Below are 57,671 nucleotides of genomic sequence, written 5' to 3'. Positions count from 1 at the left end.
TCGGCTGTAAACTGGCACTTGACGATTTCGGCTCCGGCTTTTCAACATTCAGCTGGCTGAAAAACCTGCCGGTCGATTACGTTAAAATCGACGGCGCTTTCATCCGCGATGTACTGAGCGATAAGGTCGATGCAGCAATGGTTCGCGCCATTCACGGCATCAGTAAAGAAATGAATATTCTTTCGGTGGCGGAATTCGTCGAAAACCGCGAAATCTGCGACTGGCTTATCGAATGTGGCATCGACTATGCCCAAGGTTATTATTTTGCAAAACCGATCGATACCGCACTGGTATTCAACGCCGAAGTCGCGTAAACATCCACCTCCAACAATGCTCTTCAAATCTTCTTGGCAATAACTAAATCCTTCTCCCAGCCAAAACCAACACAAAAATCACAACGCCCTCAACAAATATTTCTTATTGACCCCTAAATAAAAAATTGAGATAATAAAAAGTTAATTCAGCGCCGATTTGATTATCAGCTTGCGGGCGCATTAAAAGTACGGCTAAAGCGAGGAACCGCCTCGAGATCATCTCTGCGATCTTCCCGTCGATTTTCCGTACCTCGTTAAACATCCTAAAATTTACTCGAGGAACCGATATGACCACAACCGTTTTCACTTCCGAATCCGTCTCCGAAGGCCACCCGGACAAAATTGCCGACCAGATTTCCGACGCGATGCTGGACGCCATTCTGCAACAAGACCCTCGCGCCCGTGTTGCATGCGAAACTTTCGTCAAAACCGGCATGGTCATTCTTGGTGGCGAAATCACTACCGAAGCTTGGGTTGATCAGGAAGAACTGGTCCGTAAAGTCGTCAAAGAGATCGGTTATGATCACGGCGATCTGGGCTTTGACGGCGAAACCTGTGCCGTATTATCATCCATCGGTAAACAATCTCCGGAAATCGCCATGGGCGTCGACGAAACTTCCGAGCACGAACAAGGTGCCGGTGACCAAGGACTTATGTTCGGTTATGCTTCAAACGAAACCGAAGTTTTGATGCCTGCGCCGATTTTCTACGCCCATCGTTTAATGGAACGTCAGGCTTATGTACGCAAATCCGGTCGCCTTGACTGGCTAAGACCGGATGCTAAAAGCCAGGTTACGCTACGCTACGAGAACGGTCAGCCTGTCGCCATCGATGCCATTGTTCTATCGACCCAGCATGCCCCGGAAGTCGATAACAAAACTTTGCGCGAAGCGGTCATGGAAGAAATCGTCAAACCAGTTCTTCCAGCCGAATGGTTACATAAAAACACCCTGTTCCACATTAACCCGACCGGCCGTTTTGTTATTGGTGGCCCGGTTGGTGACGCCGGCTTGACCGGGCGTAAAATTATCGTCGATACCTATGGCGGCATGGCACGTCACGGCGGCGGAGCCTTCTCAGGCAAGGATCCGTCAAAAGTAGACCGTTCCGCAGCTTATGCCGGTCGTTACGTTGCCAAAAACGTGGTAGCCGCAGGTTTGGCCGACAAGTGCGAAATCCAAGTTTCTTACGCGATCGGTGTTGCCGAACCAACCTCTATCAGCATCGAAACCTTCGGAACCGAAAAAATCGACGTTGCACTGATTGAAAAACTGGTTCGCGAACACTTTGATCTAAGACCGAAAGGCTTGATCGCCATGTTGGATCTGTATCGTCCGATTTACCAGAAAACCGCTTCTTACGGTCACTTTGGACGTGAACTTCCAGAATTCACATGGGAAAAAACCGACAAAGCCGAAGCGCTTCGTGCTGACGCCGGCCTGTAATTATTTGCAAGGGCATGGCTTATCCATGCCCACTAAAATTGATAACAGACATATCGCAGAAAAAAGCAATTCTGCAGCAAGACATAGTCAAGTTATGCGATACGTCTAGAAAAGCAAAGGAAGCTTCCAATGCAATCACAAGCTAAATACCCGCAACCTCTGAGCCTGGAATTTTTCCCGCCGCGTACCGAGCAAGGCATGGAAAAACTGAAAACCGTTATCGAAGGGCTTGGATCGATCCAACCGGAATATATGTCGGTCACCTATGGAGCCGGCGGAACCACCCAGGAAAAAACCATGGAGACGGTTCGCTACATCCAGACCCAGACTGATTATCAAGCGGCACCGCACCTGACGTGTATCGGCGCCACACATGAGAGCGTTTCAGACCTGCTTGAACAATACGATCAACTCGGCGTAAAACGCATTGTCGCTCTACGCGGCGACCTGCCTTCCGGCATGATGGATCCGGGTGAATTCAAATATGCCAGCGACCTGGTGGCTTTCATTCGCGAACAGAAAGGCGACCGTTTCCATATTGAAGTGGCTGCTTATCCTGAAACACACCCGCAAGCGCGTAACTGTGAAGTCGGTATTAAGTGGTTCAAACACAAAATCGACCAAGGTGCCGACTCGGCGATCACCCAATACTTCTACAACTTCGACAGCTACCGCTACTTTATCGATAACTGCGAGAAGCATGGAATCGATCTACCGATCGTACCCGGCATTATGCCGATCACCAATTACGAAAACCTGATTCGCTTTTCACAAGGTTGCGGGGCCGAAGTTCCGCGCTGGCTGAAATGCCGCCTCGAGTCTTTTGAGGACGATAAGGAAAGTTTGCTGGCTTTCGGTCGCGACGTCGTCATGGAGCTATCGCAAACCCTACTGGATGCCGGAGCTCCCGGTCTGCACTTCTACTCGATGAACAGCATTGAGCCGACGCTGGAAATCGCTCAATCCTTGACTTTTAAGTCCTGAATCCATGCGTATTTCGCGCTTCTATCTACCGGGCGATTACTCACATGATCGCTTGGAGCTTCCCAAAGAACAGTGCCATTACGCTCTGACGGTTCTACGCCTGAAAAATGGTTTTGTCGTAGAGATTTTCAACGGCGAAGGCGATTGCGCCCGCGGCACTATTGAAGTGCACGGTCGCCACCAAGCCGACATCCTGATTACCGAAAGGTTAGACACCGACAGTGAATCGCCGCTGGATAGTACCTTAGTGCAATGCATATCCAAAGGCGATCGCATGGACTACAGCATACAAAAATGCGTCGAGCTCGGGATCAGCCGAATTCAACCCGTTTTCAGCGAACGCTGCGAAGTCAAACTCGACGGGGATAAACTGCAAAAACGCCGTGAGCAATGGCAACAGATCGTCATCAACGCTTGCGAGCAAAGCGGACGCAATCTCGTCCCGCAAGTCATGCCGACTTGCACCTTGCAAGACTATTTACAGAGTTTCAATCCCACCAAGTGCCTCGGCATCATCGGCGACCCTTATGCACAACAGGATTTAAAACAGCTCCCGAACCCGAAAAACGGGATCTCGCTATTGATCGGTCCGGAAGGCGGCTTAAGCGAAGACGAAGTCGCTCTAGCGGTAAACAGCGGTTTTCAAGCCGTGTGCCTTGGCCCACGCGTCCTTAGAACCGAAACCGCCGGCCCGGCGTTATTAGCCATTTCGCAAAGCCTATGGGGCGATCTCTGAATTAGAGAAGATTCTCTTTGAATCCCGCAAATTCAGTATAATAGCTGCTACTGTTTCAAACCGAACACCATAAAAACTTAAAATTTCTGTATTCCAGAGAAAAGAGATCATGCCGTCAACACTTCAAGTACCTCACCTGCAAACAGCTTTAAAAGGCCCTCTAGTTAAATTGGAGCGCCACCTGCTCAATCACCATATGGATATTGAGTCCTGGTTCCGTAAACAGTTCAAAAACACACCGGCTCCTTTCTACGCTTCGGTCGACCTGCGTAACGCCGGCTATAAACTGGCACCTGTCGATACCAACCTGTTCCCGGCCGGATTTAATAACCTGCATCCGGATTTGCGCTCTTTGGCCGTTTTGGCGGCACAGACGGCTGTAACACAGATCTGCCCGATTGCCGACGGCATCTTGATTATTCCGGAAAACCACACTCGAAACCTGTTCTATCTGGAAAACGTCTTTGCCTTGAAAAGCATTCTGGAAAATGCCGGTTACGAAGTACAGATCGGTTCACTGATTCCGGAGCTGGATGTACCTTTAATCATTGAACTGCCATCCGGCAACGCCCTGACATTAAAGCCAGTGGTTCGCAAGGACAACCGCGTCGGCGTAGACGACTTCTTCCCTTGTGCAGTCCTATTGAACAACGATCTATCCGGCGGACGTCCGGAAATACTGGAAGACCTCGACCAGACTCTGCTCCCGCCGTTGGATCTCGGCTGGGGCGATCGCTATAAAACCGAGCACTTCGCCCACTACTCGGATGTTACCGAAGCTTTCGCCAAGTTGATCGACATCGATCCTTGGCTGATCACTCCGACTTCCGTCGCCTGCGGGCCGGTTAACTTTAAAGAGCGCAGCGGAATTGAAGATCTAGCGAATTCGGTCAACCGCGTGTTGCAGGAAACCCAGGATTACTACAATACCCACGACATCGCCTGCAAACCGTTTGTTATCGTCAAATCCGACAGCGGTACTTACGGTATGGCGATCATGTCGGTACACAGCCCGGAAGACATCCTCAACCTGAACCGTAAGCAGCGCAATAAAATGTCTTCGGTAAAGGAAGGATTACAAGTAGAGCAAATGCTGGTTCAGGAAGGGGTTTACACCTATGAAACCGTTGACGGTGCCGTAGCGGAACCAGTGGTCTACATGATCGGCAGCCACGTCATCGGCAGCTTCTACCGGGTACATACCGGTAAAACCGCGACAGACAATCTGAACTCGCCGGGCATGCATTTCGAACCATTGTCCTACGAAGAAGCCGGGGCGATTCCGGATGAGAATCAAGGTCCTGATGCGACCCCTAACCGTTTTTACGCCTATGGGGTTATCGCCCGTCTGGCTCTGCTGGCGGCAGCCCGTGAAATAGCCGATTCCAAAGGCGAATTGCCGGACATCAACGCAATCTAAGGAGTCCGTATGAGCTTGATTCTCGGCATAGTCATGGATCCGATTGAGCGGATAAAACCCTACAAAGACAGTTCTTTTGCGATGCTGCTGGAGGCGCAAAGACGCGGCTACCAACTGCGTTATATGGAACCGCAGGACATCTATCTGCAAGACGGCAAACCTTTCGGACGCTACAGCGAATTAAAAGTCTGGGATCGTACCGCCGATGAGCAGTATTTCGGGTTCGGTGCCAGCTTTGATGCGCCATTGGCAGAGATGGATATCATCCTAATACGCCAAGACCCGCCGTTCAATAACGACTATCTATACAGTACCCACATGCTGGAACTGGCCGAAGCCGAGGGCGTCCTGGTTGTCAACAAGCCGCAAACGCTACGCGATGCCAACGAAAAGTTGTTCGCCAGCTGGTTCCCGCAATGCATTCCACCGACCCTGGTCAGTGCAAACCCTGACCAGTTAAAAGAGTTTGTCAAAACCCATCAAGACACCATTTTCAAACCATTGGATGCGATGGGCGGTGCTTCGATTTTCCGGGTTCGCGACGGCGATCCGAATCTGAATGTCATTATCGAAACCATGACAGATCACGGCAAACATCACATTATGGCGCAGATTTATCTGCCGGAAATCAAGCTGGGCGACAAGCGTATTTTGCTGATTAACGGCGAACCGATCGACTACAGTCTGGCACGCATTCCCGCCGAGGGAGAAACCCGCGGCAATATCGCCGCCGGCGGAACCGGAGTCGGAATGGAACTGACCGAACACGAGCGCTGGCTGTGTTCACAGATAGCCCCTGCTCTTCGCGCCAAGGGCTTGCACTTTGTCGGCCTGGATGTCATCGGCGATTATATTACCGAAATCAATGTCACCAGTCCGACCTGTATCCGCGAACTTGATGCGCAATTCCACCTCAATATTGCCGGTACACTGTTCGACCACCTAGAAAACGTCATCAAAAGTTAAGAGGGCTTGCAGATGCGCTTCGACAGACGCGATTTTTTGCGCTTAAGCCTGCTACCGTTGCTGCCGTCCGTTCTTGCCTCCTGCTCCGAAACGCAAGAACCGGTCGAAGCGACACAGATCGTTTTCGGCACGGTCGTCAATCTACAAATTTACAACACAGACAAGCAGACGGCGGAAAACGCCATCGCCCGCGTCGAAAGTTATTTCCAGCAATTTCACCACGAATGGCATGCCTGGGAAAAGGGCGGTATTCTCAGCAAAATCAACACTGCCATCGCCGAGCAAAAACCGATCGAAGTGGCTGATTCGGTTAAAAACTTTATTTTAAAATCCCGCCAACTGACCCGCGAAAGCGACGGACTTTTCGACCCGGGCATCGGTAAAATCATCGAAATGTGGGGCTTTCACAGTGAGCATTGGCAAGGCCCGCCACCGGAAGACAGTAAAATCCACGCCTGGTTACAGAGCCACCCTTCTTTACTGGATGTTTACTTTAAAGGCAACCGACTGTACAGCACCAACTCTCAAGTGCAACTCGATTTCGGCGGCAACGCCAAGGGGCTGGCAATCGATCTGGCTCTGCAGCAGCTGCAGCAGGCCGGTATCCATGATGCGCTGGTCAGTATCGGCGGCGACATGAAAGCCATCGGCCACCCTGCTGGACGTCAGGAGTGGAACATTGGTATACAAGATCCGAAAAACTCGCAGAAGGCGATTGCCGCCCTGCATTTAAACGGCGGCGAGAGCGTCGTTACCTCCGGCACCTATCAGAGATACTTTATCTGGAAAGGTCAACGCTACGCACATATTATCGACCCGAATACCGGCTATCCAGCGGATAGTTTTTCTTCGGTCACTGTCATTCACCCGGACGCGATTACCGCCGATTCCGCCGCAACCGCCTTGCTGGTCGCCGGACCGGAGAGGTGGCAAACCATCGCAGCCAAGATGGGCATTCAATATGCATTTTGCATCGGTCACGACGGCGCTATCCAGCAAACAAAAGCGATGGAACAACGGGTGAAACTGTTATAATTCGCTTATGAACGAAATACACTCTCTCGAACATAACTTTCTGATAGCCATGCCTTCTTTGGACGACAGCTGGTTTGAAAAAACCGTCATTTACATTGTCGAAGATAACGAACACGGCAGCATGGGATTGGTCATCAATTTGCCCCATCGTTTGACTGTGCGCGATCTATGGAAACACTTCGAATACGACTATAATGAAGACAGCCCGTCGCTGGACGACGAAATTCTTATCGGCGGGCCGGTCGATATGGAACGCGGTTTCATTCTCCATCAGCCTCTCGGCGACTGGAAGAGCACCCTTCCTCTTGGAGACGGACTGGCTATGACGGTTTCCGACGATATGCTCGAAGCAATCAGTCACGACCAGGGACCGCAGGAATTTCTGATCTGCCTGGGATTTGCCGGTTGGAAGCCGGGACAACTTGCTCAGGAGATGCAGAGTAACAGCTGGCTTACCATTCCTTACAATCAGAGTTTAATGTTTGAAACACCACTGGCAAATCGCTGGGAAGTTGCTCTGGCAACTTTGGGGATTTCCCCGGAATTTTTAAGCTCCGAGGCGGGCCATGCTTAAAGCCGATAAAGCGCTTATCGACGGAGTTGTCTTCGGTTTCGACTTCGGCCTGAAACGCATCGGCGTCGCCGTCGGACAAACCATCACCCAAACCGCTTCTCCTGAAGCGATCGTTGCCAGCAAAAACGGCAAGCCTGACTGGGATCACATCACTAAGCTATTCGAGAAATGGCAGCCTAAAGCAATTGTCGTCGGTCTGCCGATGCGTCTTGACGGCAGCGAACAAGCTCTGACCCAACCGGCTCGGAAATTCGGGCAAAGATTATCCGGGCGCTATCACTGCCCGCTGTTTTTTATTGAAGAACAACTCAGCTCGATTGAAGCGGAATCGCGTGATTTGAAAAACCGGCATATCGATGACCACGCCGCGCAGATTCTGTTGGAAAACTGGCTGCAATCGTAATTATTATCACAAACGGAACCCGGACTTAATCAACACACAGGCAAGATTAAGGCCTCAGAAATGGAATAAGTTCTATGAATGCTGACCAAATTAACGTAGCCGATCTGATCGAGCAGATTGTCGAACAACTCAAAGCGCACCCGATCATGGATAAGCAGCCGAAAATGATCGGCATCCGTACCGGCGGCGAATGGATCGCCCAGGCTTTGCACGAAAAACTCGGTTTAACCGACGAACTCGGCATTCTCGACACCGCCTTTTTCCGCGACGATATCGCGCGAACCGGTCTTAGCGTCGGGGTGCAACCTTCGCTGATCCCGTGGGAAATTCAAGATCAGCATCTGATTCTGGTAGATGACGTTCTCTATACCGGCCGTACCGGTCGTGCGGCATTGAATGAGATTTTCGACTTCGGCCGTCCGGCGAGTGTCATTCTGGTGTCATTACTGGAACGCGAAGGCGGACGGGAATTACCGATTCATGCCGATATCGTCGGATTAAAACTGGTATCCGAGCACAAACTCAAACTCAATGGCCCAGAGCCTCTAACCGTAAGCGTTCTTGACGATAACGAGGAAACTCTATGAGCTCAAAACTGACCGCCGGCAATATTCAGCTCAACGAACTCGGCAGGCTGAAACATTTCTTGACGCTTGAAGGATTGAAACAGCAACACCTGCTGGAGATTCTCGATACCGCCGAATCCTTTATCAACCCAAAAACCAATGAGATTCGTAATGTACCGGTGTTGCGCGGTAAAAGCATTATGAACCTGTTTTTCGAACCGAGCACCCGAACCCGAACCACCTTCGAAATTGCCGAGAAACGTCTGTCGGCCGACGTAACCAGTTTGGATATTCAGACCTCGGCAACCAAAAAAGGTGAATCTCTGCTCGATACGTTGTGGAACCTGCAGGCGATGCAGGCAGACATGTTCGTTATTCGTCATGCAGAGAGTGGCGCGGCGCACTTTTTCGCCCAGCATGTCGCCCCCCATGTGCATGTTATGAACGCCGGAGACGGTCAACACGCCCACCCGACGCAGGCGATGCTCGACATGTTTACCATCCGCAAACACAAAGGGGATATTTTCGATCTCAAGGTCGCTATCGTCGGCGACGTCCTGCATTCGCGCGTAGTCCGCTCGCAGATTCAAGCTTTAAGCATTCTTGAGGCTCGAGAGATCCGGGTCATCGGCCCAAAAACCCTGATGCCGGAATCCCCGGAAGCCATGGGGGTTCACGTCTATCACAATATGGAAGAAGGCATCAAGGATGTCGACGTCATCATTATGGTGCGTCTGCAGAACGAGCGCATGAAAAGCGCCCTGATCCCGAGCGAGAAAGAGTTCTTCAAACTTTACGGCTTGACCGAGAAGCGCTTGGCGTTGGCAAAGCAGGATGTCATTCTGATGCATCCCGGCCCGATCAACCGAGGTGTCGAAATCGATTCGGCAGTTGCCGACGGCCCGCGTTCGGTTATCCTCGAACAGGTTACTTACGGTATTGCCGTGCGTATGGCAGTGATGTCGATTTTGATGAGTAACGCCGCGCAACTCGCCCAACACAAAGTCGAAAAGGAAGCTGAAACAGCTCAGGATACATCAGGTACGGAGACCACAGCGTGAGACTAGAAATCAAAAACGGACGCATTATCGATCCAAGCCAAAATCTCGACCAAATTACTTCCATCTATCTGGCTCGCGGCCGCATTGCCGGCATCGGTGAAGCGCCGGAAGGTTTCAGCCCCGACAACGTCATCGACGCCGAAGACAAATGGATTCTTCCGGGACTGGTTGACCTGCAAGTTCGTCTGGGCGAACCGGGCAGCCATTATGCCGGCAGCATCGCATCGGAAACCCAGGCGGCGGTTGCCGGCGGAATCACCAGTCTGTGCTGCCCGCCTGATACGGCCCCGGTTAACGACTCCCAAGCGGTCACCGAACTGATTCAGAGACGTGCTCGTCAGGCTGCTACCGCCTTTGTTATGCCGATTGGTGCCTTGACTCAAGGTTTGGACGGTGAACGCCTCAGCGGTATCTACTCGCTGATCGAAGCCGGTTGCGTCGCTTTAAGCCAAGCCAATCGTCCAATCCAGAACGCCTTAACATTGAAAAACGCTTTGGAGTACACCGCTTCGCACAATACTGTGGTAATGCTGCGTTCCGAAGATCAGCAATTGAAAAATCGCGGTGTCGCACACAGCGGACCGGTCAGCTCACGCCTAGGCTTGCCGGAAAACCCGCCAAGCGCAGAAACGACCGCTCTGGCCCGTGATCTGGTTCTTGTCGAAGAAGCCGGGATCCGTACCCACTTCTCGCAAATTTCCTGTGCTCGTTCGGTGGAAATGATTGCCGAAGCCAAAAAGCGCGGGCTTCCGGTCACCTGCGATGTCGCCATTCACCAATTGCACTTGAGCGAGATGGACGTTCTCGGGTTTAACAGTCTGTTCCACGTTTCACCGCCATTGCGTGGTTTAACGGATCGAAAAGCCTTATTGAACGGGTTGAAAAGCGGCGTCATCGATGCGGTTGTCAGCGACCATACTCCATTGCATCGCGATGACAAGTTATTACCTTACGGCGAAAGCAAACCGGGAATCAGCGGATTGGAGACTCTTCTACCACTGCTGCTGAAACTTGTCCGCGAACAGAACCTCGATCTTATGACGGCGATTTCTTCGGTAACTCACAAACCGGCGTCGATTATCGGCATGCCGAGCGGCAGTTTGAAAATCGGCCGAACCGCCGATCTCTCGATTATCGATCCGCAAGGCATTTGGAGCCTTTCACCGGAAGAGATGATCAGTGAAGGCAAAAATTCCCCGTTTATCGGTTGGGAGTTCGAAGGAAAGGTGGAACAAACCTTTTTCCAAGGACGCCAAGTTTATCGCTCGGTCGAATAAAGACGACAGAAGGGAAAATGATGAATCTGCCTGAATGGCAAAGCTTTAACATGCTTGAACTACGCCAGAGTGAACAGCTAAACGGTTACTATTTAATCGAGTTCAAACTGGCGGTAAATGCACCTTTCGGCTGGAAAGTGCAGTTCCGTTTAGCAGCTGACCCGCAACAGCAACTGGCACTGTTCAAACAACAACAGCAACAGAATTACCTGTTGTTGCAACTATTAAGCGATCGCCCTCTCAACGATATCAAAGTCAGAGAAATTCTCGTAAAAGAGCCTCCAGAGATTGCTCTTCCCCCAAACGACACAACATTAATGATGCTTGGCAGTGGCTTGCAGATGGTACGACTGTTTGGTGTTGCCAAACAAAGAAGCAGCGTTGATGCTTCGACGCTGGCTCTATTGCATAGCACCGACACCTTTGCCTTTCCGGTCAAACCGGCACGATTTATTTTTCCCAACACCCCAGCAGCGGCCATCGGCGCCTGCCCACTGCTGGAAGACTGGAAAGTTCCCAACCGCTTGGCCAGTGATCAGGGCTTACCGGGATGCTATGACGGGAATTTACCGGAATTACTGCAGACCTGGCTGGAATACTCTTCCGTGCAGGATTGGCAATTTATCCTTGCAGCTCCAGACGACGTGCAACAGGAGTGCATTTCCTTACTGGAAACACACGGTTGCAGAACGATTTTCTGCTAAAAAACTTTACAGACTATTCTTCCAGTTCTTCGATATGACCGGCATGATGCCTCATCTCTTTGGAGAGATTTTCCAGGCGCTTCGCGGAATCGTGCAAACTCTTGGAAATCGCGCCGCCCAACGCCGCTTCGATTAAAATCTGCAACTCTTCAAACCCCTCGGCACCAATTGCTTCGCATTGTTTATTAGTCAGACTTTTTTTGAAGCCTTCGACAACCTTATATGCATGTTCTTCGATTTTCATCACCATTTTGATTACCCTCTAGCTTTAATCAGATTACCTTAATCGTCTTGGAAAATATCACCGCCGCTACTGACAATCAATGCATCCGTTTGTCCGATGATCTCTTGATTCTTGCCTTCATAGGGAATGGAATTCAGCAGATAACGCATCACTTCCAAACGCGCCCGCTTCTTGTCGTTGGATTTAATCACCGTCCAAGGCGCATATTGAGTGTTGGTATAGAAAAACATATCCTCTTTGGCACGGGTATAATCATCCCAGTGGTCTAGTGAAGCTAAATCCATCGGACTGAGTTTCCACTGTTTCAAAGGATCGGTTTTCCGCGCGTTAAAACGTCGCAACTGCTCTTTACGCCCCACCGAAAACCAAAATTTAAACAGGTGTACTCCATCACTGGTAATCATCTGCTCAAACTGCGGCGTCTGATGCATGAAACGAGTATATTCCTGCGGAGTACAAAACCCCATTACCCGCTCAACACCGGCCCGGTTGTACCATGAGCGGTCAAAGAGCACGATTTCACCCGCCGTCGGCAGATGTTCGATATAACGCTGAAAATACCACTGCCCTTTCTCTCTTTCGTTAGGTTTATCCAAGGCCACCACTCTCGCACCACGTGGATTCAAGTGTTCCATCATGCGCTTAATGGTTCCGCCTTTACCGGCCGCGTCACGCCCTTCAAACAGCATAATAATCCGCTCATCATGCGACTTGACCCACTTTTGCAGTTTCAGTAACTCAATCTGTAACAGGCGTTTCTGGTCTTCGTACTCATCACGGGAAATTTTTTCTTTATATGGATAGTTTTTCTCGCTGGAAATGACTTTTTTCATTCTGGCAGGCCCTCCGTTGCTTGTTTTAAGTATACCCCTAATCCATTTTAGACCCCCACTTGCAAAACATTTTTTCCCCGCAAACTTGACGAGTGCCAAGTTTTAAAAAATAAACCGACACTTTCCATCGTTTTTACGCCTGCGCCCGGTACAATTATTCCATCCTGAGAGTGAAAAACTGAAGGCGAAATTCATGAGTGAACATCTACTTTCCAATCTAAAAAACGTCGAAGCAAGAATTGAACACGCTTGCCATGCTGCCGGTCGGCCGCGTGAATCGGTGACCCTACTCGCCGTCAGCAAAACCAAGCCGGCTTCCGACGTCGCGATGTTAGCTTCTGCCGGACAGAAAGCCTTTGGGGAAAATTATTTGCAGGAGGCTTTGCAAAAAATTGCAGAACTGCCCGAGTTGGAGTGGCATTTTATCGGTCCGATTCAATCAAATAAGACCAGACCGATTGCCGAAAACTTCGCATGGGTTCACAGTGTCGATCGTTTGAAAATCGCCGAACGCCTCAGTCACCAGAGACCAGTGGCTCAAGGGCTTTTAAATATTCTGCTGGAAATCAATGTTAGTGGAGAGGAGAGCAAATCCGGTTTCTCTCTCAGCGAAATAGCCGAAATCATTCCGCAAGTGGCCGCACTTCCCAATCTGGTTTTGCGCGGTTTTATGGCGATACCCGCCGCAAGCACGGATCTTGAACAGCAACGCATCCCATTACACAGAATGCAGCAATTACTGCTGGAGATGCAACAGGCCTTTCCTGAATTACCGTTGGATACTTTATCGATGGGGATGTCGAACGATCTGGAGGCAGCGATACTCGAAGGAGCAACCATCGTTAGAATCGGCACCGATCTTTTCGGCGCGCGTGAATACAAAAAAAAACCGGAGTAACTTAGACTCCGGTACTTCTCCTTTTTTAGCAGTGAACCTGTTTATAGTATGTTTTTGTGCAAAAATTAACTTCTAGGTTCACCAACGGCACTGCTTGTTTAGCGATCTCTTTTCATTCTCTTTTAAGTACAGGTCCGTTTCGACGGTTTTTTTATCAAAAGTTTTCCCTTGTTTCCCGCCGGCTTCAATTAAGTTATCGGTCGATAATCAAAAAACTTTAGCTACTTTTTTCAATCACTTAGCGTGTTTTCAATTTCACTTTCGGCAGATACAGCATCAGCATTCGCTGCCATTCCCAAACCGGCCCATTCCAGCAACTGACTGTGGAAAGTTTCAACCCGATCCAGCCACGCTGCTTCCGATCTCTGCTGAGGATCCTGCAAAGCAAGATTTTTAGATTCCAGATGATCGACAAAGTCTTTACCATCGGAAAACAGAACCGATAGCTGCTGTAATGCGTTCTGCCATTTTTGCAGATAATCGGGCAAAGCCTGCATGGTCGCTTTCGGCTCGGACTGCTGTGCCTTTTCAGTGAAAACAGGACGGCTCAACTGCGAAGTCTGTTCATACAAACTGGTTCGGGTTTCGGTATGTGTCAAATTCAGACTCATGCTTTGCAGCTGTTCAAAATCGATATCGAACTCCATGGCATGTTGCAGCGCCTCATCCAGGTTTCCACCGAAAAAGTCCTGCGCCAATTCGTTGACCTGCTCGAAGACATTTTTTATCGCTGCCAGCTCCTCTTCATCGATATCGCCTTCAACCGCAAAGCCGAATGCTTCACTGAATGCACTCGCTTCCAGTTCGCTACGCCGCGAAAAATACTGCACGCCCTCCGGTCCGGATTGCAGCTTCTGGCTCTCACTCTGCGCTTGGAAATAGGCAAACAATTGGCGAAAATCGACAGTAATCTTATCGCCGTCCTGAGTGCTTAACTGCAAGCTCATGGTATTACTGTAAGCATAAGCCTGTTGCGCTCTGGTCTGACTGGCCGCGGAAAACTGCGGTAAACTCTCGCCTCTCAATTCGCCCTGCCAATCCGCAGGTGCTGTCGACTCAGCGCCTTCTTGAGGCAGGCTGGCAGATTTCGCCGTTTCCGCAGCGCGGAACCCATGCAAACCATGTTGCAGATTCGGGAATCTAGGTTCGATTGTCGTCGGCATAATTACTCTCCTTTGAAAGCTTTGCCGCAAAACTTAACCGTCGGCATCACTACTCATCAATGTCCGTTTTTATATCTGCTGTTTTATATCGGCCTATAACGCAAAATCTTAAAGTCGTTACAACACATATCGCCCCGAATATAGACAAAAAAAGCGTGCGAAATCCTGCGGTTTGACAAACTCCAATCCAAGATCGAATATAATAGTTCGAATTCTGATTAATCAACCAGGTAAGCCTTATTATTATGAATGCAACCATCTGTTTTATCGGTGCCGGCAATATGGCAAAAAGCCTTATCGGCGGCCTGCTTTCCAGCGGCTATGCGACAAGCAAAATCATTGCAACCGATCCGACCGAAGCACAACGACAAGCCCTTACCCAGCACTTCGGCATCCATAGTTACGCAAACAATGCCGAAGCGGCGGTTCTCGCAGATATCATCGTCCTGGCAGTAAAACCGCAACTGCTGCGTGTCGTCTGTAATGAGTTGAAAGATGCCCTTACAGATAAAAAACGTTTAATTATTTCCGTCGCGGCCGGTATTCGTTCGGAAGACATCAATCACTGGCTTGGCGGAGCGCAGCCGATTGTGCGTACCATGCCGAACACGCCTGCCCTGATTCAAACGGGAGCCAGCGGGCTTTACGCCAATCCTGCCGTCAGCACGGATCAGAAAAGTCAGGCCGAGCATATTATGCGCGCGGCCGGACTGGCTGTATGGGTCGATGAAGAAGACCAGCTGGACACCGTCACCGCGCTTTCCGGCAGCGGGCCGGCTTATTACTTCCTGTTCATGGAAGCGATGGAAGAGTACGCGCAAACACTTGGACTGGATGCCAAAACCGCTCATCTGTTAACCATGCAGACAGCACTCGGTGCCGCGAAAATGGTGATGGAAAGCCATCAGGACTGCCAGACCTTGCGAGCCAATGTCACCTCGCCAAACGGCACCACCGAACGCGCCATCCAACATTTTGAAGCCGCTGGTTTAAAGCAAACCGTCGGTGGAGCCATGCAGGCAGCATACGACCGAGCCAAGCAACTGGCCGATGAACTCGGAGGAGACGCCTGATGGATACGATCTCACCGGTTGGACAGGGCGGCCTGTTCTTAATTCAATTCATTACCGGGTTGATTATTTTTGCACTGATGTTGCGTTTTTTGATGCGCGCCACCTATACCGATTGGCGTCATCCGATCGTTAAATTCATCGCCAAGGTGACGAATCCGATCTGCGCGCCTTTGAACAAAGTGGTTCCGATCCGCAGTCGCTGGGACTGGTCGGCCCTGATGACGGCAATTATCATTCAAAGTCTGTTTGTCGTCATTATCGGCTGGCTGACTCAGCGCGAATTCGGGGCTCTGTTTATCTTCCTGACCTCCATCAGCGAAATAATGAACCAATTGCTGGACATGATGTTCTGGCTCATCGTCATCCAGGCGGTGCTTAGCTGGATATCGCAAGGCTATAACCCGAACACCGTTATATTCGACCAGATGACTCAGCCGATTCTGGAACCGTTCCGTCGTCTGCTGCCGACAGTCAGTGGCTTGGATCTTTCCCCCATCTTGGCGATTGTGGCAATTAAACTGGTACAGATCATCGTTGTCGGCTCCATTGCTCACAGCGCTCAATCGATGATAGGTTAAAAAACAATAATGACAACAACAAATGAAGTGGCTAAACCACAAGTATTACAAGTCGAAGAACCTCTCGCCTTGATCAGCGGAGCGGAACTGCCGCGTTATGATCTGGTCTATGAAACCTACGGCGAATTGAACGCGGATGCCTCCAACGCAATTCTGATTTGTCATGCACTTAGCGGCGACCACCATGTCGCCGGTGTAGACGAAAACGGCAAGCCTGGCTGGTGGGATGGTTATATCGGCCCGGGAAAGCCGGTCGATACCAACCGTTTTTTTGTAGTCTGCTCCAATAATCTGGGCGGCTGCCGTGGCAGTTCAGGGCCCAACACCGTTAACCCTGTCAGCGGGCGCATCTACGGACCGGATTTCCCTATTGTCACCTGTAAAGACTGGGTCAACAGCCAAAACAAACTGCGCGAACACCTCGGCATCGATACCTGGGCGGCATTGATCGGCGGTTCCATGGGCGGAATGCAGGTATTGCAATGGGCGATCGATTTTCCGGATAAACTTCGTCACGCGTTGGTAATTGCCGCCGCACCTAAACTGTCGGCACAGAACATCGCCTTCAACGAAGTCGCCCGCCAAGCGATCATGTCCGATCCGGATTTCCATAAAGGCCGTTTTATCGAACGCGATACCACGCCGAAGCAAGGTCTGGCGCTGGCTCGCATGCTCGGACACCTGACCTATCTGTCGGATGACATGATGGGCAGCAAATTCGGCCGTGAACTGCGTGAAGGCAAACTGCAATACAACTACGGCGTCGAATTCCAGGTAGAAAGCTATCTGCGCTATCAGGGCGAAAAATTTGCCACCCGACAAAACTTCGACGCCAACACTTATCTACTCATGACCAAGGCACTCGACTATTTCGACCCTGCCGCCGATTACGAACACGATTTGAGCAAAGCTTTAGCCGCAGCGACTGCAAAATTTTTGGTGGTTTCTTTCACTTCCGACTGGCGCTTCTCTCCGGAAAGATCGCATGAAATCGTCAAGGCTCTGCTGGATAACGATACCGATGTCAGCTACGCCGAAGTCGAATCGCAACACGGCCACGATGCGTTCTTGTTGCCGAACGAGCATTACGAAGGCGTTTTCCGCTCTTATATGCAACGGGTCTGGAAGGATATTGAAGCTTTGGGAGGTGCCGCATGAACGTGATTTCACCTGAATTCAAGCTGATTTCCGATTGGATCACACCAAACAGCCGGGTCCTTGATCTGGGGTGCGGTGACGGCAAGCTATTAAAGCACTTGATCGACACTCACCAAGTCACCGGCTACGGGATGGAGATCGACCCGCAAAAGAATATTCAAGCGATTAAAAAAGGGATCAACGTGATCCAGAGCGACCTGAACCGCCACGATTTGTGTCACTATTTCGACGAAGATTCCTTCGATTTCGTGATTATGACGCAAGCCCTGCAGGTCGTCAGTCGTCCGGACGAGTTGCTCGACGAGCTGCTGAATGTCGGAAAACAGTGCATTATCACTTTCCCGAACTTCGCTCACTGGCGTAACCGCGCTCAGCTGATGTTTCTGGGCAAGATGCCGGAAACCGATACGCTGCCTTACCACTGGTACGACACGCCAAATATTCACATGTGCACCTTCAAGGATTTTGAAAACCTATGTGAACAAAAAGGCATCGAAGTGGTTGCCCGCACCGTGGTCAACAGCGACCATCGAAGTTCGTTCGGCATGAGCCTGTTACCGAACCTGCTTGGCGAAGTCGCACTCTATAAAATTCAGCGCAAAATTGCGGACAAAAGCGAATAACCATAACACGAGAAGTGACGATAAGGTCGACACTTCTCCTCCTTGTCACGAGTAAAATTCGATTTTCTTAAGAGAAATCAAAAGATCACATAAAAACCCTGCATTTTACTCAGTTACTCTTGAGCTTTTGAGTATTCTCTGATATATTTCAAATAAAAATTATTATCATTTGTACTATTACCTATGACCGAACAAACTCATTCCTTCTCTCTTTCCGAGTGTCGCAGCGGGCAAATCAGCCAGATCACTGCGCTGGAAGGTGACCTGAAACTCAAAATGCGCCTGGTGAACCTGGGATTTCATACCCATAGCATTGTTGAACTGATTCTGGCGCGCGGTCACAATTTGATTGTTTCGGTAGATGGCAGTCGTTTTGCAATTGATAAGAAAATTGCGGAACACATCCATGTTGAGCCCTTATCATGACGGTTATCAGACCCAGTAAAAAATATCCTAAAATAGCCGCTCACGCCCACCAAATCGCCCTCATCGGAAACCCTAACAGCGGAAAAAGCACCCTCTTCAACCGCTTGACTGGTTCTCAGCAGACAACAGGGAATTGGCCGGGAGTGACCGTTGAACAGAAGTCCGGCTATTTTGACCTGAACCAGGAAAGCTATCACTTGATTGACTTGCCGGGTGTCTACAGCCTTGAGCAGTCACCGCACAGCGGCCTGGACGAAAAGGTCGCCTGCCAATTTCTGCAATGCCAGCCAGCCGATGTCATTTTAAATATCGTCGATGCCACCAGTCTGGAACGCCAGCTGTTTTTAACCGCCCAGCTTCTGCACATGGGGCTGCCGGTCGTAGTGGTATTGAACCGTATGGATCTGCTGCTGGAACGCAATCTGCAGATCGATACCGATAAGCTTGCCGCCCAGCTCGGTTGTCCGGTTATTCCGATTTCGGCCTATTACAACAAAGGGATCGATCAGCTTAAGCAACAACTGCCCTCTCTGTTGAACCGCCGTTCCGATCTGCACTTCGATCTGCCGGAAACTCTGCATGAATCGGTCCACAAACTGCGTGACCTGCAAGGTAATCCAAAATCGGAGTCTTGTTGGAAGAGCCTGCAGATGCTGATTCATCCGGACGAAGCAGCTTTGGAACTTCGCAGCTTCTGTGCCAGCGAAAAACGCATGTTGGAAGAACACTATCAGGAAGACCTCGCTTTAATCGCGGCCGATCTCTATTTCCAATTTGCCCACGATGCGGCTCATGCCAGCCAGATTCACACCGATCAATTCACTCGCAATACCACCGACCTGATCGACAGGTGGACTTTGCATCCGATCTGGGGAATGCCGATTTTTCTTGGCATCATGTACCTGGTGTTTGCTCTATCCATCGTTGTCGGAAACGCGTTTATCGACTTTTTCGACCTTGGCGCACAGGCATTGTTCGTCGACGGACCGAGCGCGCTGCTGCAATCTCTTAACGCCCCCAGCTGGCTGATCGCTTTCCTGGCGGAAGGTATCGGCGGGGGGATTCAGGTCGTCGCGACCTTTATTCCGGTAATCGGCGCCCTGTTCCTCCTGCTTTCGATACTAGAAGATACCGGTTACATGCAGAGGGCCGCATTGATCATGGATAATCTGATGCGTCGACTCGGCCTCTCCGGACAGGCCTTTATTCCTTTAGTGGTCGGTTTCGGGTGTAATATCCCGGCGGTACTCGCCAGCAGAACCTTGCCGGATCACCGCGATCGAATCATGACGGTGATGATGACTCCGTTCATGTCCTGTAGTGCGCGCCTGACGGTATATGTGATGTTCGCCACTGCATTCTTCAGCGACAATGCCGCCCTGCTGGTGTTTTCACTCTATCTGACCGGTATTCTTGCCGCAGTACTGACCGCATTAATGTTAAAGAAAACCCTACTGCCGGGCGAAGCCCCGCCGCTGTTAATGGAACTGCCGATCTACCATAAACCGGCGGCGATCAATGTATTGCAACACACTCGCAATAAACTCAAAGGCTTTATTCTCGACGCCGGTAAAGTTATCGTACTGGTCGTGCTGGCACTGAATTTCTTTAACAGTCTGGGAACCGACGGCACCTTCGGTCATGAAAACCAACCGACTTCGTTATTGAGTACCGCAGCCAAAACCCTGACACCGGTTGTCGAACCTCTTGGAATCAGCGAAGAAAACTGGCCGGCAACCGTCGGTTTGATCACCGGCCTATTGGCGAAAGAAGTGGTGGTTGGTTCACTGGACGCACTGTACCAGAATGAATCCGATCAAGCGGTCGATCATCAAAGCTACGATTTCATCGGTGCCTTAAGTGAAGCCGTGATGACCATTCCCGAAAATATCAGTTCGATTTTCTCCGACCTGACCGATCCGCTGGGTCTGCAGTCACTGGAAAACGTGGAAGACAAAATTGCCGTGGCCGAAGAGCAAGGTTTCACACCTTCCACCTTGGATAAGATGGCCCACTATTTTGACGGCAGTATCGGCGCTTACGCTTACTTATTGCTGATTCTGCTCTACTTCCCTTGCGTGGCGACTTTCGGAGCCATCAAGCAGGAGCTGGGGTGGCGCTGGGCGCTATACAGCGGAAGCTGGAGCATGTTCCTCGGCTTTAGTGTGGCCATTGCCTTCTATCAGGCAGCGACCTTTAACCAGCATCCGCAAAGCTCCGCTACATGGATACTAGCGATTTTAGCGACTTTCTTGCTACAATTCTTAGTATTGAAACGGGTCGGAAAAAGGTACTCGGTACAAAAACGTTTTTAATAGAGTCCTGTTTTCAGGGCTTTATTTCTCTTGCCGCCCGATGTTTCAAGTCTTTTTAAAAGGGCGGTCCTATGATTCTTCTCGAACTGAAACGCTATATAAAAACCCACGACAGAGTCACCTTCTCGGACATCAAAAACCGCTTTGATCTAAGCGAAGATGCGGCTTATGCACTCTTGGCTCCACTAATCAAACAGGGACATATTCAAGAGATCGGCGCCGACGGCTGCAGCACAGGACTATGCTCGACCGGCTGTGTTCAAACCTCTTTAGGCTCAAGTTATCAGTGGATCGACAAGCCACTAAAAAATCTGTCCATTCCGGTACAAATTCTTTAGAATGGAACCAAGCCAACTGCTGTGATCCTCAATGAAAAAGTGGTTTCAAAAAAATAACAGTCGCCGTTTTCATCGTGTCGACATGCCGGTGCGTTATTTTATTCGTCCAAGTTCTCCTATTGAAAACCGACAGATATACGCTACCGGAACCGATTACTTTCCTCCTTCGATCGAATTCAAAGTCAATCGTCATACCCAGCTCGTCAAAATGATGCTCAACGAACTGCCGGAAAACTCTTTGATACAAACCTTACTGACGGAGATGTTTCAATCGGTTCTTTTTTTCGGTAAATGCCTGGACTCTATCAGCCACGGGATTCAACCCTTGCAAGATTTCGGAATGCGCGTCCATCTGCAGCAAATGACCGACGGCTTTCCACACTTGGATAATATCAAACCGCACTCTCCGAAAACCTACAGCTTCCTGAAACAATTCGAAGATAAATACCTGTATATCATTAAGCAGTTTCTCCACAACCTAAGCGAATCGAGCCAAAATTATTTTGCCGCTACCAAGCTCAAGCAGAGCGGCTTCGAAATTGATTCCAGCATGGATGATTTCCGCTCCCCCGAGCATGAACAGATTCCGCTTCGCCAGGCAATGCTGGGTATTTACGACCTGTTCGAAACCTATCTGGAAATCTACCAACATATCTGCAGCGATCACCTTGATACCCAAAACCCGGATAACTGGCCGCTACAGGTCGTCAATATCAGCGCAACCGGCATGGCTTTCCATAGTTCGAAAGGTTTCCCCCTACATGCGGCTGTCGACGTCTTTTTAGCCTTCGACCCACCAAACAAAGTGATTAAATTCAATGGCAAGGTCGTCTCCAACACCCCGCAAAAAAACGGCCATCCTGAACGTTTTGCCATCAATTTCGAATTTCCGGATAGCGAACCGCAAAAATATCTGCAGAATGAAATTCAGAAATTCGAGATCGAATCCTGCATGGATGTGGAACTATAGAGCCTGCGGTAAATTTCAGTTTCCGTTATCGAAGCCGATAAACTAACTAATCAATGAGTTAAATTTAAGAGAACTTACATGTTTGGCGATCAAGACAATATCGATTCCAGCTTTATGGACCGGCTACCGGTCTCTTACCGCAATCCGGCCTTGGAACTGATTAGCCAGACGGATCTCCGCAGTATGCTGCTGATGCGCAAACAAGGAGTTCCCATCGAACTGGAAAGCAAATATCAACTGTCTTCCCAGCAATGGCTACAGATTATCAACTCCGTCATTCTCACCAAGCTGAGCACTTTCGAAGTGAATACCGGCTTTCCGAATCGTTATATCAACAAGCTGGTGGAAATCGTCGGAGCCGTCTACGGCATGCCGAATAAAACCGCCCGCCAGCTGGAAGTATTATTTCGCGAAAATCACCCGCATTTTGCCGATTGGCTGGCCAACCTGCACCGCATACAAATGATCAATGCCCGCCAGAATGGCAGCTGACGATGGAACTTAATTGCGCACCGGTCGAAGATTCTGACACAGGCAGCCTTCGAAACGATACGCTTGGCCAAATCCTTTGACATAACCGCCTTCAAGCGGCTGCAAAGCAAACAGATGAAAATCTCCCAGACCGCTGAGCAGATCGATGATTTCACCAAAACGGTCTTTCATCAACCCCAAGGCTTTCTGCCCTTGTTTGGTACCGCGATTGACTTGAGCCACTCGTGCCTGAAAGCTCAATCTCTGACGCGCAAACGGCTGCTCGGTTTGCATTTCGTCTTCCAGTAAAAGACCGGAAACCACTTGTTGATCCTGACCGCAGAGCCATAACAGATTTTTGGTGTGCTGCGACAACTCGCTGACAAAGATATACAAGCTGCCGCCTTCATCCATTGCAAACGGCGTGGTACTGGTCTCGATCTTGCCGTTTTCATCCAGAGTACTTAATACCAGAGCCTGCCTGGTTTCGACAAATCCTTCACAAAATTCCTGAGCCGTCATCACTCTCTCCCGGGGCAATTTTATTCAATATCCAAAGCCTTAAACAACCAAGCTCGGATATCCATCAGTTCCTGGCCGCAGACCTGATGCCCCATTAAATAAGTATGCCATTCAATCTGATAGCCCCTGTTGCTTAAGGCAGTATAAGCGTGTTCGGCTAATGCCAGAGGCACCACACTGTCTTCGGTGCCATGCACCATAAAAATCGGCATTTCGAGATGCATATTAAATTGTTGTTCCATCGGACAATAGGTCGATAGAGCCATAATGCCGCCAAGCGATTGCTGATAGCCGAGACCGGCGTGCAGAGCGATCAAACCACCCTGAGAGAAACCAGCCAGAATAATTTTTTTAGGGTCGATGCCGGCTTTAATCTGCTGGTCAATCAGATCGTAAACTTGGTAGCTGGCGATACGGATTCCATCAGCATCAACATCATTCAAGAGATCGGGACTGCGAATATCGTACCAGGAGCGCATGCGCATCCCGCCGTTAATGGTCACCGGCTGTTCATCGGCATGCGGAAAAATAAAGCGGATATGATGCTCTGTCGGCAAATTCAATTGCGGCAAGACTCCGAGAAAGTCGTAACCGTCGGCTCCCAGCCCGTGCAGCCAGATTACCGCAGCCTGTGCTTCCAGTTCATTTCCGTCTTTATTTTTCGGCTCGACAACAATCGGCGGCGTTTTACTCATACTCTACACTCCTAAATACCCAGGCAGCACTATAAAATATCGCCGGGGTGAGACTCTCTGATAAAATAGCTCCATTTTAAAGGCAAGCGAGGCCGACGTCACGGCTGATGGTGTTTCACGTCACTGCCGAACGCCCGTCATAGGAGGAACGATGCATATTTCCTTAAGCGTATTATTAATCTGCTGCAGCCTGGCGCTGAGCGCCTGCGGGAAAAAAGGCTCTTTATATGTCGAAGAAGAGCCACAGCCGGCGACATCGCAGGAAGTACAACCCCCTCCGGCCGAACCGAATCAACAGTAACAGGATTTTTCTATGAGCACAGCTTTTGGCTACCAAAACAACCGACTTCACGCCGAAAACGTCAGTCTGAGTGAACTGGCAAAAACCTACGGCACCCCGCTTTATGTGTATTCACGCAGCGAGTTCGAACAGCGTTGGAAAGCCTTCGATGACGCTTTTGGCAGCCAGCCTCACCTTGTGTGTTACGCGGTTAAAACCAACTCCAATCTGGCGGTACTGAATGTCCTGGCGCGCATGGGGTCCGGTTTCGATATCGTTTCCCAAGGGGAATTGGAGCGTGTGCTGCGTGCCGGCGGCGATCCGGATAAGGTGGTTTTCTCCGGTGTTGCCAAGCAGTCCAGCGAAATTCGCCGTGCTCTGGAAGTCGGGATTCGCTGCTTCAATATCGAGTCGCATGCCGAACTGGATCGCATTCAGAAAGTGGCGCAAGAAATGGACAAGATCGCCAATATTTCCATTCGCGTCAATCCGGATGTCGATGCACAGACCCACCCGTATATATCCACCGGTTTGAAAGACAATAAATTCGGGGTCGATATTCTCAAGGCACCTGAGCTTTACGAAGACGCCTGCGCCTGTTCGCACGTCAATCCGATCGGTATCGACTGCCACATCGGTTCGCAATTGACGCAGATCACCCCTTTCGTGGATGCTCTGAAACGTGTATTGGCATTGAAAGACACCTTAGCCGAACTCGGTATCGACCTTCATCACGTGGATCTTGGCGGTGGTTTGGGCATACAGTACACAGATGAAACTCCGCCGGAAATCAGCGACTATATTCAAGCACTGGTCAAGGAACTGAACGATCCAAGCATCGAAATCATCGTCGAACCAGGCCGAGCAATTGCCGGTAACGCCGGTATCTTGCTGACCGAAGTCGAATATCTAAAGCCGACCGACCATAAAAACTTCGCGATTATCGACGCGGCCATGAACGATTTGATTCGCCCGGCACTATATCAGGCTTATCAGGAGATCATACCTGTAGAGCCGCGCGAAGACGGCCTGGATGCGGAATGGGATCTGGTCGGACCGGTATGCGAAACCGGTGACTTTCTGGGGAAAAACCGCCGTATGAATCTGAAGGCAGGTGATCTGCTGGCGGTACGTTCTGCCGGTGCTTACGGCTTTACCATGAGCTCCAACTACAATACCCGACCGCGTGCTGCAGAAGTCATGGTTCAAGGTGATCAAAGCTGGCTGATCCGACCGCGCGAAACCTACGAAGACCTGATGGGCAGCGAGCTTCTGATTAAAGACTGAAACGGGACGGAAATTTTTTCGACCTACCTGCCTAAGCGTCGGTTTGCCGCGGCAAACGCGACGTTAACCAGAGATGCAGGGTCGACAACTGCTTGGCTTGCGCCAGGCAGTTGTCCTCACCGCGAATGCGGATAATCTGCGGTTCAGCGCCACCGGTTTGCAGATGCGGCTCGATCCAGGCTCCCCAATAACCGTCCTCATCCCGCCAAGCCACCAGTATACGAGTTTCGCAATTCTCTTCAGGCCAATCGGTCCAAAAAGCGTGCTGTAAAAGCGTGCTCAGCGCCAGCATTTCTCCCTTGGAAGCAATGACCTTCGGCTCAGTGGACAGATGCAGTTCGCTGACACCTTCCGTCTGCTGATCCAACCAGAGCTCCATCCAGCGGCGATATAATTTTTCGACATCAATCAGATAACGGCTGGTACCGATTAAAGCGACTTCCTCTTTAGGTAACTGCATCTGTTCCGCTAAGCAGTAAGCATCTTCCAGCAACGCAATCATCGACTGACATTGCATGGGACGGCAAGGCAGCTGTGCCAAAGCGTGATGCAATCGGCAACCGATCATTTCCGGGAAGCGTGCCGCCAGCGCCAGCGCCATCGAATTGATGCGCGGCAGACTTTGCAAAGCATGCAAACGGCGTTCGTCCAGCAAACAGACATCGATCTGCTCGGCAATCTGCGGATTCACGAGACGCAAGCGCAGATTACGCAGAAATTTAACGGTTTCCTCTTTGCCCGGCCAGCCGACCTGCGCCGCCAGCTGACTGCGTTTGCCTGCCAACAGTGCCACTATATCCGCTTCCGACAAGCGGGAACTCACCAGACGCCAGGCCAGCATCGGTGCATGATCGAGCAGCTCGAGAATTTGCGGATATTTACCGGCGAAATGCAGCAGGCGCAATTGATGTGAAGGAAAGAGCAAACAGCTCTCCTGCACCCAGGACGGGATCTGTTTTCTCCAGGACGAAAGCTGCGACAAATTCGCCCAGGCCAAAACCTTGAAAAACGGCGGGTAATCGGGAATCGGCTGCGAATCCATTAACATCGCATCCCAGCCCGGCACGGCGACCACACCGATTTTCGGAAACAGTTTTCGTGCGTCGATCCACAGACACTGCTCGGCCTCGTCCCAAAAACAGTGACGAGCCAGCTGTTTTTGACGGAGGTCGATGGTGGCGGAGATCGCATTCGACATGGGCGTTTACCAGCTCGGACCGCTCTTAAAGAACAGCGTTTTAATATATTCGCTTTCCGGAATCGCCGGATGTACCGGATGATCCGCTGCCTGATGCCCTTGAGCAAACAGCTGCACACGGCGATCGACGTGACGGGCTGCCGACTGTACCGCTTGCAACAGCTGGTCGCGGCCGAGGTGATGCGAGCAGGAAGCCGAGACCATGATACCGTCTTTTTCCAGCAGTCTCAGCGCTAGTTCATTGACGCGTCGGTAAGCTTCAAATCCCTGTTTGAAATCCTTTTTGCGCTTAATAAACGCCGGCGGATCGACAATAATGACGTCAAATTTATGCGCTTCCAGTTTCAAGGCGTTCAGGACATCGAAAGCATTCCCCTGAATGGTGGTCAGAATCGAATCGACTCCGTTTAAACGTGCATTGGCTTCAACTCCGTCCAAAGCCGCTTCGGAAGCATCGACACAAGTCACTTCCGCCGCTCCGGCAGTTGCCGCGGCCAATCCCCAGCCACCGAGATAACTGAAGACATCCAATACGCGTTTTCCCTTCACCCACGACTGCAACATCGCGCGTGACTGGCGGTGGTCATAGAACCAGCCGGTTTTTTGTCCGCCTTCGACCGGAATCTGGAAACGGGTGCCGTTTTCTTCGATCGTCAGGGTTTCCGGCAAGCTGCCGTATACCACTTCTTCGTAACGCGGCAAGCCTTCCAACTCGCGACTAGGAGTATCGTTTTTAAAGACGATCGCTTGCGGATGATAAAGATTCTCCAGTAACTGAACGACATCTTCTTTGACCGCTTCCATACCGGCGGTGGTAATCTGCACCGAAAACACGTCGCCGAAACGGTCAATTACCAATCCCGGCAGGCCGTCACCTTCGCCGAATACCAGACGGTAATACGGCTGATCGAAAACCAGTTCTCTAAGAGCCTGCGCTTCCTGAACACGTTTCTTCAAAAATTTGAGATTAAAGTCCAATTTGACATCGCGGCTTAACAGGCGCGCGCAGATCAAAGTATTCGGATTCACATATCCGATACCGAGAGGCTTGCCGTTATCGGCTTCGATCTGCACGATCTGTCCCGGCTCGAACTGTTTCAACGGTGTCTGCTGGGTATCGACCTCATTGCTGTAGACCCATAAATGTCCCTGCTTCAAACGGCGCTCTTCATTTTTCTTTAATCGTAAACTGGCTCGCATTCTTTTCTCTCGTATGGCGGTAGCGGTTCTGTTGGAACCGCCGCCGTAAACAAAAAGAAGAGGCAAAACCTCTTCTTTACTTCAAATAACAGCACTGTGAAAAGTGCTGAGATACCGACTTTACATTAAGCGTCGATCATCTCTTGATAATCTTCGTCGCTCAACAGCTCTTCCAGTTCGGAAGTATCGTGCGGTGCAATTTTAAACAACCAACCGCCATCGTAAGGTTCGTCATTAATCAACTCCGGTTCGTCTTCCAGAGCTTCGTTGATTTCAACGATTTCACCGCTGAGCGGCGCATAGATATCCGATGCGGATTTCACTGATTCCAGAGACATCACATCGTCACCGGCAGACACATCCCGCCCCAATTCCGGAAAAGTCACACTCATCAATTCACCCAGTGATTCTTGTGCGAAATCGGTGATTCCAACGACGGCATTACCTTCTTCGTCGATATAGACCCATTCGTGGGTTTCGGCATATTTTAAATGTTGCGGCAATACGCTCATATTTCCTCTCTCCCTGTATACTTAATCCTGACTGCCTATGGCTGCATCATATCATTAAATCTCTTTTCGTCCCGCCTAGAAATGGATATTTGCCGGCGAAATTCCTCATCAACTTGCAACTCTGCCGATTTCAACAAGATTCGCTATTTTAAAAGACGGATGACAAAGTCAATATTGGGAAATACTCGCGGTAACCACCCCCCAAATCACCATATCACTCTCTTCGCGAATTGCAATCGGAGGATAATCGGGGTTTTCCGGCAGCAGCCAGGTTTTACCGTCACGAATCCGCAAACGTTTTACCGTCAGATCACCATCTAGGGCAGCGATTACGATCTTGCCGTCGGCCGGTGCGACACTGCGATCCACCACCAGAATATCGCCGTCGAGAATACCGGCATCGCGCATCGAATCGCCCTGCACTTTCAATAAAAAGGTCGCTTCCTGATTGCGGATCAATTTTTCGTTCAGATCCAGACGCGCCTCGACGTAATCTTCCGCCGGGCTGGGAAAACCGGCTATGACCTTAGAGGCATACAAAGGCAGACGGATCGTTGCTTCGTTGGCAGGCACAAACAGGTCTGAAAAATTTCCGATATCGGCAAACTTTCCCTGCTTGATCCAGGCTTGGATGGTCTCGGCCTGCGATTCCGGGACACGGATAACTTTGGTTTTTTCACCGAAACGCCCGGAACCACTTTTTCGTCCGGCACCGCGTCGCACTCCGCCGTGCGCACTCTTGTTTATGTTCTCAGTCATCACCGACTCCCACCCTTAAAACAGGCAAATATTATTGCATATTTTTGATTTATGTAACACAATTCAAAAAAATAGAATCCACCTCTTGCGGAGAAACTCATGCCTCTCTATGCCTTAGTCGACGGCAACTCTTTTTACGCCTCTTGCCAGATCGCCTTTCAACCATGGCTAAAACACCGTCCGGTCGTCGTGCTATCCAACAATGACGGCTGCATTGTCGCCGCCAACGATCTGGCCAAACAACTCGACCGTCACTATTTCAAGCAGCGTAATCTCGGAGCCGGCGGCTACCACGCCGCCATGCCGAACAGCATGATGTTTCAGCCGTATTATAAGGTTGCCGGTCTGCTGAAAAAACACGACACCGTCGTCTTCAGTTCAAACTACGAACTGTATGAAGATATGAGTCACCGAATGCACCGCATTACCGCCGGCTTCGCCGAACGCCAGACAATCTATTCAATCGACGAAAGCTTCCTGGACTTCGGCAATCTCACTCTCGAAGCCGCGGAACGACACGCCCGAAAACTGAGGCAGACCGTCGATCAATACCTCGGCTTACCGGTTGCAGTCGGTCTCGGGCGTTCCAAGACCGAAGCGAAACTCGCTAATCGTCTGGCAAAAAAACTGTCCTACAGCAATGGTGTTTTCAATCTCGGAAACCTGTCCGAAAAAGCACACGATGCCTTGCTGAAAACACTTGAGGTCGGTGAGATCTGGGGCGTCGGCAAGCGCATGGCCAACCGCCTCCATGAACAGAACATCCACACTGCCTACGATTTGAAACATGCCGACAGTAAAACCGTCAGACGGTTGTATTCGGTACATCTGGAACGTACCGTACAAGAGCTTAACGGACAAGCCTGCCTGCCATTTTACGATGCCCATCCCTATAAGCGACAGATCATCTCCTCACGCTCTTTCGGCCGCAACATCACGGACCTGCAGGAAATGCGCCAGGCGGTGACTTACCACGTTTGCAAGGCCGCTGAAAAGTTACGCCGCCAACAATGTCGCTGCACCAGTTTAAGCGTACACATTCGTACAGCCGACCACTCTTTCAAACCGACTTACCGCAATCAGCAGAGTATCGTCTGGATTCGGCCGAGCGACGACAGCATCGTTTTAAGCCGTTACGCTCACCAGGCACTTCGAGCCATCTGGCAAAGCGGTTTCGATTACGCCAAGGCCGGCGTGGTTTTGAGCGACATTGAGCCCTGGGGGACGGAGCAGTTCGATCTGTTCTCGCCTCCGGAAGACCTTGCCGCTGAACAAAAATCGACCAACCTTATGCAGTTGATGGATCGGATCAACCGCCACAATGGGCAAAACAGCCTGCAGCTCGGCAGCAGCGGCCTGCTAAATAATTCCTGGAAAATGAGACGCAATCTCATGTCTCCGCGCTATACTACTCAGTGGGGCGAACTATTAACTGTAAATTAATTAATACCTTAGAAGCCATTGGCATAAAATCGAATACTGATTTTTCAGCATACCCCATTCGGCTTCAGACATGGTAAAGTTCACCACTTGATTACAAACCCTTAAGATCGCCGACCGCGGGCTAAGGAATTACGGCGACCCTCTTGAAGCCAGCTCAGTATAAAGAGCATAGCGTCTAATCAAAAACGCTTGCCATGGCAGTCAAGAGGACAGAAAATTAGATATTATGAGAATTTTACTGACCGACGACGATCCGGATTTCGGACTCGCTCTGCAAACATCGTTAAAAAAGTCCGGCATGACCGTGGACTGGGTGACGAATGCCGAGCAGGCGCTGGCCGCCATTAATACGGAAAACTTTGATCTGCTACTGCTTGATCTGACCCTTCCCAAAATGGACGGCATCACGCTGTTGAAGGAACTGCGCCAAGCAGGGAACGACATTTTGATCATTATCCTGACTGCGCGGGACAGCCTACAAGACCGGATACAGGGCCTGGACCTCGGTGCCGACGATTATTTAAGCAAACCCTTTAACATTCAGGAACTGGTCAGCCGCATTCAAGCCGTCTCCCGACGCCGAGAAGGGCGCACCGTAAACGAGATTCGCTACAAAGGCCTGCAGATCGACCTGTCGCATCACTGCGTGAGCTATCAGAATCAGGACATCAAAGTCACCAAAAAAGAATTTATCCTGTTGAAAGTTCTGCTCGAACATCAAGGGCGTATCGTTTCCAAACAGCAACTGGAAGAAAAACTCTATAGCTGGCAGCATGACATCGGTAGCAACAGTATCGAAGTCCACATTCACAACCTGCGCAAGAAAATCCCGATCCGCTTTATCGAAACGATCCGCGGACTCGGCTATCGCGTCGAACCGCAATGAGTCTGGGACCATCCCTCAGCCGGCGTTTAATGATCGCAACCTTTACGGTGTTGCTCCTGAGCTACAGCGTAATCACCCTGCTTAACCACAATGTGGTCAGCAAGGAAGTGGAAGAGATCTATGACGCCGAACTCAAGCAATACGCTTATCTGGTCTCCGAAGTCGTCAAACATGCCCCCTTGAGTCTGCTCGATTCACTCAATCAAGTCCCAAAAGAACACAACCAGGAAGACTACACCGACAAGATCATTTTTCAGATACTCAACCAGAGAGGAAAAATTATCGGCGGTTCCCAGTTCGCTCCGACGACGCCTCTTATCGACAAATTCACCCCGCTTAGACAGGGCTACTACAATATCGAGTTTGAGCATGGATTATGGCGCGGCTATATGTTACCAATCGCACCGCATTACTGGTTAATCACCGCCGAACATCATAAAGTCCGTTCGGAAATTATTAATAACCTGACCCATAACCTGCTGTTTTCGCTACTGCTCGGCTTCCCGCTGATCCTGCTATTCGTTTTCGTTATTTTTCAGGCCGGTTTTTCCCCACTCAAGCGTATTACCCGCCTGATTTCCCGCAAGGACCCTTACGACCTGAAACCGATTTTACGCCACGACACGCCAAAAGAGATTCAGCCGTTTATCAATGAAATCAACCAACTGATGCAACGCATCCAAAACGCCATTCACGAAGAAAAAAGCTTCACTTCGGATGCCGCCCATGAGCTGAGAACCCCTCTGGCCGCATTGAAAATTCAGATCGATCTACTACAGAGCTGCATCAATTCTCCGGAACACCTGGCACAGATTACCGCCATCCAAAACACCGTCAAACGGACTCTGCATCTGGCCGACCAAATGCTCAATCTCTATAAGGCACAGCCTGAACTGCAACGCGAAGCCTTTAAACCGCTGCAACTGCAACACATACTGACGCAAAGCATCAACACCCTCTATCCTTTGATCAGCTATAAAAAAATCGATCTGGAAGTTGAAGGCGCCGAGCAATACGACCGGGTCTTAGGTAACGAAGTCGGTCTGTTGCAAGTCTTCGTCAACCTGCTGCACAATGCCGTTCAGTACACACCCAACGGCGGACAGATCCATATCAAACTCCAATCACAGGAAAAACACATTTACTGCTGTATCGAAGATAGCGGTGACGGCGTACCTGACGACAAAAAACCGCAGATTTTCAAACGCTTTTACCGCCAGGAACACCATCGCCAGAGAGCCGACGGCTGCGGTCTGGGCTTAACGATCGTTGCCAAAATACTTCTGGCTCATCAAGTCGACATCGAAGTTCTGGACAGCGATCTGGGCGGATTAAAAATCTGCCTGCTGTTTGAAAAACTCTCGACCTAAATTCCTTCCAATCCGACCGATTTCAAAGACTCGACCCGTTCAAGATGGCGCAACCGGCTTTTTTCCAGATCGACCACCGGTAACGGATAGTCTTTACCCAATTCAACTCCCACGGCTCGACACTCTTCCGGATATTGCCAAGGCGCGTGAATCGCCGAATTCGGCAGTGCGGCCAGCTCCGGAACCCAACGGCGGATATAATCGCCATCCGGATCAAATTGCTGGCTCTGGCGCAGAGGGTTGAAAAGACGGTAATAGGGAGCGGCATCCACTCCGCAGCCTGCAACCCACTGCCAGCCCATGGCATTATTGGCCGGGTCGGCATCCAGCAGGGTATCGTCAAACCACTGCTTGCCGATCAGCCAGTGCTGGTTGAGATTTTTCGTCAAAAACGACGCCACCACCATGCGCACCCGGTTGTGCATATAACCGGAATGCCATAACTCCCGCATTCCGGCATCGACGATGGGGATACCGGTCCGTCCTCTCTGCCAGATATGCGTACGCTGATCAACACCTTCCCATGCAAAGTCGACAAAACGCCTCTGGAACGGCATTTCTTCGGTATAAGGAAAAAACCACAACAGCAAGCGGGCAAACTCCCGCCAGGCCAATTGGCGCTGCCAGCTCAGCAGCGCTTGCAGATCATTATCCTGCGAGATCGCCCGGAATTCAAAAACCAGCATCCGACTCGGCAAGTGACCGAAATTCAAATACACCGACAAAGCGCTTGTCGCATCCTGTGCAGGGAAATCACGCTGCATTTCGTAATCCTGCAGCTTGCCATCGACAAAGGAGAGAAACTTCTGCCAGGCGGCACTTTCCCCAACCTCCCAATTAGCCATCATTTCGATCGCCCACGGCTGCCGACTCAATCGGTTTAAGGATTCGCAAGCGGTCCAATCATCGCTGGCAACCGGCAATAGCTTCTTCAGATCGGTGCGCGTTTTTTCCAGCGGAACCAACTCGTCCAACCGGGTCTGCAGGTTTCGGTAAAAAGGAGTAAATACCGCATAGGGTTCGCCCTTCTTATTTAGAACTTCCCCCGGCTCGAACCAGAACTCGGAAAAATGCGGTTCCAGCCCGACTTCCAGAGTTTCGCAGACTCTTTGCGCTTTTTGCTGCATTTCAAAGAACGGATGCCCGACCTGAAAAGAGTAATGCACCTTATGCACGGAATATTCCTGAAGCAAGCTGCGAAAATGGCTTTCGAAATCCCCTTCCAAAATCCATAGACAAGCCGATCCACGACGTTTCGTTAAGTCCCGTTGCAGCGACTCTATCGCCTGCGCCAACCAGACACTGGCAGCCTCGCCTTGGGAATAAACCGGATCGTGAAAATAAGCGACGATAACTCTATCCGCCTGAGCCAAAGCGCTTTGCAAAGCCGGCAGGTAATCGATACGAAACTCTCTTTGAATCCATACCAAAGCAGTTATCATCTTCGGGTTCCTTTTGTTATGATGAGTATCGCCCCGCCGATAACGCAAAGGAGACGATCATGGACTCGCACACTTACGACTCAATCGTTTTGGGAATGGGCTGTTTCTGGGGAGCCGAGAAACGTATGGCCGCCATTGAAGGCGTGATCGACGTCGAAAGCGGTTATGCCGGAGGCGACGACCTGCACACCGACTACCATCAGGTGCTCGATCTGGAGAAACATTTAAGAACCGGCCTGGCGGAAAAACGCAACCATGCCGAAGTTATCAAAGTTACTTTCGATCCGGAAAAAGTCTCCCTGATCGAAATATTAGCGAAATTCTGGGAAAATCATAACCCCACTCAAGGCGACCGGCAAGGCAATGATGTCGGCTCAAACTATCGCAGCGCAATCTACTACCACAGCGAGCCGCAAAAACATTTGGCCGAGCACAGCAAGGCTTGTTACCAGAAAGTTTTGCATACCGCAGGCTGGCCGGCAATCACCACTGAAATAGCTCCGCTTCGTCACTACAACCGCGCCGAAGAGTATCATCAGGACTATCTGCAAAAACACCCGCATGGCTATTGCGGCCTGGGCGGAACCGGTATCGCTTTTCCGCTAAGCGAATGTGCCGCACAACTTAATGACTAGCGCAACACTCACTCTGGCATCGCAATACAGACTCGGTTGCGCCCTTCGCGTTTAGCTTTGTACAAGGCCTGATCGGCACGACGGAAGAACGTAACCCGATCTTCCTCTTTCTGAAACTGCGCCACGCCAAAGCTGGAAGTTCTTTGCCCGACTTCGGGAAAATCGAACACTTCGATTTTACTTCGCAGGTTTTCCGCCAGAGTCTGCGCACCCTCCTGATCGGTTTGCGGACAAATAATTAAAAACTCTTCGCCGCCCCAACGCCCGACGATATCCACCTTGCGAACATTGTTGTACAGAATATGCGCGATTGCCTGGATCACCTGATCGCCGATTTCGTGCCCGAAATGATCGTTAACGTCTTTGAAGTAGTCGAGATCAAGCATAATAATCGACAAGGGCGAGTCATAACGTTCGGAACGGTCAAGTTCCCGGCTGAGTTCTTTATCCAGTTTGGCGCGATTGTTAATTCCGGTCAGTTTATCCGTTTCCGATAACGCCTTCAATTGAATCTGATCGTCGATGTTTTTGTAAAAGGCGATATAACCGATCCAGTTGTCGTACTCATCGTAATTGGGCGTAATATTGACCGAATACCAGTTGGTTCCGCCTTGAAAGTTGCGATCTTCGATTTCACAGTGATAGTCCTTCTCCTGAGAAATCGTATTCCACAACTCTTTATAGAGGTTTTGCGGCGTCAAATTCGATTTCAGTACATTGACCTTTTTACCGACCACATCTTTGACCGAACACCCGAAATTCTGGCAAAAAAACGAACTGGCAAAGGTAATGCTTGCGGTAAAGTCGATAAAGATAAACGCAATGTGCCGGTCCATAATCTGGAAGTTCCTGTGGCTGCGTTTCAATTCGACATTAAGATTGCTCTGCAAACGGTGCATACGAACCTGATTATCCACCCGCACATTCAACTCTTCCTGATAAAACGGCTTGGTAATGTAGTCGACACCACCCAATCGGAAACTTTCGACAATCGCCGCCTGGTCGGTTTTTGACGTCAAAAAGATTACCGGAATTTCGGCTGAGACAGTTTTTTTACGAAGGGCGCGAATGACTTCAAAACCATCCATATCCGGCATAACGATATCCAGCAGAATCAGATCGGGTTTCTGATGCTCGACAATTTCCAGAGCGGAATGGCCGTTTTTAGCGACTAGAATTTCATAACGATCTTGCAAAATCGTACTAACCATTCGGAGGTTAATCGGCTCGTCATCAACCACCAGAACCAGAGATTTAGACATCTAGTGCCTCCCCGACCTGCTGCAACATCTCGACAGCGGATGGATATTCAAACTGCTGAATTGCGGTCTCGAAAGCTTTTGCAGCCTTTTCATCCAGCTGATCCTCAACCATCTTACGGGCGGTTTTTACACGCTCGTCGTCAATAAAACGGTTTGCCATCAAATCGTCTTTCAAAACATTTATAAATCGAACCTTTTCATCTAAGGACCACTGTGAAGCCTGGTCATTCACCGGAACCTCTATATGAATCGATTCGTCAATCAAATTAATAGTATCGGCCAATGCCTGCAAAAATTGAGGCCAAAGCTGAAGCTGTTTCTCCTGATCATCGTTTTGATAGATCTCCGATACCAGCTCATACGCCTTCGGCAGCGATAGGTTCCCGCAGAGCCCCTTCAAGGTGTGCAGAGCATTCAAACACTCTTTATCAAAGCCGTTTTCCGTGTTGAACTTGCCGGCTTCCTCCGGCCATCCACGATAACTGTCGGCAAACTCGACCAACAATTCATAAGCCCGCAATCGACTACCGACTCTTTGAGTCAAAGAAAATAAGTCGAGATAATCTTTGCTTATCTCCTCTTCGACAATATCGCTCTGTTCCGCATGATGCTTAATCGGCGCTACGTCTACCGTTTTCAAATAGGTAGACAAGACCCCTTTCAAAGCATCCACATCCAGGGGTTTGGCAAGGTGATCGACCATACCGCATTCCTGAGTGCGTTTTTTATCTTCCTCCAGTACCGCGGCACTTAATGCGATAATCGGCACCGATTTATTCATCCGGTGGATTTTCAATGCCGCTTCGAAGCCATCCATTACCGGCATTTGCAGATCCATCAAAATCAGGTCAAACTCTTCGTTTTGCGCGACTTTAACGGCTTCCAAACCGTTAGATACTACTTTTATATCCAAGCCGAATCGTTTCAGGTTTTCTACCGCGACAACCTGATTCAATTCATTGTCTTCGGCAAGCAACACTCGACCGACGGCGACAAAATCACGCTCGCCTTCACTTAACAGACTTTCCAATAACAATCCCGAAGTAAACGGCTTGGCAAGGACTTTCTCGACGTTCACCTTGCGCTTCTCTGCATTCAGCAATAGCTCTTCCCTACCGAAGGCTGTGGTCATCAAAACATGCGGGATATCTAACCCCATATCCTGCTGAAGACGTTTCAACAGTTCAATGCCATCCATTTTCGGCATTTGCCAGTCAAGAATCAGAAAATCAAAATGCTCGCTTTCCAGTTTTTCCAATGCTTGTTGAGGATCGGAGATTTGCTCGACCTCAAGCCCCCAATTCTGCAGAATCTGCACCACAACACCGCGTTCGATGTCATTGTCATCCACCACCATAAAACGCTTGTTCTTAAGGGGTTCAAGAGCAGGGTTGCTCTGGTTGGCAGCAGCAGAGTCATAGCCCACATCGATGGTAAAGCGGAACTCACTGCCCTCACCATAGCGGCTATTCACCGAAATACTGCCGCCCATACTTTCGATCAATTGCTTGCTGATTACCAGACCCAGCCCGGTGCCGCCGTATTTGCGGGTATTGGAGCTGTCTGCTTGAACAAAAGGCTGGAACAGATTTTCGACCTGAGAAGCGGTCATACCGATCCCGGTGTCTTTGACCACAAATTCCAGACTCAGTTGACTATCGGTTTTTTCCAATAGGTGAATCTGTACCTCAATCCCGCCGTTTTCGGTAAATTTGATGGCATTGCCGACCAGATTGTTGACTATTTGCGAAAGTCTCAGAGGATCACCGACCAGGATATGCGGAATATCGGAATCAATATGGAAAATAAAATAGAGCTTTTTCTCCTGTGCCCGGTAGGAGAACAGATCCGAAGCATTCGACAAGACCTCGTTGATTTCGAAAGGCACTTTCTCCAATTCAAATTTGCCGGACTCGATTTTTGAATAATCCAGAATATCGTTAATAATCGTCAACAACGCTTTGGAAGCTTTCTGCGATTTAAGCAGATAATCCTTCTGAACCGGAGACAGGTTCGTATCCAGAGTCAGGCGCGTCAAACCGATAATACCGTTCAAAGGGGTACGGATTTCATGCGACATATTGGCGAGGAAGAGACCTTTTGCCTTATTCGCTTCCTCGGCCTTCTCCTTGGCCTCAACCAAGCTCTGTTGCATCAGCTTGGCTTCGGTAATATCTTGAACCGTCCCTTGCGACTCGACGGGTTCGCCGTGCTCATTAAAGAGATTATTTCCTCTCTCCAGAACATATTTTATCCGCCCGTCATTCATCAGCAGCCGGTGCTCGATCTGATAGAAAGTCTTATTCTGCAAAGACTCCTTAAAGGTTTTATTGACCGATTCGCGATCGTCCGGGTGAATTTTCTGCAAGAATGCTTCGTAGGAGGGCGAGAAATCTTGCGGGTCTAATTCAAAAATCCGGTAAATTTCATCCGACCACTGCAATTCGCCGTTTTCCAAATCCAGATACCAGCTGCCCATCTTGGCGATTTTCTGCGCATCGCTCAATTGGCGACGACTGGCCAGAATCTCTTCATGGGTCTTCTTATCCAGGGTAATATCCTGAGAGACCCCAAGTACTTCGGTAGGCAGGCCCTGATCATTATAGCGCACCAGATAGTAGTCATTAAAATAACGAACCTGGCCTTCATTATCGATCATCCTTAATTCGAAACTATCCTGGAACTGATGATGCTTGAGGAAAATTTCCGACAATTTTGCTTCGATCAAGCGGTGTTCTGAAGGCGGGAGAAAATGCTCCAGCAACTCATCCCAACTATACACGCCATTACTCTCGGCAAGATCGAATTTCATCATTTTCAACCACGACTCATCCACCGCGAAGTTCAGCGTTTCAATGTCAAATCTCCAGAAGCCCAAATTCGCCGCTTCGGCTGCCGTCTGCATCTGGCGGTTATAGCTGAGAATCTCTTTATCTTTCTTTTTGACGTCGGTGATATCGTGACTAACACCGTAGCAATACAGAGGTTCACCGTTTTGATAGATCACCGTATAGCTTGCCAACACGGTCATCACGCTTCCGTCAGGAAGAATCGAATCGTTCTCAACCTGCTTGGAATAATTCTCATGGTTTTTTTCCATCTCGCGGCGCAGGCCGATAATAAAGTTCTGCTGATCTTCGGGTACGGTACTCAAGAAACTTTCGAAAGACTGTTTATTGCCTCCCATCTGCTCGGCAGTGGCTCCCAATAATTCGTAATAGGTATCGTCAAAAGTGAAAACATTCTCTTTCAAATCCAGTTCCCAAAAACCGAGCTTCGCCGCTTTGGACGCCATACGAATCTGCCGGTCAAAACCAAACACCTTGGTTTGCAGCTGCTTAAAGAGCCGGTCGACAAACACCGATGCGATCAGGGCGAGCACGAATACAATCAGGGAATCAAGCAAAAACTCTTTTTCCCGACTGGCCTTCACCTCTTCAAGATAGCTGGGTTTGATCTTCAGAATTAAAGTCAGAGGATCCGACATAGGGAGATCGAAGCGCTTGGCAACGAAATCCTCGCCACGGAAAAAAGAATTTTCCAAAACGGCCTTCCAGTTGTCGGGAAAAGCCTCTTGAAAATTAAATTTCGGCTCAAGATAGCGCCCCCAGTTTTTGCTCATATCCTTGTCATACACCAAGGTATAACCTTTGGAGTCGACTAAGGTGTGCTCGAAAACCCAGGCATCTTTCAGAGAATCCAGCAGAAACTGTGCAAAATAGTTGATAATCAAAATACCGTCGAACTGGCCGTTTTTCTCCAACGGCAACATAGCCCGCACCGTCGGCCGGAACGGCACTTCGACCTCACCATGTTCGATATTCAGATCCAGTTCCGAAAACCAGACTTTATTTAGAGGTCGGTTCTTTGACTCGGAAAAATAATATCGGTGTGCCTTATTCTGTAAATCGGCCCCGTCTATCCACGCCGGGGTTTCTCCCGGAAATCTCAAGCGTTCGGTTCTCAGGCGTTCGACACCGTTTTTATCGATATAACGCAGCTGCATCATCTGCGAGTTACTGTTGATCAACGCCAAAAAGACACTTTTGATATCCGAAGACTGACCGTTCAGATAACGGTGAAAACTCGCCGAATTTTGCAAAGCCTTTAATGAATTACTACTTTCGGTAAAAAACTGCTGAAAAACGCTCTCATGCAGCAAAAGCTCGTGCTTTCCTTCATCCAGAGCCGCACTTTTGGAACGGTCGGAAAACAGCAACGTATCGACAATAAAAACCGACAGGATAATACTGAAACTGAAGGCGATAAAAACCAGAGAGACAATCGAGAGTTTTGGGGAGAAAAAGCGGCGCATAGGCAAGTATTCGTCACAATAAAGGCAATAGTTCCAGCTTACCCCAGAACCGAGAGGACATTCATATAAATTACCAATGGCTGCATCATTTTCTGCGGAATATATCGATCAACAAAATCTTCAACATCAATTACTTATATACAGAGACTCGAAGCTTTACTTATAAGCCAACTTTATGGACAAACTGCAAAACTGCTGAAAAAGTCGTGATGAAATTCACAAAGACAAACCCCCGACACCAGAAACGGATCAAACAAGGTTAACTTTAAAAGGAAAAAAAGGGAAAACAACAACCGAAAATCCAGATTAGAAACCTTGCCATAGAGCAAGAAAAAATACTCGATTCCCCTGCTCCATTCAGATATTTTCTCTACTAATGAAATTACTTAATATCTATTGAAACAAGGTAAATTTCCTTCCATCTCCATTGGAAATTCCAAACATAGAATCCGTTCTGAAAGCGGGAAGTTTTTATGGTTGATAAAGACATCATAAATTAGCGATTTCTTATGAACTGGTTATCTCAAATCATCCTATTTATAATCTTGTAACCATTTTAAAAAACCATAAGAGCTATATGGATTATGAGCCTGAAAAAAATACCCGTAAAAGACTTTGATGTGGCGGTTTTAACCAGCTCCTGGCATACGCCGGTAGCCGTGTTTTTCACCGCAAAAGGATGTGTGCCATGTGATAGCGTTCTGCAGACATTAACCGAACTTGCACCCGAGTACGAAGAACGCCTACATATTGCGGTTGTGGATGTCGAAGATCAGGAAATCGAACCTATTCTGGAACATTGTAAAGTCGAATCCATTCCGGATATTAAAATTTTTCACCAGAAACAGATCGTTGCCCAGGCCAAAGGTTTGCTGGACAAACAGCAATTTGAACGCCTGATTGAACCACATGTTCTGACGGAAGCTCAGCACCGCCTGAGCCTGTTGCAGAAACAGGTTGAGTTACTGCTGAGTTCCGAACAGTTCGACATGGCAATGGAGCTGGTCGAGGTCTTTCGACAGAAGCATCCGCGCGATGATGAAGTCATGCTGGTCGAGCTGGCAATTCTGGTTCAGATGAACAATATCCCGGCGGCATTGCAATTGATTGAACAACTTCCGGAAAATCTGCAACAGGATGAAAAATCCCAAGCGGTGAAAGGCATGATTGAAGCCATGCAAAATACCCGGCAATAGTGTCGGCAGGACAAGAGTGAATGAATGCCTATGCGCAAATTACCGTTACCGGAGTGGTTCAAGGAGTCGGATTTCGTCCATTTGTCTGGCAGCTAGCCAAGCAGTTTGGTCATAACGGCTGGGTTCTGAACAATGCTTCCGGCGTGGAAATACTTCTCAAAATTAACAGAGAAAACAACCCCGAAGCCGAGAAGCAATTTGTTGAAGCACTCAGAGGACAAGCTCCTGCTCTCGCACAGGTTGACCGGGTACTCTGGGAATGGATCGACCCAAACGCTGCGCACAGCGAACTTGCCGAACTAAAAGCTTGCAGCGACTTTACGATCCAAAAAAGCCGTTCCGGACTTATGCAAACTGCCGTTTTGTCCGATGCCGCCACCTGCTCCGCCTGCCTGCGGGACGTTTTTGACCCCGAAAACCGTCGTTACGGCTACCCCTTCACCAACTGTACTCACTGCGGCCCCCGTTACTCGATTATCCGATCGATGCCGTACGATCGCGAATATACAAGCATGGCCGGTTTTAATATGTGTCCCGTCTGCCAAAGGGAATATCAAAACCCGTCTGATCGACGCTTCCATGCTCAACCGAACGCATGTCCTGCCTGCGGCCCTCAGCTGAGATTAACGCAATTCCATCCAAGCTCGGAAACATCACATACGCAGGAAAACGGCCTATCGCAACCGGATAACTGGCGTATGATCGAACAGGTCTGCCACTATCTGGCAAAAGGACTGATCCTTGCAATCAAGGGGCTGGGAGGTTTTCATCTGGTCTGTGATGCTGGCAACGACTCCGCTTGCCGAACACTTCGGCAAAGAAAATCCCGCCCTCAAAAGCCTTTTGCGTTAATGGCTTCGGATATGGATGTTGTTAAACGCTATGCAAAGGTCAGTAAAGCGGCCGAAGAGAGACTGACTTCGACGCAAGCCCCGATTGTCCTTTTGCCGAAACTGGGAAAATTACCCCCCTCCGAACTATCGGAACTGGTTGCCCCGAACCAGTCACGCTTGGGAATTATGCTTCCGAATACCCCCTTACACAGTATGTTGATGTCAACATGGGCGAAGACCTGTCCCGACAGACTCCTGGTTTTTACCTCCGCCAATTTGAGCGGACATCCGCAGATCTACCGGGATGATAAGGAAGCCGAACTTATTCAGCTCGCCGATGCAGTATTGACCCACAACCGCCCGATCATCCGCCGTCTTGAAGATTCGGTAATGAAAACTTCGGTTGAGGGAAATGACTGCGAAGCCCTGCGCCAATCACGCGGTTTTGCCCCGTTGCGCTTCACGATGCCGGAAGGCTTTCCTTCTTTAAATACCCTAGCATCAGGAGGCGATTTGAAAAACAGCATCGCCTTTCAGAAAGGCAACGAAATCACTCTTTTGCATTTTCTCGGCGACATGGAAAATTTCGATATCCAAACAGCTTACGGCGAGGCATTGCAGGATTTACAACAACTTTACCAACTCAAACCTGAGCACATTATCACCGACAAACATCCTGGGTATTATGTTAAAGAAGCAATCCTCCGCTACAGGGAAAAACATGCTCCGGCAGCGACTCTAACCGAAATTCAGCATCATCATGCCCACCTGAACGCCTGCCTGTTTGAGAACGCTATTCCACTGGGTTCTCCGCCAGTTTTAGGAATTATTCTGGACGGATTAGGATTCGGAGAAGACGGTACATTTTGGGGCGGAGAAATTCTTTACGGAACCTACGATCATTTCATTCGTCTGGGCAATCTCGCTCCCCGTCCGCTACTAGGCGGAGACAAAGCAAATAAAGAACCCTGGAGGAATCTGTATGCACTCGTTCGCACTCAAGACTCTTTGGGAAACCTGATCCAGCGCTATCCGCAAGTGCAGAGTCTACGGCAACTGCAGGCTAAACCGACCGGTTTACTGGATTCCATGTCAAAATCCGGGCTCAACAGTCCTCTTTCTTCGTCGACAGGCCGTCTGTTCGACGCAGTCGCAGCGGTTTGCGACCTCTGTTTTGACGGCATGAGTTACGAAGGCGAAGCCGCCATGCAGCTTGAAAGCCTGCTAAGTGAAAAATTACTCCGCCAAGAGTGGGAAAACGCCTACGTCCTGCAAGTCGAAACCGATCCGCAAAGCGGACGGCAACTTCTGGACACGGCATCTCTGCTTTCTCAAATACTGAAAGACTTGAATCAGCATCTATCCGCCAGCCAGGTTTCGGCCCGTTTCCATCTCGGTCTGGTCAAAGCTCTGCTCAAGAGTGCCCTGCTGTTGCGCAACACTCATCCTTTCGAACTGATCGCTCTGAGCGGAGGCGTTTGCCAAAATGGCTGGCTGATCTGGATTTTCAGGCAAATGACACCGCCGGAAATCACTTTATTAACCCACCGGAGACTGCCTGCAAACGACCAATCCATTGCGGTCGGACAGCTGTGTGCGCTCGCTGCGCAACAGAGTAAATCTGTGTTAGGATAAGTCCATGACAAAGTTGGTTCAAGCTGCTCATTCGGAATCCCTGAAGTCTTCGGCACCCTCTCCCTTCGAAGAAGGTGAATGGCTGGAAGTTTTACAGGCAATGGAAGAGGCTTATACCCAATCCCTGCAATACCAGACTGAAATCGAAGAAAAAAATCTGGCGCTTAACCAGGCCCACCAGTTTATCTCCGGCATCGTTTCCTCCATGTCGGATTTGCTGATCGTCATCGACAACGAACACAATATTACGCAGGTTAATCCCGCCTTTCTGGAATTAACCGGCCTGAACGAAGACAGCGTCATTCACCACTCGATACTCGATTTCGTTCAAACACCTCAACCGATCAAAGACAGTCTACTGAAGCAGGGCATCAGTCTGCAGGACTTACAAGGCAGCCTACACACTCTGCATGGTAACATCCCGATCAGTATGAGTTGCAGCTGTCTGAACCCGGATCAGTGCGACTTCAAAGGAAAAGTGATCGTCGCAAGGCCGATCGGAGAGCTGCTAACGGCTTATGAGGCTCTCAAGAAAGCCCACCAGGAACTGGCCCAAACCAAAGAAAAGATGGTGCACTCGGAAAAAATGGCTGCACTCGGGCGTCTGGTATCCGGTGTGGCGCATGAGCTAAATACCCCGATCAGCGTATTGAAAGGCAACCTATGGTCGTTAAAGAGCTATTTTGACGAAGTCAGACCCTTTGTTCGTGCGTCAAACGAAGAGATTGAAGAGATTCTTGAAGACACCCCGGATCTGTTTGCCGATTCGCAGCAAGCGTTAAAGCACATCGCCGATATCGTCAAAAGCCTGAAAACCTTCAGCCAGCCGCATTCGGAGAAAGCCAACCAGCTCATCGAAATCAAACCGATTCTGAAAACCGCTACGAATTGGGTGCAGGCCAACAGCAAGGAACTCACTTCGCCGACCATCACCTTTTCCGCTTCCGAGAACCTCTGGATTCACGGTAATCCGCAAGCATTGCAACAGGTCGTGATCAATATCGTACAAAACGCTTTCGACGCCCTGAGCAGCAAAAAAATTGCAGATCCACTCAACAAACAGATCGCGGTTCATCTCGACAAAAAACAGCAATGGGTGGAAATTCTGATTGAAGACAACGGGCCCGGCATCCCGGAAGAACAGCTCGAACGAATTTTCGACCCTTTCTTTACCGACAAGGATGTCGGCGAAGGAACCGGCTTGGGATTAAGCATCAGCCATCAACTCATCCAATCCATGCACGGCGAACTCAATGTCTGGAACCGGCCGGAAGGCGGCGCCGCTTTCCAGATCCTGCTTCCCGGCGACGAAAACCTAGCCGATAGCGAAGAAATCCAAACCCTGACTTCCGATCACGCCCAGGAGGCTTGAGCATGAATATTCTCTGGTTCCAATCCGGCGGCTGTAGCGGCTGCACCCTCTCATTTCTCGGTCTGGAAGAGATGGATCTGATCGAATGGTCCCGATCCATGCAACTCAATTGGCTCTGGCATCCCTCTCTGACCGAACACAGCGGTTCGGAAACTCAGGCGATGCTCGACGCCGTGTTGAAAGACGAAATCAAACTGGATATTTTTTGCCTTGAAGGGTCGGTTATCATGGGACCGAACGGCAGCGGACGCTTTCATATGCTTGCCGGAACCGAAACACCTGCCAAGGAGTTGATCGAGCGTTTGAGCGAAAAAGCCGATTATGTTCTCGCCATCGGCACCTGCGCCGCCTTCGGCGGTATCACGGCGTCACCGCCCAATACCGTCGAGGCAACCGGGCTGCAATACGACCAGAATTTCGCCGGAAGCCTGTTACCGGCAAACTTCAAAAGTCGAGCCGGACTGCCGGTGATCAACATTTCAGGATGTCCGGTTCATCCCGGCTGGGTCGCCGAAACCATCGGCCTAATCCGTTTCCAGAAATTGAAAACCGAACACCTTGATCCTTACAACCGCCCCCGTTTCTACGCCGATAAACTGGTGCATCACGGCTGTTCCAGAAACGAATATTACGAATACAAGGCCAGCGCCGTCAAACCCTCCGATCTCGGCTGCATGATGGAACATATGGGATGCGTCGGCACAGTCGCGCATGCCGACTGCAACGAACGTCCCTGGAACGGCAACGGCTCCTGCACCAAAGGCGGTTACCCCTGTGTGGATTGCACCTCCCCGGATTTCGGTCACCTCAATCACTCCTATCAGGAAACACCAAAAATCGGTAATATTCCCGTCGGATTGCCCAGCGATATGCCGAAAGCCTGGTTCATTGCACTCTCGACTCTGGCAAAATCCGCCACTCCGAAACGCTTAAAAGTCAACGCAACGGCCGAGCGCATTGAAATCAGCCCGGAAATCAAAAGGAAAAAACTATGAGCCGGATTCTTGTCGGGCCCTTTAACCGGGTTGAAGGCGATCTGGAAGTTCAGTTGGAAATCGAAGCACAGAAAGTGACTTCCGCACGCGTGAACTCCACGCTTTTCAGAGGCTTTGAAAGCATGCTGCAAGGCCGTCCACCGAGCGATGCTCTAGTGTACGCCCCCCGAATTTGCGGCATCTGTTCGGTTTCTCAATCGGTCGCGGCTGCCCAGGCATTGAGCCAGATTTATGGCATCACACCGCCGGAAAACGGTCAGAGAGCGATCAATTTAATGCTCGCCAACGAGAACGCCGCCGATCTGCTGACGCACTTTTATCTGTTTTTCATGCCCGACTTTGCGCGAGGAATCTACAAAGATCGTCCATGGTTTGCCGAAAGTCAGAAACGCTTCAAAGCCATGCAGGGACTTTCCTCTGCCCGAGCAATAGAGGCGCGCAGCCACTGGTTGAAGATGATGGGGACTCTTGCCGGCCACTGGCCGCATACCCTTGCCATTCAACCCGGCGGTTGCAGCCGATCGCTCAACGATGCGGAAGTCATGCAAATGTTGCTCTACGCGCAGAAGCTGCGCCATTTTCTGGAAACCGTTCTGCTCCATGACCGGCTGGAAAACTTCCTATCTCTGGAAAACGAAACGGATTTGCAAAGCTGGCAACAGCAGCACGCTGATTCCGATCTCGGACTGTTCCTCTCCATCGCCGCCGATCTGGCATTGCACGAACTGGGTAAAAGCGATGCTTTGCTAATGAGTTACGGCAGCTTTCCCGAATCCGACGGGCAACGGCTGATCCCCTCTGGAGTCTATCGCAACGGCGAGTTCCAGCTCCTGAATCCATCACATATTCAGGAAGACATCAGTCATGCCAACTATCAGGGTGATCTCCATTCGTCGCCTTGGCATCAGGCTCAAACGCCTCATCTGGACAACCCGGATGCCTACAGCTGGTGCAAAGCTCCGCGCTTAAAAGGAGAAGTCGCCGAAACCGGTTCGCTGGCCCGCCAAGTGATGGCAAAGCAACCATTGATTCTCAACCTGATGCAACGCTACGGCAGCTGCGTTTATTCACGAATTCTGGCGCGAACGCTTGAACTGGTTAAACTGACCGTACAGGTGGAATCCTGGTTGCAGCAGGGGTTTTCAGAGACCGGCCATTTTTTCACCGAACCGGGCGACATTGTTCACCAGCGCGGCGTAGGATTGATCGAAGCGGCCCGCGGTAGTCTCGGTCACTGGCTGGAAGTCAAAAACAACCGAATTTACAGTTACCAGATCATCGCCCCGACCACTTGGAATTTCTCCCCGAGAGATCAACAAAACACGCCCGGCGCTCTAGAAAAAGCTTTGGAAAACACTCCGCTGTACGATGGAGAGACTGATCCTGTCAATGTTCAGCATATCGTGCGTTCGTTTGACCCATGTATGGTTTGCACTGTTCACTAGTCATGATGGAAATGGCTTGACTTCCAGTCTATTCATTCGCGCAGATGGAGGCCGCACTCCTGATGCAATGCATCCTGCTGCTCCCACCACCAACGGCCGGCGCGTTCGTTTTCTCCCGGTTTGATCGCTCGTGTGCAGGGTTCACAGCCGATACTCGGAAATCCTTTGTCGTGGAGAGGATTATAAGGAATACCCTGTGCATCGATATAAGCTCTTACCTGCTGCGATGTCCAGGCCAACAAAGGATTGAACTTGATCAACCCGCGCTCCAAATCCTCTTCCAGCAACGGCACCCCCTGACGGAATGGAGATTGTTCGCTGCGCAGGCCGGTGATCCAGACCGCCGCTCCACTTAAAGCCCGATTTAAGGGTTCGACCTTACGAATATGACAGCATAACTTGCGATTCTCGACCGAATGGTAGAAGCCGTTCATGCCATACGCTTCCACATAGCTCTTTGCCGCATCGGGTTGCGGAGCAAAACGCAAAATCCTGCGTTGGTAATGCGCCTCCGTCGCCGCAATCAATGCCTCGGTTTCCGCAAAAAGACGGCCTGTGTCCAATGTGAAAACTTCAATCGGTAATTCACAACGGAAAATCACATGGGTAATCAGCTGATCCTCCAGCCCCAGACTACTGGAAAACACGATTTTTTGCCCTTCCGTCAAACGGCAAAGTTGCGTGAGATAGCCCTCAATATCATCGGCTTCCAAAACTTCCAAAGCTTGTTTTAATTCCTTAAACATTCTTCAAACTCCTTGTTAAAACGGCCAGACTAGCGGAATGACCGCCAGCGACACGGTTGCACAAATTAAATTCAACGGGATGCCCAGACGCAGAAAATCCACTAACCGATAGCCTCCGGGACCTGCCACCATCAGATTGGTCTGATAGCCGATCGGCGTCAGAAAACTCGCCGAAGCCGCCATCATGACGGCGATCACAAAAGGCAGAAAACTGACCCCCAGCTGACCGGCCAGCTCGGTGGACACCGAAAACATCAACACGGCCGCCGCGTTGTTGGTCACCAGTTCGGTCAAAAGCGCCGTGATCAGATAAATCAGAACCAATGCCAGCAACGGCGTCGCACCAACGATCCCAAGCAGCGATTCAACCAGCCACTGGCTGACGCCGGTTTTCGACATCGCCACCGCCAGGGCGAAAGAAGCGGCAATCGTAATCAACGTCATCAAATCCACATAACGACGCGCTTTGACAATGTTCACGCAACCACTGGCAAGCATTGCTCCAGCAGCCAGAAGCGCAGCCTCCAGCATCGGTACAAAAGAAAACGCCGTCAACAAGAGCATCAAAAACAAAATACTCATCGCCCACGGCGCTTTGCGAAAGTTCGGCGGCGGCTCGTCGGCCAAAGTGCTGACCAGAAGGAAATCTTTGCGGAAACGATACTGCTCGACAAAACTCGACCCGGCTTCCAGCAGCATGGCATCCCCCAACGCCAATTTCACTTCATCCAGTTCTTGAGTCAGGTGATTGCCGCCCCGGGAAATCGCCAAAACCCGAGCCTGGTATCGCTCCCAGAATTTCAGTGTTTTCAAGGGTTCACCCAATCCCGGAAAATCCGAACTCAGAATCACCTCAATCAAACTGGTATGCGGCGCCGAAAGTGGCGTCGGTGCTTCGCCAAGCAGTTTCAGCCCGGGATATTGACGCAACCTCTGACTCGCAAGCGGGTGACCTTTCAACCATAAAACATCACCGGCCTGTAGAATCACCTGTTCCGGGTCTTCGGAAATCCACTCTCTGTTGCGCTGAATCCCCTGCCACTTCCCATGCTGCAAATGCTTCAGATCGGTCAGAGCCAGAGGTTTGCCGATACAGGGCGCCGACGGCAATATCTCAACCCGAACCTGATAAAGCCGCGCATCCGCGGGCATGGCAATCGGATTTTTACGCTTGGGCAAAAGCTTGCCGGAAAAGAGCCACAGAAACAGACTGCCGATCACCAAGGTCGGCAATCCGACCCAGGCAATGTCAAACATCCCCAGAGAAAAATGCTTGTCGGCCTGCAACAACCCGTCCACGACCAGATTAGTGCTGGTCCCGATCAGCGTCAGGCTGCCGCCCATAATCGCCAGAAAACTCAAAGGCATTAACAACTGCGAAGGAGAAATACGCAATCTGACCGCCCACTGCTGAATCACCGGAATGAAAATCGACACGATGGCGGTGTTATTCATCAACCCGCTCAGACCCGCGATCGGAACGATCATATTGCCGATGGCTCCACGCTGGGAAGCCGGCCGCCCCAACAACCAGTGCCCGAGCCAGTAAACGGCACCGGTTTCTCTTAAACCCGCAGCAACCACGTACAGCAGTGCGATTGTCATTACTCCGGGGTTAGCAAACCCTGCAAAGGCTTCCACCGGGCTCAAAATTCCGCTGACCAGCAGTACACACAGCGCGAACATCATCAATACGTCGGCGGCAATATTCGTCACGGCCATCGCCAGTAACACCAGAATAACCATGCCGAGAGTCAGTCCCGCCTGCCACTCAATCATCGGATTCACCCGCCGATCTCGGCAGGTCACGAATATGCCAATGCGGAAAATGCTTGCGCATCAGAGCATTCAGTTCCAATTCAAAATCGGAAAACCGCTGTTGCTTTTCCTGCTGAATTTCGCGAATCATCCCCGCAGCAACCGTCGCATTGCTGAAGCGATCGATCAAAATAAAAGCTCCGATGCCTTTCCGATAACAATCCAGCAAGGTCGATTCGGCCAATTCGATAGAAACCAGACCGATTTCATTCATCTGTAATCCCGACGCCGGCTCTCTTTCATATCGATTGATATCGATCTTGTGATCGACTTTGCTCACGCAAGCCTCGGTCTGACGGGCGGCAAACTTAATATAGAAGCTCTGTCCTTCCTGCATTGCCTGCTCGTCAAACCAGACCAGATGCGCATCAAAGCGGTTTGAAAACCCGACCTCTTCGGTTTCCGGAATGATCCAGTCTCCGCGACTGATATCGCGTTCATCCTGTAAAACGACGGTAACGGCCTGACCGGCTTCCGCGGCGTCAAGATCGCCATCGAAAGTCACCAGACGTTTGATGTACGAACGTTGCTCTCCCGGATAGATTTTCACCGACTGACCCAGCTGCAGGCAACCGGATTGCACCGTACCGCTGTAGCCGCGAAAATCAGCATTCGGTCGATTCACCCACTGCACGCAGAAACGGTTCGGAGCCGCTTCAGACAGAGCTTCAACCGAGAGATTTTCCAGATACGGCAAAAGCGCTTCCCCTTGATACCAGGGCATTTTGTCGCTTTTTTCCAACGTATTCTCGCCTTTCAAGGCCGATACCGGAATCGAGTAACTGCTGACGCCTCCCAGCGTTAGGGCGATTGTCTTCAGTTCTCTTTGAATCGCATCGAACACCTGCTCGTCGTAGTTCACCAGATCCATTTTATTAATGGCGACAATCCAGTTCCGGATACCCAGCGCATGGCAGATAAAAGCATGGCGGCGGGTCTGGCGCTGCACGCCATAACGCGCATCCACCAATAAAATCGCCGCTTCGGCAGTCGAAGCGCCCGTCACCATGTTTCGAGTGTACTGCTCATGCCCCGGCGTATCGGCAATAATGAATTTACATTTGTCGGTTGAGAAAAAGCGGTACGCAACATCGATGGTAATCCCTTGCTCACGCTCGGCCTGCAAGCCATCAACCAGCATCGCCAGCTCCAGATCGCCTTCGGCATTTGTGCCTTTCACATCGTGATGCAGCCCCTGCAGCTGATCTTCATACAGCTGATGGCTGTCAAACAGCAAACGGCCAAGAAGCGTGCTTTTTCCGTCATCGACACTTCCGCAAATAAGTAAGCGCATCAGCGACTTACTGCGATGCTGTTGCAGATAATCCCGGATATCGATTGCCTGTGATTCGTTCATTAGAAATAGCCCTCCCGTTTTTTCTGTTCCATTCCGGATTGATCCTGATCGATCGCCCGTCCCTGCCGCTCCGAAGTCGTCGCTCCCACCGTTTCCGCCACGACATCCTCCAAAGTCGTTGCCCGCGACTCTATGGCTCCGGTCAGCGGATAACAGCCCAGGGTACGAAATCGAACCCATTTTTCTTCCGGTTCTTCGTCTGCCTGCAATGGCAGGCGTTCATCGTCGCGCATGATCCACATGCCATCGCGACGAACCACTGGACGCGGCTTGGCAAAATACAGAGGAACCAGTTCAATCTGTTCCTGCAGGATATACAGCCAGATGTCCAGCTCGGTCCAGTTGGACAAAGGAAACGCGCGAATGCTTTCCCCTTCATCAAGCGCTCCGTTGTAGATATTCCACAATTCCGGACGTTGCGCCTTCGGTTCCCAGCGATGGTGCCGATCGCGAAACGAATAAATACGCTCCTTGGCTCTCGACTTCTCTTCGTCTCGGCGGGCTCCACCGATCGCCGCATCAAAGCCATGCAGCGACAAAGCCTGCTTCAATGCCTGGGTTTTCATCAGATCGGTATGCTTCGAACTGCCGTGAACAAACGGGTTTATACCGATTTCCAGCCCCTGCGGATTTTGATAAATCAGCAAATCAAAACCGTGTTTTTCAGCCTGACGATCGCGAAATTCGATCATCTCCCGAAATTTCCAGTCCGTATCGACATGCAATAACGGAAACGGAATGTTCCCCGGATAAAATGCTTTGCGGGCCAGATGCAGCAAAACCGAAGAATCCTTGCCGATCGAATACAACATCACCGGTTTTTTAAACTCCGCGGCGACTTCTCTCAAAATATGAATGCTTTCTGCTTCAAGCTGTTCTAAGTGCGTCATTTTCCATATCCTTGTTTAATTCATGCGATGTGCCCCGCCAGGCGAGCTTTTCCGCCAGAGCGCACACTTCGCCGACAATCAGCAAAGCCGGGCTCTTGATCTGTTCCGCTTCAACCGTGCGGGTCAGTTCTTCCAAACAGGTCAGAACCACCTTCTGTTGCGGCAAAGTGCCATTTTCGATAATCGCCACCGGCGTCTGCTTTTCACGACCGAACTGCAGGAGTCCGTCACGAATGTCCGAACTCCGAATCAATCCCATATAGATCACCAGCGTCTGACCGGATTGAGCCAAAGCGCGCCAATCCGGAGTTTCGCTGCCCGGCTTGCAATGCCCGGTTACCAGCTGAACCGTCCGCGAATAATCGCGATGTGTCAGTGGAATACCGGCATAAGCGGCGCATCCGACCGCTGCACTGATTCCCGGGACAATCCGATAATCAATACCGGCCGCTTTTAAAGCTTCACATTCCTCTCCGCCGCGCCCGAAAATAAACGGATCACCGCCCTTCAGACGGCAGACCGACAATCCTTGCTGCGCCAGATGAATCAATAACCGGTTGATTTCTTCCTGCGACATCGAATGACAGCCGGCCTTTTTGGCCACGCAGATACGCTCGGCATCACGGCGTGCCAGCTCCAAAATCTCCGCTGAAACCAGACCGTCATGGACAATCACATCCGCTTGCTGCATCGCCTGCAGAGCCTTAATGGTCAGCAGCTCAGGATCACCCGGCCCGGCGCCGACCAGTGAGACACAACCCCGATCCGCTGCAAATGCCTGCAGCTTGTGATCCAAAAGCTTCTGTGCGCCCTCCTGATCGTTGCTTTCCACTCGACGAGCGATCTCGCCCCGAAACGTCTGTTCCCAAAAAGCCCGCCGTTGCCCGACATCCGGCAAAGCCGATTTCACCCGGCTTCGGTTATGCTGCGCCAAGCGACCGAGCCCGGACAGACTTTGCGGTAACATCCGCTCCAGTTGCTCACGAGTCTGACGAGCCAGCACCGGAGCATTACCTCCGCTGGAAACCGCCAGCATCAGCGGACTGCGATCGACGATTGCCGGGAAAATAAAACGGCACAGTTCGGCATCGTCCACCACATTCACCGGAACGCCCTGTAATTCGGCAGCGAGAAAAACCTGCCGATTGACGCTGTTCAGATCCGTAGCGGCGATCACCAGGCGCATGCCGGCAAGCTGATCGGGATGAAAATCTCCCTGAAACCACACCAATTCCTTTTCGGAACAGAGGATTTCCAGATCGGGACACAATTGCGGTGCAACCAGATTGATCTGCGCCCCCGCCTGACGTAATAAACGAATTTTTCGCAAGGCAACGTCGCCCCCGCCAATCACCAATACCGGCTGGCGTTGCAAATCGACAAAAATCGGCAAATAGTCCATCATCGCTTCCTTAAGACAGGTGATCGTGAAAATCACGTCCTTCGAGCGTGGCCTTGATATGCCCCGCACGAATCACAAAATCACCAAATGCTTCATCGTTCATCCTTTCCGCTGCATAGGCTCCGAGCAATGCGTCAAGCAGCGCCAAAATCTGCTTTTCGGTGATGTTTTCCCGGTACAGCTTATTCAAACGGGTTCCTTTACCATCGCCGCCCAGATACAGGTTGTAACGCCCCGGAACCTTACCGACCAGAGCAATTTCTGCCAGAAACGGGCGAGCGCAACCATTAGGGCAACCGGTGATGCGCAGAACGATCGGTTGAGATTCAAGTTGGTGTTTTCGCTGCAGTGTGATGAACTTCTCGACGAAACTTCCCAGATAACGCTCGGCTTCGGCCATTGCCAGCGTGCAGGTCGGCAAAGCAACACACGCCATGGAATGCAGATGCTGGGGTGCCAGCCCATCCTTAAGCAATCCATATTCGCGGGCAAGCGCTTCGATACGCGCGCACTCGGCTTTCGGCACCCGGGCAATAATCAAATTCTGACTGGCGGTGATCCGGAAATCCCCCTGATGAATTTTGGCAATTTCCGCCAAGCCGGCTTGCAAGCGACCAGGTTCGCCGTCCTTGATCCGTCCGTTTGGGATAAACAGCGTCAAATGCCGCAAACCATCCATCCCGTCAACCCACCCGAAACGATCCGTATGCCGAGTAAATTCGTAAGGGCGACCTTCTGCAAAGACCACTCCGCAACGGCTTTCAACCTCTTGCCTGAAAACATCCACTCCCAGACGATCAACGGTATATTTCAGGCGCGCAAAACGCCGTTCACTGCGATTACCGTGATCGCGCTGCGCCGTAACCACTGCCGTCGCGACGTCCAGCACCTGTTCCTTGCGGATAAAACCGAGATTCGAAGCCATGCGCGGATAGGTTTGTTTATCCCCATGCGTGCTGCCCATGCCGCCGCCGACAAGGACATTGAAACCGATCAACTCGCCTTGTTCGGCAATTGCGACAAAACTCAGATCGTTGGCATGCACATCGACGTCATTGTGCGGCGGAACCGCAACGGCAATCTTGAACTTGCGCGGCAGGTACGTTTTGCCATAGATCGGTTCCCGGTCCTCAGCGCCGGACCGATTCGGTTCATCCATCCAGATCTGATAATAGGCCCGGGTCGATGGCAGCAAATGCTCGGAAATCTGCACTGCATAGGCATAAGCCTCGTGATGCAGACGCGACTCGACAGGGTTCGGATTGCACAAAACCTGACGATTCACGTCGCCGCAGGCAGCGATGGAATCCAGCATGATCTTGTCCAGCCCCTGAATCAACGGTTTGATATTGCGTTTTAAAATGCCGTGATATTGAAACGTCTGGCGTGTCGTCAGACGCAAGGTGCCTCTTTCGGTCAGCTTCAGCGCCAGTTCATTGGCCGCCAGCCACTGCTTCGGAGAAACGATTCCGCCGGGAATCCGCACCCGCAGCATGGCCGAATAAAGCGGCTCCAGTTTGCGTTCTTTGCGATCCTTGCGCAGATCTCGGTCATCCTGCTGATAGAAACCATGAAACTTGATCAACTGCTGATCGTCTTCCGAAAAGGCTCCCGTCACTTGACTGTTCAGCGCCTCGGCAATTGTGCCGCGTAAATAATTCGATTCGCTTTTGATACGTTCGTTATCGCTTAATTGAGTCATCAATACACGTCCTTCTGGTAGCGTTTTTCCTGTTTTAACTGGTCAAGGTAAGCCTCGGCCTGTTCCGAGCTGCGGTTTCCATGTTCGGCAATCACATCGATCAGAGCCTGATGGACATCCTTTGCCATGCGCGAAGCATCGCCGCACACATAGATAAAGGCTCCGCGCTGCAGCCATTCAAAAAGTGTTTTGCCTTCTTCTTTCAAACGATGCTGAACATAAATCCGCGTCGCCTGATCTCTGCTGAAAGCGGTATTCATTCGAGTTAGCAGCCCACTGCGCAGCCATTCCTGCCACTCCTGCTGATAGAGAAAATCCTCGCAAAAACGGCTATTGCCGAAAAACAGCCAGTTTTCTCCCTGAGCCCCGGCCTGCTCGCGATGCTGCAAAAAGCTGCGGAAAGGAGCGATACCGGTTCCCGGACCGACCATAATCACCGGCGTTTGAGGGTCTTTCGGCAACTTGAATTCCGAAGGCTGGACAAACACGCGAATGTCGTCGCCCTCTTTGAGAGAGGCGAGGCAACCGCTGGCGCCACCGTAATGCGTACTGCCGAAAGCGTCATATTCCACGGTACGGACCGTCAAATGCACTTCTTCACCGACTTCCGACTGCGCCGAAGCAATCGAGTAAAAACGCGGTTGCTGCTTACGCAACATGTCCGCCAAATCCTGTGCCTCCAGCTGGCACGGGAATTCGGCAACAATGTCATAGATCTGCCGTTCCGCCAGATAGGCTCTCAAAGCTACGGCGTCCGCAACGTTCTCCCGTAACGGGCTTGTCCTTTGCGTCTGATTGGAGTGTTCGGCGTAAGCCTTGGCAAACTTCGGATAACTCTGTGTCAGTTCGAATTTTTCAAGCAATGCGTGCCGCAGTTCGATCGCCTCTCCATCAAGTTGCACCGTTTCTGTCCCTTTCAAAGAGAGGGTTTTCAGCAACTCGTCCACCGAAGCCGCATTGTTCCGGAAATAAACCCCCAGAACATCGCCCGGCTGATACTGAATTCCGGAAGTCTCTAAAGAAATTTCATAATGGCGAATATCCTTGGCGGAACCCAGTGACGTAATGGCCTGATTCACCAGCAGCTGCGCCTTGAACGGCGTCTGTTTGCCGTACTCTGCGCTTGCAGGCACATTCTGATCCGAAGCGATCGCAAAGGAAGATTCCTCTGGCTGTTGCGCCTTCAAAACGCTCACCAGCTGCTCACTCCAGGCGTTTGCCTCCTGTTCATAATCAACATCCAGCGCCTGAACAGGCAAAAATGCCTTGCCGCCCAGATCGGAAAAATGTCGATCGGCGTCAATCGCAGCCTGGCAAAAGAATTCGTAAGAACGGTCTCCCAAACCCAATACCGCAAAAGACAGATGCTTTAAATCCGGCGCACGTTTGCCGGACAGAAGTTTGAAAAAGCTTTCCGCCGATTCCGGCGGTTCGCCTTCGCCCTGAGTGGATGTGATCAGTACCAGCCTGCTCTCTTCTTTCAACTGGCTCGGTTTGAAATCGGATATGTTTGTCAATTCCGCTGACAGGCCAGCTTGACACAGGCTGTTATGCAGCTGCTCCGCTAGGCTTTGAGCGTTTCCGGTTTGCGAAGCAAACAGGATTCTCACCGGTTGCATGTCGGAAACCGACGATTTTTCAGCCGCCATAGAAGGCAAATTTTCCTGCTTGAAGCCATCCCATCCTCTGGCGGCCAAATAACCGCTTAACCATGCCAGTTTGAAAGGAGAAGCCCCATTCACCAGTTTTTCAATCCCGTCTCTCTCGTGCGGCTCAAATAGTAATAAAGCCGGGTCCGTGTAATTTGACATAACCTGTGTATCCTAAAAAATAATGGTTGTTCCAGTTTGAAGTGACACAGATTACTTTCTATTAAATATTAAATAAAATGATATATAT

The 57,671-nt window shown here is 50.5% G+C and carries 53 protein-coding genes (1 of these 53 running past the window's edge); 34 read left to right on the top strand and 19 right to left on the bottom strand.

Annotation, left to right across the window (positions count from 1 at the left end; translation table 11 throughout):
- The 13 genes from H8792_RS05640 to H8792_RS05580 form a co-directional block, all read left to right on the top strand.
- Nucleotides 1-314 carry the 3' portion of an EAL domain-containing protein gene (locus H8792_RS05640; protein WP_185977964.1) on the top strand. The gene continues 2,095 nt to the left of window position 1, outside the view, so the window shows 314 of its 2,409 coding nt (coding positions 2,096-2,409); the start codon falls outside the window, past its left edge; the stop codon is at nucleotides 312-314.
- 287 nt (nucleotides 315-601) lie between these two features.
- Nucleotides 602-1,759, top strand: a complete 1,158-nt coding sequence (gene metK, locus H8792_RS05635; protein WP_185977963.1) for a methionine adenosyltransferase — start codon at nucleotides 602-604, stop codon at nucleotides 1,757-1,759.
- A 129-nt stretch (nucleotides 1,760-1,888) separates the two neighbouring features.
- Entirely contained in the window at nucleotides 1,889-2,743 is an 855-nt protein-coding gene (gene metF, locus H8792_RS05630; protein WP_185977962.1) for a methylenetetrahydrofolate reductase [NAD(P)H], read from the top strand.
- A gap of 4 nt (nucleotides 2,744-2,747) precedes the next feature.
- The gene (locus H8792_RS05625; RefSeq protein WP_185977961.1) at nucleotides 2,748-3,479 is read left to right on the top strand and encodes a 16S rRNA (uracil(1498)-N(3))-methyltransferase; all 732 of its coding nucleotides are present in this window, start codon (nucleotides 2,748-2,750) and stop codon (nucleotides 3,477-3,479) included.
- A gap of 109 nt (nucleotides 3,480-3,588) precedes the next feature.
- Nucleotides 3,589-4,899 carry a glutamate--cysteine ligase gene (gene gshA / locus H8792_RS05620; RefSeq protein ID WP_185977960.1) on the top strand — a complete coding sequence of 437 codons (1,311 nt, stop codon included), beginning with the start codon at nucleotides 3,589-3,591 and terminating at the stop codon, nucleotides 4,897-4,899.
- A 9-nt stretch (nucleotides 4,900-4,908) separates the two neighbouring features.
- A complete protein-coding gene (gshB, locus tag H8792_RS05615) occupies nucleotides 4,909-5,865 on the top strand; it encodes a glutathione synthase (RefSeq protein ID WP_185977959.1) in 957 nt (318 codons plus the stop codon).
- A 12-nt stretch (nucleotides 5,866-5,877) separates the two neighbouring features.
- Nucleotides 5,878-6,900 (top strand): FAD:protein FMN transferase, encoded by a 1,023-nt coding sequence (locus H8792_RS05610; protein ID WP_185977958.1) that lies wholly within the window; start codon nucleotides 5,878-5,880, stop codon nucleotides 6,898-6,900.
- Between the two features lie 7 nt (nucleotides 6,901-6,907).
- The gene (locus tag H8792_RS05605; protein ID WP_185977957.1) at nucleotides 6,908-7,474 is read left to right on the top strand and encodes a YqgE/AlgH family protein; all 567 of its coding nucleotides are present in this window, start codon (nucleotides 6,908-6,910) and stop codon (nucleotides 7,472-7,474) included.
- Nucleotides 7,467-7,877, top strand: a complete 411-nt coding sequence (gene ruvX / locus H8792_RS05600; protein WP_185977956.1) for a Holliday junction resolvase RuvX — start codon at nucleotides 7,467-7,469, stop codon at nucleotides 7,875-7,877. Before H8792_RS05605 ends, ruvX begins: the two co-directional genes overlap by 8 nt.
- Nucleotides 7,878-7,951: 74 nt before the next feature.
- Nucleotides 7,952-8,464, top strand: coding sequence for a bifunctional pyr operon transcriptional regulator/uracil phosphoribosyltransferase PyrR (pyrR, locus tag H8792_RS05595; RefSeq protein WP_185977955.1), 513 nt, complete (start codon nucleotides 7,952-7,954; stop codon nucleotides 8,462-8,464).
- Entirely contained in the window at nucleotides 8,461-9,504 is a 1,044-nt protein-coding gene (locus tag H8792_RS05590; RefSeq protein WP_185977954.1) for an aspartate carbamoyltransferase catalytic subunit, read from the top strand. The genes pyrR and H8792_RS05590 overlap by 4 nt, the downstream gene beginning before the upstream one ends.
- Entirely contained in the window at nucleotides 9,501-10,781 is a 1,281-nt protein-coding gene (locus H8792_RS05585) for a dihydroorotase (RefSeq protein WP_185977953.1), read from the top strand. The genes H8792_RS05590 and H8792_RS05585 overlap by 4 nt, the downstream gene beginning before the upstream one ends.
- Before the next feature lie 17 nt (nucleotides 10,782-10,798).
- Entirely contained in the window at nucleotides 10,799-11,485 is a 687-nt protein-coding gene (locus H8792_RS05580) for a hypothetical protein (RefSeq protein ID WP_185977952.1), read from the top strand.
- A 13-nt stretch (nucleotides 11,486-11,498) separates the two neighbouring features.
- Here the strand turns inward: H8792_RS05580 and H8792_RS05575 are convergent, their stop codons facing one another.
- Nucleotides 11,499-11,735, bottom strand: a complete 237-nt coding sequence (locus H8792_RS05575) for a hypothetical protein (RefSeq protein ID WP_185977951.1) — start codon at nucleotides 11,733-11,735, stop codon at nucleotides 11,499-11,501.
- Nucleotides 11,736-11,767: 32 nt separating this feature from the next.
- The gene (gene ppk2, locus H8792_RS05570; RefSeq protein ID WP_185977950.1) at nucleotides 11,768-12,562 is read right to left on the bottom strand and encodes a polyphosphate kinase 2; all 795 of its coding nucleotides are present in this window, start codon (nucleotides 12,560-12,562) and stop codon (nucleotides 11,768-11,770) included.
- A 193-nt stretch (nucleotides 12,563-12,755) separates the two neighbouring features.
- Here ppk2 and H8792_RS05565 point away from each other — a divergent pair, with 193 nt between their 5' ends.
- Complete coding sequence (locus H8792_RS05565; protein WP_185977949.1) at nucleotides 12,756-13,460, top strand: YggS family pyridoxal phosphate-dependent enzyme; 705 nt, start codon at nucleotides 12,756-12,758, stop codon at nucleotides 13,458-13,460.
- A gap of 230 nt (nucleotides 13,461-13,690) precedes the next feature.
- Here the strand turns inward: H8792_RS05565 and H8792_RS05560 are convergent, their stop codons facing one another.
- On the bottom strand, nucleotides 13,691-14,623 hold the full coding sequence (locus tag H8792_RS05560) for a hypothetical protein (RefSeq protein ID WP_185977948.1): 933 nt from the start codon (nucleotides 14,621-14,623) through the stop codon (nucleotides 13,691-13,693).
- Between the two features lie 245 nt (nucleotides 14,624-14,868).
- On the opposite strand from H8792_RS05560, the gene proC reads away from it, so the two are divergent.
- The 9 genes from proC (at nucleotide 14,869) to H8792_RS05515 (ending at nucleotide 22,596) form a co-directional block, all read left to right on the top strand.
- Nucleotides 14,869-15,696: a pyrroline-5-carboxylate reductase gene (gene proC / locus H8792_RS05555; RefSeq protein ID WP_185977947.1), complete on the top strand. Its 828-nt coding sequence runs from the start codon at nucleotides 14,869-14,871 to the stop codon at nucleotides 15,694-15,696.
- Nucleotides 15,696-16,274, top strand: a complete 579-nt coding sequence (locus tag H8792_RS05550) for a YggT family protein (RefSeq protein WP_185977946.1) — start codon at nucleotides 15,696-15,698, stop codon at nucleotides 16,272-16,274. The genes proC and H8792_RS05550 overlap by 1 nt, the downstream gene beginning before the upstream one ends.
- Nucleotides 16,275-16,283: 9 nt before the next feature.
- Nucleotides 16,284-17,432 carry a homoserine O-succinyltransferase MetX gene (gene metX / locus H8792_RS05545; RefSeq protein WP_185977945.1) on the top strand — a complete coding sequence of 383 codons (1,149 nt, stop codon included), beginning with the start codon at nucleotides 16,284-16,286 and terminating at the stop codon, nucleotides 17,430-17,432.
- Entirely contained in the window at nucleotides 17,429-18,055 is a 627-nt protein-coding gene (gene metW / locus H8792_RS05540) for a methionine biosynthesis protein MetW (protein WP_185977944.1), read from the top strand. Before metX ends, metW begins: the two co-directional genes overlap by 4 nt.
- Nucleotides 18,056-18,238: 183 nt before the next feature.
- Nucleotides 18,239-18,481, top strand: a complete 243-nt coding sequence (locus tag H8792_RS05535; protein ID WP_185977943.1) for a FeoA family protein — start codon at nucleotides 18,239-18,241, stop codon at nucleotides 18,479-18,481.
- Entirely contained in the window at nucleotides 18,478-20,796 is a 2,319-nt protein-coding gene (gene feoB, locus H8792_RS05530) for a Fe(2+) transporter permease subunit FeoB (protein ID WP_185977942.1), read from the top strand. The genes H8792_RS05535 and feoB overlap by 4 nt, the downstream gene beginning before the upstream one ends.
- Nucleotides 20,797-20,867: 71 nt before the next feature.
- Entirely contained in the window at nucleotides 20,868-21,134 is a 267-nt protein-coding gene (locus tag H8792_RS05525; protein WP_185977941.1) for a FeoC-like transcriptional regulator, read from the top strand.
- A gap of 31 nt (nucleotides 21,135-21,165) precedes the next feature.
- A complete protein-coding gene (locus H8792_RS05520; protein ID WP_185977940.1) occupies nucleotides 21,166-22,104 on the top strand; it encodes a PilZ domain-containing protein in 939 nt (312 codons plus the stop codon).
- A 78-nt stretch (nucleotides 22,105-22,182) separates the two neighbouring features.
- On the top strand, nucleotides 22,183-22,596 hold the full coding sequence (locus H8792_RS05515; protein WP_185977939.1) for a hypothetical protein: 414 nt from the start codon (nucleotides 22,183-22,185) through the stop codon (nucleotides 22,594-22,596).
- A gap of 9 nt (nucleotides 22,597-22,605) precedes the next feature.
- Here the strand turns inward: H8792_RS05515 and H8792_RS05510 are convergent, their stop codons facing one another.
- Nucleotides 22,606-23,097 carry a HugZ family pyridoxamine 5'-phosphate oxidase gene (locus H8792_RS05510; protein WP_185977938.1) on the bottom strand — a complete coding sequence of 164 codons (492 nt, stop codon included), beginning with the start codon at nucleotides 23,095-23,097 and terminating at the stop codon, nucleotides 22,606-22,608.
- Nucleotides 23,098-23,117: 20 nt separating this feature from the next.
- A complete protein-coding gene (locus H8792_RS05505; RefSeq protein ID WP_185977937.1) occupies nucleotides 23,118-23,792 on the bottom strand; it encodes an alpha/beta hydrolase in 675 nt (224 codons plus the stop codon).
- Nucleotides 23,793-23,943: 151 nt separating this feature from the next.
- On the opposite strand from H8792_RS05505, the gene lptM reads away from it, so the two are divergent.
- Both lptM and lysA read left to right on the top strand, forming a co-directional pair.
- Nucleotides 23,944-24,093, top strand: coding sequence for an LPS translocon maturation chaperone LptM (gene lptM / locus H8792_RS05500; protein ID WP_185977936.1), 150 nt, complete (start codon nucleotides 23,944-23,946; stop codon nucleotides 24,091-24,093).
- Between the two features lie 12 nt (nucleotides 24,094-24,105).
- A complete protein-coding gene (gene lysA, locus H8792_RS05495; protein ID WP_185977935.1) occupies nucleotides 24,106-25,359 on the top strand; it encodes a diaminopimelate decarboxylase in 1,254 nt (417 codons plus the stop codon).
- Between the two features lie 31 nt (nucleotides 25,360-25,390).
- Here lysA and H8792_RS05490 read toward each other — a convergent pair whose 3' ends face one another.
- The 4 genes from H8792_RS05490 to H8792_RS05475 form a co-directional block, all read right to left on the bottom strand.
- Entirely contained in the window at nucleotides 25,391-26,557 is a 1,167-nt protein-coding gene (locus H8792_RS05490; RefSeq protein WP_185977934.1) for a hypothetical protein, read from the bottom strand.
- A 6-nt stretch (nucleotides 26,558-26,563) separates the two neighbouring features.
- Nucleotides 26,564-27,757: a class I SAM-dependent rRNA methyltransferase gene (locus H8792_RS05485; RefSeq protein ID WP_185977933.1), complete on the bottom strand. Its 1,194-nt coding sequence runs from the start codon at nucleotides 27,755-27,757 to the stop codon at nucleotides 26,564-26,566.
- Between the two features lie 125 nt (nucleotides 27,758-27,882).
- Entirely contained in the window at nucleotides 27,883-28,269 is a 387-nt protein-coding gene (gene gcvH / locus H8792_RS05480) for a glycine cleavage system protein GcvH (protein WP_185977932.1), read from the bottom strand.
- 168 nt (nucleotides 28,270-28,437) lie between these two features.
- Nucleotides 28,438-28,866: a LexA family protein gene (locus H8792_RS05475; RefSeq protein WP_319558581.1), complete on the bottom strand. Its 429-nt coding sequence runs from the start codon at nucleotides 28,864-28,866 to the stop codon at nucleotides 28,438-28,440.
- Between the two features lie 261 nt (nucleotides 28,867-29,127).
- Here H8792_RS05475 and H8792_RS05470 point away from each other — a divergent pair, with 261 nt between their 5' ends.
- The 3 genes from H8792_RS05470 to H8792_RS05460 all read left to right on the top strand — a co-directional run bounded on the left by H8792_RS05470 (nucleotide 29,128) and on the right by H8792_RS05460 (nucleotide 32,727).
- Nucleotides 29,128-30,471 carry a Y-family DNA polymerase gene (locus H8792_RS05470; protein ID WP_185977930.1) on the top strand — a complete coding sequence of 448 codons (1,344 nt, stop codon included), beginning with the start codon at nucleotides 29,128-29,130 and terminating at the stop codon, nucleotides 30,469-30,471.
- Between the two features lie 226 nt (nucleotides 30,472-30,697).
- The gene (locus H8792_RS05465; RefSeq protein WP_185977929.1) at nucleotides 30,698-31,357 is read left to right on the top strand and encodes a response regulator transcription factor; all 660 of its coding nucleotides are present in this window, start codon (nucleotides 30,698-30,700) and stop codon (nucleotides 31,355-31,357) included.
- Nucleotides 31,354-32,727, top strand: coding sequence for a sensor histidine kinase (locus tag H8792_RS05460; protein WP_185977928.1), 1,374 nt, complete (start codon nucleotides 31,354-31,356; stop codon nucleotides 32,725-32,727). Before H8792_RS05465 ends, H8792_RS05460 begins: the two co-directional genes overlap by 4 nt.
- Here H8792_RS05460 and H8792_RS05455 read toward each other — a convergent pair.
- The gene (locus H8792_RS05455; protein WP_228766963.1) at nucleotides 32,724-34,169 is read right to left on the bottom strand and encodes a cryptochrome/photolyase family protein; all 1,446 of its coding nucleotides are present in this window, start codon (nucleotides 34,167-34,169) and stop codon (nucleotides 32,724-32,726) included. The two genes, H8792_RS05460 and H8792_RS05455, sit on opposite strands and share 4 nt — an antisense overlap.
- A 59-nt stretch (nucleotides 34,170-34,228) precedes the next feature.
- Between H8792_RS05455 and msrA the strand changes: the two genes are divergently transcribed.
- Nucleotides 34,229-34,804 carry a peptide-methionine (S)-S-oxide reductase MsrA gene (gene msrA, locus H8792_RS05450; RefSeq protein ID WP_185977927.1) on the top strand — a complete coding sequence of 192 codons (576 nt, stop codon included), beginning with the start codon at nucleotides 34,229-34,231 and terminating at the stop codon, nucleotides 34,802-34,804.
- Between the two features lie 8 nt (nucleotides 34,805-34,812).
- Here the strand turns inward: msrA and H8792_RS05445 are convergent, their stop codons facing one another.
- Together H8792_RS05445 and H8792_RS05440 are read right to left on the bottom strand one after the other, a co-directional pair.
- A complete protein-coding gene (locus H8792_RS05445) occupies nucleotides 34,813-36,066 on the bottom strand; it encodes a diguanylate cyclase (protein ID WP_185977926.1) in 1,254 nt (417 codons plus the stop codon).
- Nucleotides 36,059-40,381, bottom strand: a complete 4,323-nt coding sequence (locus tag H8792_RS05440) for a hybrid sensor histidine kinase/response regulator (RefSeq protein ID WP_185977925.1) — start codon at nucleotides 40,379-40,381, stop codon at nucleotides 36,059-36,061. The genes H8792_RS05445 and H8792_RS05440 overlap by 8 nt, the downstream gene beginning before the upstream one ends.
- Nucleotides 40,382-40,965: 584 nt before the next feature.
- Between H8792_RS05440 and H8792_RS05435 the strand changes: the two genes are divergently transcribed.
- From H8792_RS05435 to H8792_RS05415, 5 genes are read left to right on the top strand one after another with little or no spacing between them, the layout of a single operon-like run.
- Nucleotides 40,966-41,577 carry a thioredoxin family protein gene (locus tag H8792_RS05435; RefSeq protein WP_185977924.1) on the top strand — a complete coding sequence of 204 codons (612 nt, stop codon included), beginning with the start codon at nucleotides 40,966-40,968 and terminating at the stop codon, nucleotides 41,575-41,577.
- A gap of 20 nt (nucleotides 41,578-41,597) precedes the next feature.
- The gene (hypF, locus tag H8792_RS05430) at nucleotides 41,598-44,045 is read left to right on the top strand and encodes a carbamoyltransferase HypF (RefSeq protein WP_029939058.1); all 2,448 of its coding nucleotides are present in this window, start codon (nucleotides 41,598-41,600) and stop codon (nucleotides 44,043-44,045) included.
- Between the two features lie 4 nt (nucleotides 44,046-44,049).
- Nucleotides 44,050-45,417 carry an ATP-binding protein gene (locus tag H8792_RS05425; protein ID WP_185977923.1) on the top strand — a complete coding sequence of 456 codons (1,368 nt, stop codon included), beginning with the start codon at nucleotides 44,050-44,052 and terminating at the stop codon, nucleotides 45,415-45,417.
- Nucleotides 45,418-45,419: 2 nt separating this feature from the next.
- Nucleotides 45,420-46,412 carry an NADH-quinone oxidoreductase subunit B family protein gene (locus H8792_RS05420; protein WP_029939060.1) on the top strand — a complete coding sequence of 331 codons (993 nt, stop codon included), beginning with the start codon at nucleotides 45,420-45,422 and terminating at the stop codon, nucleotides 46,410-46,412.
- Complete coding sequence (locus H8792_RS05415) at nucleotides 46,409-47,857, top strand: nickel-dependent hydrogenase large subunit (protein ID WP_185977922.1); 1,449 nt, start codon at nucleotides 46,409-46,411, stop codon at nucleotides 47,855-47,857. The genes H8792_RS05420 and H8792_RS05415 overlap by 4 nt, the downstream gene beginning before the upstream one ends.
- Before the next feature lie 32 nt (nucleotides 47,858-47,889).
- On the opposite strand, the gene H8792_RS05410 is transcribed toward H8792_RS05415, so the two are convergent.
- From H8792_RS05410 to H8792_RS05380, 7 genes are read right to left on the bottom strand one after another with little or no spacing between them, the layout of a single operon-like run.
- Entirely contained in the window at nucleotides 47,890-48,603 is a 714-nt protein-coding gene (locus H8792_RS05410) for a phosphoadenylyl-sulfate reductase (protein WP_185977921.1), read from the bottom strand.
- A gap of 15 nt (nucleotides 48,604-48,618) precedes the next feature.
- A complete protein-coding gene (locus H8792_RS05405; protein ID WP_228766966.1) occupies nucleotides 48,619-50,382 on the bottom strand; it encodes an SLC13 family permease in 1,764 nt (587 codons plus the stop codon).
- Nucleotides 50,375-51,778, bottom strand: coding sequence for a sulfate adenylyltransferase subunit CysN (gene cysN / locus H8792_RS05400; RefSeq protein ID WP_185977920.1), 1,404 nt, complete (start codon nucleotides 51,776-51,778; stop codon nucleotides 50,375-50,377). The genes H8792_RS05405 and cysN overlap by 8 nt, the downstream gene beginning before the upstream one ends.
- Entirely contained in the window at nucleotides 51,778-52,668 is an 891-nt protein-coding gene (gene cysD, locus H8792_RS05395) for a sulfate adenylyltransferase subunit CysD (RefSeq protein WP_185977919.1), read from the bottom strand. Before cysD ends, cysN begins: the two co-directional genes overlap by 1 nt.
- Nucleotides 52,646-54,070: a siroheme synthase CysG gene (gene cysG / locus H8792_RS05390; protein ID WP_185977999.1), complete on the bottom strand. Its 1,425-nt coding sequence runs from the start codon at nucleotides 54,068-54,070 to the stop codon at nucleotides 52,646-52,648. The genes cysD and cysG overlap by 23 nt, the downstream gene beginning before the upstream one ends.
- 10 nt (nucleotides 54,071-54,080) lie before the next feature.
- Nucleotides 54,081-55,772 (bottom strand): assimilatory sulfite reductase (NADPH) hemoprotein subunit, encoded by a 1,692-nt coding sequence (cysI, locus tag H8792_RS05385; RefSeq protein WP_185977918.1) that lies wholly within the window; start codon nucleotides 55,770-55,772, stop codon nucleotides 54,081-54,083.
- On the bottom strand, nucleotides 55,772-57,583 hold the full coding sequence (locus H8792_RS05380; protein WP_185977917.1) for an assimilatory sulfite reductase (NADPH) flavoprotein subunit: 1,812 nt from the start codon (nucleotides 57,581-57,583) through the stop codon (nucleotides 55,772-55,774). Before H8792_RS05380 ends, cysI begins: the two co-directional genes overlap by 1 nt.
- Between the last annotated feature and the right edge of the window lie 88 nt (nucleotides 57,584-57,671).

This window comes from Thiomicrorhabdus heinhorstiae (assembly GCF_013391765.2).
In the GTDB taxonomy this organism is placed as follows: domain Bacteria; phylum Pseudomonadota; class Gammaproteobacteria; order Thiomicrospirales; family Thiomicrospiraceae; genus Thiomicrorhabdus; species Thiomicrorhabdus heinhorstiae.
Note: the sequence above shows the minus strand (reverse complement) of the source record. Positions and strands in the feature narration are given on the sequence as shown.

Coding starts and splice junctions, on each gene's coding strand:
- H8792_RS05465 (WP_185977929.1), top strand. CDS start 30,698: ATGAGAATTTTACTGACCGACGACGATCCGGATTTCGGACTCGCTCTG.
- H8792_RS05470 (WP_185977930.1), top strand. CDS start 29,128: ATGCCTCTCTATGCCTTAGTCGACGGCAACTCTTTTTACGCCTCTTGC.
- H8792_RS05550 (WP_185977946.1), top strand. CDS start 15,696: ATGGATACGATCTCACCGGTTGGACAGGGCGGCCTGTTCTTAATTCAA.
- H8792_RS05485 (WP_185977933.1), bottom strand. CDS start 27,757: ATGCGAGCCAGTTTACGATTAAAGAAAAATGAAGAGCGCCGTTTGAAG.
- H8792_RS05515 (WP_185977939.1), top strand. CDS start 22,183: ATGTTTGGCGATCAAGACAATATCGATTCCAGCTTTATGGACCGGCTA.
- H8792_RS05520 (WP_185977940.1), top strand. CDS start 21,166: ATGAAAAAGTGGTTTCAAAAAAATAACAGTCGCCGTTTTCATCGTGTC.
- metF (WP_185977962.1), top strand. CDS start 1,889: ATGCAATCACAAGCTAAATACCCGCAACCTCTGAGCCTGGAATTTTTC.
- H8792_RS05435 (WP_185977924.1), top strand. CDS start 40,966: ATGAGCCTGAAAAAAATACCCGTAAAAGACTTTGATGTGGCGGTTTTA.
- H8792_RS05510 (WP_185977938.1), bottom strand. CDS start 23,097: ATGACGGCTCAGGAATTTTGTGAAGGATTTGTCGAAACCAGGCAGGCT.
- lptM (WP_185977936.1), top strand. CDS start 23,944: ATGCATATTTCCTTAAGCGTATTATTAATCTGCTGCAGCCTGGCGCTG.
- gshA (WP_185977960.1), top strand. CDS start 3,589: ATGCCGTCAACACTTCAAGTACCTCACCTGCAAACAGCTTTAAAAGGC.
- cysN (WP_185977920.1), bottom strand. CDS start 51,778: ATGAACGAATCACAGGCAATCGATATCCGGGATTATCTGCAACAGCAT.
- ruvX (WP_185977956.1), top strand. CDS start 7,467: ATGCTTAAAGCCGATAAAGCGCTTATCGACGGAGTTGTCTTCGGTTTC.
- feoB (WP_185977942.1), top strand. CDS start 18,478: ATGACGGTTATCAGACCCAGTAAAAAATATCCTAAAATAGCCGCTCAC.
- H8792_RS05565 (WP_185977949.1), top strand. CDS start 12,756: ATGAGTGAACATCTACTTTCCAATCTAAAAAACGTCGAAGCAAGAATT.
- ppk2 (WP_185977950.1), bottom strand. CDS start 12,562: ATGAAAAAAGTCATTTCCAGCGAGAAAAACTATCCATATAAAGAAAAA.
- metX (WP_185977945.1), top strand. CDS start 16,284: ATGACAACAACAAATGAAGTGGCTAAACCACAAGTATTACAAGTCGAA.
- H8792_RS05505 (WP_185977937.1), bottom strand. CDS start 23,792: ATGAGTAAAACGCCGCCGATTGTTGTCGAGCCGAAAAATAAAGACGGA.
- H8792_RS05580 (WP_185977952.1), top strand. CDS start 10,799: ATGATGAATCTGCCTGAATGGCAAAGCTTTAACATGCTTGAACTACGC.
- H8792_RS05425 (WP_185977923.1), top strand. CDS start 44,050: ATGACAAAGTTGGTTCAAGCTGCTCATTCGGAATCCCTGAAGTCTTCG.
- lysA (WP_185977935.1), top strand. CDS start 24,106: ATGAGCACAGCTTTTGGCTACCAAAACAACCGACTTCACGCCGAAAAC.
- H8792_RS05460 (WP_185977928.1), top strand. CDS start 31,354: ATGAGTCTGGGACCATCCCTCAGCCGGCGTTTAATGATCGCAACCTTT.
- msrA (WP_185977927.1), top strand. CDS start 34,229: ATGGACTCGCACACTTACGACTCAATCGTTTTGGGAATGGGCTGTTTC.
- H8792_RS05405 (WP_228766966.1), bottom strand. CDS start 50,382: ATGATTGAGTGGCAGGCGGGACTGACTCTCGGCATGGTTATTCTGGTG.
- cysD (WP_185977919.1), bottom strand. CDS start 52,668: ATGACGCACTTAGAACAGCTTGAAGCAGAAAGCATTCATATTTTGAGA.
- proC (WP_185977947.1), top strand. CDS start 14,869: ATGAATGCAACCATCTGTTTTATCGGTGCCGGCAATATGGCAAAAAGC.
- cysI (WP_185977918.1), bottom strand. CDS start 55,772: ATGACTCAATTAAGCGATAACGAACGTATCAAAAGCGAATCGAATTAT.
- H8792_RS05380 (WP_185977917.1), bottom strand. CDS start 57,583: ATGTCAAATTACACGGACCCGGCTTTATTACTATTTGAGCCGCACGAG.
- H8792_RS05440 (WP_185977925.1), bottom strand. CDS start 40,381: ATGCGCCGCTTTTTCTCCCCAAAACTCTCGATTGTCTCTCTGGTTTTT.
- hypF (WP_029939058.1), top strand. CDS start 41,598: ATGAATGCCTATGCGCAAATTACCGTTACCGGAGTGGTTCAAGGAGTC.
- H8792_RS05445 (WP_185977926.1), bottom strand. CDS start 36,066: ATGTCTAAATCTCTGGTTCTGGTGGTTGATGACGAGCCGATTAACCTC.
- H8792_RS05605 (WP_185977957.1), top strand. CDS start 6,908: ATGAACGAAATACACTCTCTCGAACATAACTTTCTGATAGCCATGCCT.
- gshB (WP_185977959.1), top strand. CDS start 4,909: ATGAGCTTGATTCTCGGCATAGTCATGGATCCGATTGAGCGGATAAAA.
- H8792_RS05535 (WP_185977943.1), top strand. CDS start 18,239: ATGACCGAACAAACTCATTCCTTCTCTCTTTCCGAGTGTCGCAGCGGG.
- H8792_RS05560 (WP_185977948.1), bottom strand. CDS start 14,623: ATGCCGACGACAATCGAACCTAGATTCCCGAATCTGCAACATGGTTTG.
- pyrR (WP_185977955.1), top strand. CDS start 7,952: ATGAATGCTGACCAAATTAACGTAGCCGATCTGATCGAGCAGATTGTC.
- H8792_RS05525 (WP_185977941.1), top strand. CDS start 20,868: ATGATTCTTCTCGAACTGAAACGCTATATAAAAACCCACGACAGAGTC.
- cysG (WP_185977999.1), bottom strand. CDS start 54,070: ATGGACTATTTGCCGATTTTTGTCGATTTGCAACGCCAGCCGGTATTG.
- H8792_RS05625 (WP_185977961.1), top strand. CDS start 2,748: ATGCGTATTTCGCGCTTCTATCTACCGGGCGATTACTCACATGATCGC.
- H8792_RS05575 (WP_185977951.1), bottom strand. CDS start 11,735: ATGGTGATGAAAATCGAAGAACATGCATATAAGGTTGTCGAAGGCTTC.
- H8792_RS05455 (WP_228766963.1), bottom strand. CDS start 34,169: ATGATAACTGCTTTGGTATGGATTCAAAGAGAGTTTCGTATCGATTAC.
- H8792_RS05610 (WP_185977958.1), top strand. CDS start 5,878: ATGCGCTTCGACAGACGCGATTTTTTGCGCTTAAGCCTGCTACCGTTG.
- metW (WP_185977944.1), top strand. CDS start 17,429: ATGAACGTGATTTCACCTGAATTCAAGCTGATTTCCGATTGGATCACA.
- H8792_RS05410 (WP_185977921.1), bottom strand. CDS start 48,603: ATGTTTAAGGAATTAAAACAAGCTTTGGAAGTTTTGGAAGCCGATGAT.
- H8792_RS05415 (WP_185977922.1), top strand. CDS start 46,409: ATGAGCCGGATTCTTGTCGGGCCCTTTAACCGGGTTGAAGGCGATCTG.
- H8792_RS05490 (WP_185977934.1), bottom strand. CDS start 26,557: ATGTCGAATGCGATCTCCGCCACCATCGACCTCCGTCAAAAACAGCTG.
- gcvH (WP_185977932.1), bottom strand. CDS start 28,269: ATGAGCGTATTGCCGCAACATTTAAAATATGCCGAAACCCACGAATGG.
- H8792_RS05590 (WP_185977954.1), top strand. CDS start 8,461: ATGAGCTCAAAACTGACCGCCGGCAATATTCAGCTCAACGAACTCGGC.
- metK (WP_185977963.1), top strand. CDS start 602: ATGACCACAACCGTTTTCACTTCCGAATCCGTCTCCGAAGGCCACCCG.
- H8792_RS05420 (WP_029939060.1), top strand. CDS start 45,420: ATGAATATTCTCTGGTTCCAATCCGGCGGCTGTAGCGGCTGCACCCTC.